This is a genomic window from Brevibacterium yomogidense, from assembly GCF_900163715.1.
Classification (GTDB): Bacteria; Actinomycetota; Actinomycetes; order Actinomycetales; family Brevibacteriaceae; genus Brevibacterium; species Brevibacterium yomogidense_A.
Genome location: NZ_FWFF01000019.1, coordinates 57672 through 115342, shown reverse-complemented (window position 1 = coordinate 115342; position 57671 = coordinate 57672). Strand labels below are relative to the sequence as shown.

The following is a 57671-nucleotide window of genomic DNA, read 5'->3' as shown; positions in this document are numbered from 1 at the left end:
GCCTCGCCGCCGCTGGAGACGCCGTCGGACGACCGGATCTCATCCGCCCACAGCATCGTCTGCAGAACGATCACGTCGTCGCGCACGCGCAGAGCCGCCAGCCGAGTGCGAGACCTGAGCGCGAAGGTGACGATCGCAGTGCGACCCGCTTCCTCCAGGGTCTCTCGCAGGAGCGCGTAGGCTTTCGGATTCTTCGATGCCGGTTCGAGGTAGTAGCTCTTCTCGAACATCATCGGGTCGATCTGCTCGTCGGGGACGAACTGCACGACCTCGATCTCCTTCTCCTCCTCCGCCGGCATCGCCTTCAGGTCCTCGTCTGTGATGACGACGGTGTCCTCTCCGTCGTCGTAGGCCTTCTCGATGTGGTCGTAGTCGATCTTCTTCTCGCACACCTCGCATCGGCGCTGGTAGCGGATCCGACCACCGTCCTCATCGTGGACCTGATGGAGTGAGATGTCGTGTGAGCGCGTCGCGGAGTAGAGCTTCACGGGCACGCTCACCAACCCGAACGCCACGGTTCCCGACTAGATCGCGCGCATGTCCTCAACCCCTGTCGCAGGTGCCTCGACGGTACTAGCATTGCTGTTCAACCAGCGTAGCGATCGGTCGTACACGCAGAGGCGCAGCCTGCTCACCGACCGGCTGGAGCCGGGCAGCCATGTGCAGGTGCCCGACGACCTCGGCGTCCCTCTGCACACTGCGCTCGATGTGAGTCTGGAGCTGGGGCTGGAGGGCATCGTCGCGAAGCACGTCGACAGTGACTATCGGTCCGGTCGACGCTCGGAGAACTGGGTGAAGATCAAGCACGAGAAGCACCAGGAGGTCATCGTCATCGGGTGGCGCGAGGGCCACGGCTCTCGCGCACACACGTTCGGGTCCCTGCTGCTGGCGGTGCCGATCGACGGGACGCTGCACTACGCGGGTCGCGCCGGCAGCGGGTTCGATGACGAGGAGCTCGACGCCCTCCACACCCGCTTGGCCCGTATGCGCAGGAAGACGCCGGCGGCGACGGATGTGCCCACCGAGGACCGCAGGGACGCGACGTGGGTGAGCCCGAAGCTGGTCGGCGAGGTGCGGCACAGCGGTCTGACGCGTGACGGACGACTCCGTCACCCTGTGTGGCGCGGGCTCAGGCCCGACAAGGAACCCGACGAGGTGGCGTGGGAGGAGGGCTGAGCCTCAGCCCTCTCGCATCTGGGCACGCGGCAGTCAGAACCAGACGTCCGCCAGCATCTGGAGCGTGCGGTCGCGGACTGCAGGATCGTACGCGTAGGTGACGGTGATGAGCTCGTCGGCGCCGGTGCGCTCGACGAAGGCATCGAGCTGGCCCTTCACAGTCGACGGGGAGCCGACCGCACTGATCTCCAGCATCGGATTGCGTCTTCCGCCACGAGCGGCGAACGCCTCCGGCTCGATCGGAGGCTGGAGCTTGCGCCGACCGCCGGAGCTGAGGTCCATGAACATCTGCCCGACCGTCGTGAACTCGTAGGCCGCTTCCTCATCCGTGGGCGCGACCATCACGTTGATGCCTGCCATGACGTAGGGCTCATCGATCTGCGCGGTCGGCGATTCCGTCGTGAAGGATTCGCGGTAGACGCGGATCGCCTGGTCGATCTGGTCGGGAGCGAAGTGCGAGGCTACCGAGAACGGCAGCCCCAGCTGACCTGCGATCGCAGCACCGTTCACGGTGGAACCCAGCACCCAGATCGGCACGTTCGTGTGTGCGGAGACGGCAGAGATGATCGGCGTGGTGTGAGCCCGGCCCTCTTCACCGAACCATCCCTGCAGGTCGTAGATGTTCTGAGCGAACGCCTGGGGCTCTGCCGACGAACGCGCGAGCGCCTGTGCGGTCATCTGATCGGTGCCGGGCGCTCGTCCGAGGCCCAGATCGATCCGGTCGCCGTACATGTTCGCGAGGGTCCCGTACTGTTCGGCAACCATGAGCGGCGCATGGTTGGGGAGCATGACGCCGCCGGATCCGAGACGAATAGTCTCCGTCGCCTCGGCGGCGTGGGCGATGAGCAGTGCTGTCGCACTCGCAGCGAGGTTCACGGTGTTGTGGTGCTCCGCGAACCACAGCCTCCGGTAGCCGAGGCGGTCGGCGAGCTGTGCAGAGCGCACCGATGCGGCGATGCCGTCACGGGCCGTCGACCCTTCGGAGATGGAGACGAGGTCGAGAATGCTCAAGGGAACGGGCACAGCGGGGTACTCCTCTGATCGCGGGGTTCAGGTCGACCAGCGCGGGGCCGACCTTCGCCGAGCACAACCCCGCGGCGACATCCTTCTATTCCGCGCTTGCAGCCCCGAAGCGAGGCTGCCGAGAGGGGACGCAGATCTGTGTCAGATGTCTTCGGCCCACGCCACGTCATCCAGGGACAGCTGCTCTGTCATGTCGCGGAAGAAGTCGATGACGATGTCCCGCTGCTCAGCGGTCAACCGCGCCGCGGAGTCGAATCGCTTCGCGTGCTGCCGTCCTACGGTGTCCATCGCGGACTCCAGAGTCCCCGGCGTCACACGCACCACGAAGGCGCGGCGGTCGGTAGGATGCACCTCGCGCGTGATGTGTGCTCCGTGCTCCAGCCGGTTGAGGAGTTTGGTGGTCGACGCCGCGGAGATCTGCAGATGGGCGGCGAGCATTCCGGGAGTGACCATCGTCCCGCGGTTGCTCGCCACGATGAGGTACTGGATCGCACGCATGTCCTGCTGGCTCAGCTTCATGTACTTCTGCGAGGCCTCGGTCAGGCGCTGCTCGGCCGCGCGAAGGTCCGCGATCCCGCGCATGAGTCGCCCGATCTGCTCGATGTCATCGGTCGACATGCCGGAACGATCGACGAGGCGATGCAGCGGGTCCGCCGCATCGACCTCATACAGGTTCTCCGATACGGCATCGGTCCCGGACTCTGGTGCTGACATGCTGGCCATCCTACGACTCGCGCACAGCGCGGCCGCACACTACTATCCCCCGGTTTACTATTGTCATTCCGACAGTATAGTGTGCACCTGGGAAGCCGCCAGGTCGACCCTCCCCACCCATTCCAGGAGTCGCAGATGAGTCATCGCCTACCAACCAGCAGCCGTGTTCCCCGCTGGCTGCGTGTCTTCCTTCCCGCCCTCCTCATCCTTCTGTGGCTGACGGGCGCGGCAGTGGGCGGGCCATACTTCGGGAAGGTCTCGGAGGTCTCCTCCAACGATCAGACGTCGTACCTGCCCGAATCCGCGGATGCGACGGCGGTGCAGGAGCTGCTGGGCGAGTTCAATGATGCGGACACCATCCCAGCGGTGGTCGTCTTCACCTCTGACACGGAGCTCTCGGACGAGCGTCTGGAAGACATCGACGAGGCTGTGTCGCAGCTGCCCGACATCGCCGGTGTCCAGGACGACCTGTCTCCCGTGATCCCCTCTGACGATGGGCTCGCAGCCCAGTCGTTCGTGCCGATCGGCTCCGACGCGGAACTGGGTGACGTCGTAGCGGAGGTCTCGGACACGCTCGGCGCGGATCTGCCCGACGACGTGGAGGTCTTCGTCACCGGTCCGGCGGGGTTCAGCGCTGACCTCGCAGCCGGGTTCGCCGGCATCGACGGGCTGCTGCTGGCAGTAGCACTCGCGGCAGTCTTCCTCATCCTCATCGTCGTCTACCGCTCCCTTCTCCTGCCGATCGCGGTGTTGTCGACGAGTGTCTTCGCTCTCACTGTCGCTCTGCTGACCGTCTGGTGGCTGGCGAAGGCGGATGTCCTCCTGCTGAGCGGTCAGACTCAGGGCATCCTCTTCATCCTCGTCATCGGCGCGGCGACCGACTACTCACTCCTGTACGTCGCGCGCTATCGGGAGGCGCTGCGCGTCCACGAGGACAAGTGGACCGCCTCCCTGCAGGGCCTGCGGGGATCGGTCGAACCGATCCTGGCGTCCGGCGGAACGGTCATCGCAGGCCTTCTGTGCCTGCTCCTGAGTGATCTCAAGTCGAACAGCACGCTGGGGCCCGTCGCCTCGATCGGCATAGGCTTCGCAATGCTGTCCGCCCTCACCCTCCTGCCCGCGATCCTCTACGCGTTCGGCCGGGCCGCCTTCTGGCCCCGCCGTCCGCGCTTCGAGCCCGAGCTCGTGGCGGCAGAAGGCGGAGTGCCCACGCGCGGGTTCTGGGCGCGGATCGGGCGCGTCGTGGAGCGCAAACCCCGACGCATCTGGATCGGCACGACCCTCCTGCTGCTCGTGGGCGCTCTGGGCCTCACCCAACTCGATGCCGAAGGTGTGCCTCAGTCGGAACTGGTGCTGGGCGCCTCCGAGGCGCGCGATGGACAGGCGGCTCTGGGCGAGCACTTCCCCGGCGGCTCGGGAAGCCCCGCCTACATCGTCACCGACACGGATTCCCTTCAGGAGTCCGCAGATGTACTCCTCGACAACCCGGGAGTCGACGGCGTCACCGTGACCACCGACGAGGCCGACGCGGGCTCCGCGCCCGTCGACGAGGACGGAGTCAGGGCGTACGGACCTCCGGGCACTCCGGTGCCGGAGCCCACCGAGGTCGACGGCTCCATCATGCTCCAGGCGACTCTGAGCGACCCTGCGGATTCCGCGGCCGCGCAGGACACAGTGCGCGATCTGCGGGAGGCATATGCCTCTGCCGACGCCGATGTGCTGGTGGGAGGAGTGACCGCCACGGCGGTGGACACCAATGAGGCGGCCATCCACGACCGGAACCTCATCATCCCCATCGTGCTGGTGGTCATCCTGCTGATCCTCATGGTGCTCCTGCGATCGGTGCTCGCTCCGATCCTGCTGGTGCTCACGACCGTGCTGTCCTTCGGCACTGCAATGGGAGTCGCAGCGCTCGTGTTCAACCACGTGTTCGACTTCCCCGGAGCCGACCCCGCCGTCCCCCTCTACGGATTCGTCTTCCTCGTGGCACTGGGGATCGACTACAACATCTTCCTCATGACCCGCGTGCGGGAGGAGTCACTGGGGCATGGGACTCGACCCGGTGTCATCCGAGCGCTGGCTGTGACCGGAGGCGTCATCACCTCTGCAGGCGTCGTGCTGGCCGCGACGTTCGCCGCACTGTCTGTCATCCCGATCCTCTTCCTCGCACAGATCGCGTTCATCGTGGCGTTCGGCGTCCTGCTCGACACGTTCCTCGTCAGGGCACTGCTCGTCCCGGCTCTGGTCCATGACATCGGACCTGCCGTGTGGTGGCCGTCCGCGCTCGCGCGGGGAGGGAAGCGGGAGGGGAAACGAAGCCCACGTCACTGAGGGCGTCTAGGGTGAGCACTGAGCGGAACGACCGCTCGCGCACACTCGTCGCACCACGAAAGGCGGACTCCCCATGGCACTCCCCTCGATCGCGAGCATCGCACTGCGCTCCGTGCCCGGCGCCTTCATCCTCAATTCGGGCATCGGGAAGCTCGACATGGACGAAGGCACAGCCGGATACCTCCACGCGGAGGCAGTCAAGGGCATCCCTGCTCTTGCGAACCTGGAATCCCAGCAGTTCGGGAAGCTCCTCGCACTCGGCGAGATCGCCGTGGGCGGCGCCCTCCTGCTCCCCGTCGTGCCCAACCGCCTCGCCGGTCTGGCACTGGGCGGATTCTCCGCAGGAATGCTGAGCATCTACTTCCGCGACCCGGAGAAGACGGAGGAGGACGGAGTCCGCCCGTCCGGTGCAGGCACCGGCCTGGCCAAGGACTCCTGGATGGCTGCGATCGCAGTGGCGCTCATCGCCGGAGTCGGCGGATCCACCGCGAAGAAGAAGAAAAAGCAGAAGTGACGGCGGCCGCCTCCCCCTCACGCTGAGGAATCGCCCTCCGCGTGGGGTGGGGGTGCGCACCATTCGAACGACTCGCAGCCCGGGCACGGCGCGGCAAGGTTGGTGAGCAAACGCACGGAGAAGAGGAGAGGTGGAGGCAGGATTCGAACCTGCGTACGCAGCGTTGCAGGCTGCGACCTGGCCACTCGGTCACTCCACCGGAAGCCCATCGGACCTCGTCAGTCGATGGTATCGCTCCTGATCCGACCCGAGCAGATCGGCCCACGCGGCGGATCGACGCGTCTCAGACCACGAACGCCGGTCAGACCACGAACGTCAGCACGACCGACGCGAGGCCCAGCGCGAGCATGCCCAGGCAGTTGACCCAGAACGCAGTTCCCGTGAACCGCGCACGGATGTGTGCCGCCGCGGCGCAGACGAAGTAGCCGACCACCCCGACAGTGGCCGCGCATGCGATGCCCGGTGCCCAGATCCCAGCGACGAGGCCGACCACTGCGAGCATCTTGATGACGATGAGGGTCCACCACCACTCACGGGGGAAGCCCACTCCGTCCAGGCAGTCCCGGATGAACGCCGGCGGTCGCACCGACATCACCGCGTCACTGAGGAGAGCGAGCGCAAGCACCGCGGTCGGCCACCACGGATCCAGCATGATCGACATCAGCGCGCCTCCTGACAGGTGCAGATGGTGGCAAACGCCGCACGCAGCCGCTCGAGCAGCACGTTCGGATCGTGCGAGTTCTGCGCGGCCCACGAGAAGAGCACTCCCACGTATGCGAAGTACAGCGCACTCGCCACAGCGGGAGCGCTGTCGGACGGCGTGCACCCATGGCGTGTGATCGCTCGGGCGAACTCCTCGCGGAGCCGGTCCGCGAGGTCTGTGAACAGGTGCGAGTCATGCTCACCCGTGACCAGGATCGAGGCATATACCCGTGCGAGCACCGGCTGACTCGTGAAGATCACGACGAACGGCCTCACACAGTCCGTCAGACGGTCGCTGCACGTCGCGGCCGACGGTACGTCGGGCTCACCGGGATCGTGTTGAGCATGCTCCGCGGCGACCAGCCTGTCGAAGGCGTGGACCACCAGAGCGTTCTTGTCCCCGACAGTCATCACCGTTCCCGCACTCACACCGCTGGCCTGCGCGATCTCCCGCACCGTGATGTCTGCGGATCCTCGCTCTCGGAACAGCCGCGCGGCAGTATCGAGGACTCTCTGTCGTGTGTCCTGCTTGAGCCGTTCGCGTGCCGTGGCCATGGGCCGCCTCCCTCAGGTACCACTGACTGAACACGTTCAGTGAACATGTTCATTGTAGCGGCCCCGCATCCCGACCACCAGGGATCGGTGAAACCAGGGATCGGTGAATGCGGAAAGGCCCCCAGCCTGTGGCTGGGGGCCTTTCCTCTTCTGTGGCGGGGGAGGGATTTGAACCCTCGACCTCCGGGTTATGAGCCCGGCGAGCTACCGAACTGCTCCACCCCGCGTTGCAATGACTACTCTACGTGAACCCCGGGTGACCACCAAATCGACAGCGGGTGATGCGTGACACATATGCGCTGGTCCCGGGCCCGTGATGATGGATCACGGGCCCGGGACCACAGTGCGCGGGCTCCTCACCCGCAGGAGAGTCCGAACGCGGGCATCAGCCCTCGCCGGCCGACCCCGCCTCGTCCGCAGCGGGCGCATCCTCTGCCGGTGCCGACTCCGTCGGTGCACCGTCTGCGGCCGCGTCATCGGCGGCGGCGTCTCCGCCCTCCGCGTCGATCGCGTCCTCGAGCGCCTCACGCAGACGCTCCTGGGCCTCGCCGTAGGCGGCGAAGTCGCCGTCTGTCAGCGCCTCGTCAGCCTCCTGCATGGCAGTGCGTGCCCGATCAAGGGCCTCGTCGACGCCTGCGGGCTGCTCCCCGCCGCCATCGCCCTCGCCGCCCTCAGACGGACCGCCGGCCTCACCGGACTCCGTCTCGCCGGCAGCGTCCGAGTCACCGGCCTCCGCACCGGAGTCACCGCCGAACACCTGATCGAGCGCCTCGTCGAGCGTCGGCGCGAAGCCGATCTGCTCGCCGAAGGCCACGAGCACACGCTGCAGCACCGGGTACGAGGTCTCCCCCGCCGACCGGACGTAGACGGGCTGGACGTAGAGCAGACCGTCCGCCACCGGCAGCGTCAGCAGGTTGCCGTTCTCCACGCGGGACTCACCCTGGCGGAGCAGGTTGAGGCTCGTCTGGATCTCCGGCTCGGTGTTGAAGTTGTTCTGCGCCTGGCCGGGACCGGGGAACGTGGTGTTCCTCGGCAGCTGGAGCAGACGCAGCTTGCCGAACTCGTCGCTCACCTCACCCTCGGCATCGCCCGCATCCGCATTCGCAGCGAGGAAGCCGGTGAGGTTGTTGCGCGTCTGTCCCTGGGTGGGACGCGGGATGAACGACGACGTCAGCGAGAAGGCGGGCTGCTCCTGACCCGGCATCTCCAGCGTCAGGAAGTACGGAGGCTGCACCAGGCCCTGTTCCTGGTCCGTCGTGGGATCCACGGGAAGGGTCCAGAAGTCCTGACCTGAGTAGTACTCACTCGCATTCGACACGTGGTACTGCGTGAGCAGTGAGCGCTGGACCTTGAAGAGGTCCTCCGGGTAGCGGATGTGGCTCATGAGGTCGGAGGAGATCTCCGACGCCGGCTTGATGAGGTCCGGGAAGACGCTCATCCATGCATCGAGGACCGGATCCTCGTCGTCCCATTCGTACATGTCCACGGAACCGTCATACGCGTCGACCGTGATCTTCACGGAGTTGCGGATGTAGTTCGCCTGCTGGTCCGGCAGCGCCACGACCGCGCTGGTGTTCGCCGTCGTGGAGTCCGTCGTGGCCTCCTGCAGGACGGACGGGCGCGAGTACGGGTACTGATCCGACGTCGTGTATCCGTCGAGGATCCACTTGATCCGACCATCGACGACGGCCGGGTACGGATCGCCGTCGACCTCGAGGAACGGAGCGAGCTTCTGCACGCGCTCGCGCGGAGTGCGGTCGTAGAGGATCTGCGATTCGTCGTTGACCGTGTCGGCCAGCACGATCTGCTCGTCCTGGAACTTGATCGCGTACAGCAGTCGGTTGAAGAAGTTGCCGACGCTGGGCCCACCGTCACCGGAGAACGTGTAGTTCACCTGCCCGGAGCCCTCTTCCTCATCGGCCGGGTAGTCGAGCTCGACCGGGTCCGCACCTTCCGGCGCACCCACGATCGAGTACTGGGTGGAGCGCTCACCGAAGTAGACGCGCGGTTCGTACTCGCTCTGGTCCGAGAGCACGCCGCTGGGCGGGATCCCCGCCTCGAAGAACGCCGGTTCCCCGTCGGCTCCCCGACGGCTGCCGTAGGCTGCCACCGCTCCGATGCCGTGCGTGTAGACCGTTGCCTGGTTGACCCACGTGCTGTCGGACTGCGCGTCCGGGTTCAGCTCGCGCAGAGCGATGACGGTGTCCTCGCTCTTGCCGTCGATGTCGTAGCGGTCCACGTCCAGCTGCTCGGGGAACGCGTAGTACGAACGGGTCTGCTGCAGCTGACGGAAGGTGTCGGACACCAGGTTGGGGTCGAGCAGTCGCACGCTCGCCGCGGTCGCCGCGTCCTGGCGGAGGGCACCGGACTCGCCCTGCGTCGACGGCGTGTACGGGATGACCTCCACGTCGTCGATTCCGTACGCGCTGCGGGTCGCCTCCAGGTGGCGCTGGATGTACTCCGACTCGAGGCTCTGCTGCGACGGGTTGACCTGGAACTGCTGCATGGTCGCGGGGAAGCCGACGACGGCGACGCCGCCCAGCACCAGCAGCATGCCCAGCGAGATCGCCGTGAGCCGGAACGTCTTGAAGTACGCCGTGGAGAAGACGAGGGCCGCGACGAGGAGGGCGGCGATCGACACGATGAGCATGGCCGGGAGGGCCGCGTTCACGTCCGTGTAGGTCGCGCCGGTGACCAGACCGGAATCGTCCGTGAGCCGGGAGAACCGCCACAGGAACAGGCGCACGGCCTGGATCAGGATCAGCACCGCGAGGACGGTCGCAAGCTGGATGCGTGCGCTCTTCGTGATGTCGAACCCGCGCGTCTCACGCGGCCGCACACCCCCGAACAGGTAGTGGGCGACGATGCTCGCGATGAAGGCGAGCAGAGCGATCATGCCCAGGTAGTCCACGAGGATGTTGACCATCGGCAGCGTGAACACGTAGAGGCCCACATCCTGCTGGAACTGCGGATCCGACACTCCGAACGGCACCGAGTTCAGCAGCATGAGCGCGTCCTGCCATGATGCGCTCAGCGCGACGCCGCCCAGCAGACCGATCACTGCGGGGATCGCGTAGGTGAGCGTCCGACGCAGCGGCTCCACCGCCTCGCGATAGCGGTCGAGGTTCTCCTCCCGCGGATTCGAGGGCGCGGTCGTCGGCCGTGACCGGTGGGCGAAGAAGAGCATGAACCAGAGCGGCACCGCCATGAGGACGAAGCCGATCGCGAAGAGCACGCCCTTCGCGACCCATTCCGTCGCGAAGACGTCGAAGCGGTCGAGCTGCTGGAACCACAGCACCTCCGTGTAGACCTGTGCGAACGCCACGAACAGCGCGACGAGTGCAAGCACCGCGATGATCGTGAGGAGCAGCGGTGACGGTCGTCTGCTTCCGGTGCTCGCAGGTGCCTGCGGGTGCGGGGGTCTGGCTGAGAAGCTCACACTCGCCCTTTCGTTTCTGTCAGCCGACTGGTGGTGTTCAGTCGGTCCGTGGTTGTCCGTGCGGAGGATCCGGGTCGTGGCCTCTGTGCGATCACGATTCGGGGTCCGTGCACGTCGGCAGCGTGTCTGTGCTGCCCTCTGCGATGTCGGTGACCGCCTGATGCGCAGCGCTCAGGTCGTCGATGCGCACGACGGTCATGTCGTCGACGCCGTGCGCGCCGAGGACCTCTGTGCAGTTGCCTGCGGGGGCGAGGAAGTAATCCGCGCCCGAGGCCGAGGCCGCGGCTACCTTCTGCCGCGCCCCACCGATGGGGGACACGGTGCCGGACGCATCGATCGCGCCCGTCCCCGCGATGGCCTGGTCGCCGGTGAGATCGCCCTCCGTGAGCATGTCGATGATCGTGAGGGCGAAGATGGTGCCGGCGGACGGGCCGCCGATCCCCTCGACGGCGAAGTCGACGTCGAAGGGGAAGCTGTACGCCGGGGACATGACGACCCCGATCGACTGCTGGCCGTCCGATTCGATCGGTTCGGCGGGCTCGACGGCGACCTCGTCGGTCTGCCCGTCGCGCTCGATCGTCAGCTGGACCTCGCCGTCCGCGGCGACGACGGCCTCGCGCACGGCGCTCATCCCGTCGTCGGACCCGTCGACGTCCTCGCCGTCGACGGCGAGGACGTGGTCGCCGGGCTGCAGGACGCCCTCCGCCGGCGATCCGCGGACGATCTGGCTCACACCGATCACGGAGTCGTAGTCGATGTCCAGTTCTCCCAGCGCAGCGGCGGTCGCCTGATCCTGCGACGACATCATGTCCGCGCTGTTCTGGTCCGACACCTGGTCGCGGGTCGTGTCGAGCGGGTAGTACGCCTCCGACGGCACGACCGTCTCCACACCGTTGAGCAGGGAGAAGAATGCCTGGGCCGTGAAGATGTCGCGGCCGGGTCCTCCCGACACCGCCACCGTGAGCATGTCGAGCGTACCTTCGGCCTCGTACGTCTGGGTGCCGGAGATCGAGACCAGGTCGACGCCCTCATAGGGCTCGAGGGTGTTGACGACGGGGCCCGGCGTCTGGAGAAGATAGGGCACCGGCGTGAGCGCTAGGACGAACACGAGCGCGTAGAGGAGGAGACCGGAGATTCCCGGTGACGCGAAGAAGCGGATCCCCTTCCGCGGAGAGTCTCCGGCTGCCGCTGGGGACGATGCTCCGCCGACTGCGTCGTCGGCGGGAACCGGCCCCGGTGCGGGCGGAGATGCGCTCACGTGAAGGACCTCCAGAGTCTTCTGCGTCCAGATCAGTGTAGTGGAGTGACCCGCCCCGCTGAAATCGGGCACCGCCCCTCCGCGACTGCGCGGAGCCGACTGGGAACACCGTGCGCAAGCGCCGTTCCGGGAAGGATCCGACAGGGTGGGAACGTTAGGGTGAGCACAGCATTTCTACGAACGACGGACAGGGACTGCCATGAGCGACAAGAACGACGATCGGACACCGGACGACGACAGCGGCGACGGCGGCCAGAACCCGTTCGAGCAGATGTTCGGCATGGTGTTCGGACCGGGCGGTCAGGGTGCGCAGGGATCCCCCTTCGGTGCCGGCGGACAGGGCGGTATGCCGTTCGACCCGGCGATGCTCCAGGGGATGATGGGCCAGCTCCAGGGCATGCTGTCCGGCGGCGACCCGCGTGCCGCCACCCAGCGCGTCATCGACCAGAACGTCCCCACCCCTGACCCGGCGATCACCGCCGACCTGGCGAAGAACACCACCGATGCGTTCCGCCTGGCCGAACTGTGGCTGGAGCGGGTGACGGATCCATCCGCCGATGTGTCGGAGCCGCAGGCGCTCAACCGCGCGGCGTGGGCCAAGGGCTCGCTCGACGAGTGGTACCGACTCGCGGATCCCGTCCGCCGGAACATGTCGGAGTCGATGGTCGAGGGACTGACGGAGCAGATGCCGCCGGAGATGGCGCAGCTGATGTCCGGAGCCGGCCAGATGATCACGTCGATGGGCCAGTCGATGTTCGCCATGCAGATCGGCGAGGCCGTCGCCGCTCTGTCCGGAGCGGTCCTGAGCGGCACGGAGTTCGGTCTGCCGCTGTTCGGCCACTCCCCCGTGCTCGTCGAGGCGAACCTCCCCGGTGCCGCGGCGGAGATGGATGTGGATCCGTCCCAGCTGCGCATCTGGCTCGCGGCGCGCGAACTCGCGCACCTGTGGCTGTTCGCGAAGAACCCGTGGCTCAGCGGGCACGTGGAGACCGCACTCGCGAAGTACGCGGCCGGCGTGGAAGTCGACCTCAGCCGCATCCAGGACGCCGCCTCGAGCGGCGATCCGTCGGAGATGCAGCGGATGAGCGAGGAGCTGCGGTCCGGCCTCCTCGCTCCGCAGACCACGGAGTCCCAACGGGAGGCGCTCACAGCGCTGGAGAATCTGCTCTCCGTCATCGCCGGCTGGTCCGACGTCGTGGTCTACAGCGCGTGCGAGGCGCTCGAGGACCGCGACGCGATCCGTGAGGCACTGCGCAGCCGTGCGGCGTCCGAATCGGAGGCAGAGGCATCCTTCACCGCGCACATCGGCTTCTCGCTGCGCCCTCGCCGTATGCGCGACGCCGCCGCTCTCTTCACCTTCCTCGAGCAGAAGTCCGGTGCAGAGGCGCGCGATGGCGTCTTCCGCCACCCGGACGTCCTCCCGAACACCGAGGACCTCGATGACCCGCTGGGCTACGAGGAGCGCCGCACCACTGACTGGGCGTCCGACTCGTCGCTGGACGAAGCGCTGGAGCGGATCCTGCGCGAAGCCGACGACCAGGGCGGCAGCACTGAGTGACGCGGACGCAGGTGCCGCGCACGCAGGTGCCGCTCGCGCAGGTGCCGCGGACGGGCAGTCGCTGCTGGACACGGGTCTGAGTTCCGCTGCGCTGTCGTCGTCCGGGCTCCCCCCGGAAGAGAGACGACTCGCGGCCGAGGCCCGGGCCGGGCTGCGGGACGGCTCCCTCGTCCTGGCCAAGGACGCGGGACCCCACCACGTGACGGCGAGCTGCCTACTCCTGTCGCGGATCGACGAAGAGTCAGGGGAACCGGACTCGGGTCGGCGTTTCATCGCACTCGGCCTGCACCTGCGATCCGGTCAGTGGAGGCAGTTCGGCGGGCACATCGAGGCCGCGGACACCTCCCTGCGTGCCGCCGCGATGCGGGAACTGCGGGAAGAGGCCGGCGTCGATGCCGCGTCGGACCAGGTGCGGCTGTCCCCCGCGCCTCTAGCCGTGCGGACGTTCAGCGTGGGGTCAGCGGCCTGCGCATCGCACCTGGACGTCCTCTATGCCGCCAGTGCGCCCCACAGCCACCCACTCGTCACGACCGACGCCGGAATCGGCGACGTCGCATGGTGGCCCGTGGATAAGCTGCCGCAGGGCACCGCGGAGGATCTCCGCACCGATCTGCGCGCACTCCTGCAGCGCACGGAGACAGACGCACGGACGTCCTGATTCAGCCCTGCTCCCGCTTCTGCGCGCCTTCGCCGTAGCTGAACCCCTCGAGGAACACATCGGCCTTCTGGGTGTGCGGGTATCGCGCTGTGAGGGCGTGGAACGCGGGCGAATGGTCCGGGCGTCGCAGGTGCGCCAGTTCGTGCACCAGGACGGCGTCGAGGACCCATCCCGGAACAGCTGAGAGCCGCGAGGAAACCCGGATCGTGCGACGTGCACTCGTCGTCGACGCGAAGCGCGTGTTCTGGTTGCTCACCCACACGACCGACACCGGTTCGATCCCGTCATCGAAGTAGCGGGTGTTGAGGGTGAGTGCCCGGGCCAGGAGCTCTCCGTCACCGGGCGACGCGCGGACGGCCCGGCGCTCCATCCGCGCGATGAGCGCCGCGATCGACTCCACATTGCGCTCCGGCTGGAACCGCTGCGGCACCGCGAGCAGCCATTTCTCACCCTCCCGCTTCAGAGAGATCGTCTTCCGCCGCCGCGCAGAGCGGCGCACGACGATCGTGCCGTCGTCGATCGCCGCGAGCACCTCTGTCACATCCATATCGGCCACAGTAGCCATGACCACGGACACGCGTCCTCGGCTCCACCGGATCACGGGTCTCGATCCACGGTCGGATCGCGACGAGGACGAAAAAACTTTCGAGAAATCTCAGCGCCGATCGACGTCCACAGCGCGAACCGCACCAGACCGCGGCACCTCTCGTACCATCCTGCGTGTCATCCACAGCGATCCTCACAGGGCTGCGCGTGTCGTCAACACGTTATCCACAGGCTGCGCGCCGCATGTGGGCATACTCGTGTTGACGGGGTCGCGCGCGCCTCTTAGGTTTGTGTGTCATACCTCCGGAAAACCCGAGGTTCGTGGGCTAGGGGAAGGCTCACGGGCTTCGCGAGAGGCTGGAGGGCATTGCACCGGAAGGCGCATCGCAGGAACCCCCGTCAGGGCGGTTCCCACTGTGGTGTCCACCTTCCGGCGCTTTGTGTCCACAGGGTTATCCACATTCCGTCCTCCGCCCTTCCGCAGGGCCCCGCGACTCCCTAGGGTGAGCGCGAGGAGGCCCGCATGCTGCAGTTCCACCGAAGCGTTCCGCTGGTGCGCAGAACCCCGTCCAGCGTCCAGTTCGGCGTCGACGACCCCGTCCTCATCGATGGGCTGACCGAGGACGACCTCGGACTGATCGACCTGCTGTGCCGCGGATGCGATTCCGCCGACTACCTGGATGCCGCGGACCGCGCACGCCTGAGCCGCACGCGCGCACTGTCGCTCCTCGACCTCCTCACGGAGGCGGGGGTCCTCACTCCCCCGGAGGCGGCCTCGGGCGGTTCCGTCGTCCGCGATTTCGCGGAGTCCTATGCGGCGCTGCACGGAGTGGGTCCCGTGGCCGCCGCGAGTGCGATCAGGGGCCGCCCTGTGATCGTGTTCGGACATGACCCCGGGATCGTGTCCGAGGCTCTCGCAGAGGCCGGATTCGACACGCTCGTCGTCGAATCCGCAGACCAGGCGATCGAAGCCGGCGCCGAACATCGGATGACGGTGCTCATCAGCCGGCTCACCGCGAACATCGGGGATTCGTCGCGACTCTTCGCGGAGGACGCGGACCACCTGATCGTGCGGGTCGGCGACCAGCGCGCGGACCTCGTGCCGATACGCCCCGGTCTCACCCCGTGCGCGACCTGCACCGTTCTGCACTCCCGGGACGAGGATGACGGGTGGTTCGCGGGCTGGCGGCAGCTCGCGGCGCGGTCACGGCACGCGCTCATCGACCCCCTGCTGCTGCGCGCGGCCGCGACGGAGACGGCACGGATGCTGAGGGCTGCGACCGTGGGCCTCGCGGAGTTCGGACCCGTCGTGCGCATCGATGCGCGCACGGGACGGCGCACGCAGGAGGCTGCTGCGTTCCATCCGGACTGCGACTGCAGGATCCCGCTCAGCCCGAACGGTGCTCCCGGACCAGTCCGAGAAGCTCGTGTCCGAACTGCTCGAGCTTGATGGGGCCCACTCCGCTGACCCGCCCCAGATCGTCGAGGGTCTCCGGCACGCGCTCCGCGATCTCCCGCACCGTCGGCATGCTGAGGACCAGGAACACCGGCATCCGCAGTTCCGCGGACTTCGCCCCGCGCCAGTGGATGAGCGCTTCGAGGACGTGTTCGTCGACGGCGGCCGGACACTGTGCGCAGCGTCCGCGGTTCTTGTCCGCGCGGGTCGTGAGCAGCGTGCCGCACACCCGGCAGCGCACGGGTGCCGACACGGGCGCCTTCCGCGCGGGCGCATCCGGACGCGCGGGCTTGCCCGCCTGCACCTCACCGACGAACCGTGACGGCCTCCTGCCGACGCCGGCACCGCCGCGGCGCCCCTTCGACCAGCTGACCGACAGCGCGGTCCGCGCACGGGTCACAGCGACGTAGAAGAGGCGCCGCTCCTCGTCGATCGCGTCAGCCGTGTCGGCGTAGCCGATCGGCATGAGCCCCTCGGAAACGCCGACCAGGTGCACGCTCTCCCATTCGAGGCCCTTCGCCGCGTGTACGGAGGCGAGCGTCACCCCTTCGATGGTGGGCGCGAACTGGTGGTCCGCACGGTCCTCCAGGTCTGCGATGAAGGCGGCGAGCGGGACGGGCAGCTCCGACTCCGCCTGGCTGTCCTCTGCCAGCGTGACGAGCGCGGACAGGGATTCCCAGCGCTCCCGGACGGACCCCTGCCCCTGCGGGGCCGTCGGAGACCACCCGACCGAGGACAGGATCTCCTTCACCTGCACGTCCAGACGGTCCGTCCCCCCGCGGTTCGAGGCCGCGCGCATCACGGCGATCGCCTCCTTCACCTCGCGGCGGGCGAAGAACCGCTCCCCGCCCCGCAGGAGGTAGGAGACGCCGCGTGACGACAGCGCCTCCTCGAAGGCCCGCGACTGCGAGTTCGTGCGGAAGAGGATCGCGATGTCCGATGCACGGCGTCCCGACTCGATCTCACCGGCGATCCGCGAGGCGACGGCCTCCGCCTCTGCTCCGTCGTCGGAGAACTCCGTGAAGGTCGGATGCGGGCCCGTCCGCCCGGTGCCGATCAGCTGGATCGGCGAGCGGCCGGTCCGGCGCAGGACGGAGTTCGCCATGCCGACGATCGGTTCCGCCGAACGGTAGTTCCGGACCAGTCGGACCTCGCGCGCTCCGGGGAACTCCACGGGCAGACGGCGCAGGAAGCGGTCCGTCGCCCCGGCGAAGGTGTAGATCGTCTGAGCGGGGTCGCCCACGACGCACAGCGACTCCCGCCTGCCCAACCACCGCATGAGGAGGTCGTACTGGAGCGGGCTCACGTCCTGGAACTCGTCGACGACGAAGCTGCGGTACTGGCTGTGCACCTGGGCGGCGACGTCCTCGTACGTTCCCAGGGCTCCCGCCAGGACGAGCAGGACGTCCTCGAAGTCGAGCACCCTGCGCTCCGTCTTCAGCTCGGAGTAGCGGTGCATGATGCGCGTCATCGCGTCGATGTCCACGCCTTCCGGGAGCGAACGGCTCCCCGCCCTCTCCGCGTAGTCGTCGACGCCCAGCAGGCTGACCGCGGCGTGCTCGATCTCTGCCGCGACGTCGCGGACCGTCTCGCGCTCCGGGGAGATGCCCACCGTCTGCATGGCGTGTCCGACGACAGTGGACTTCTGCGGGAGGAGATCGGGGAACGGCCCATCGGACATCCGCGGCCAGAAGTAGCGCAGCTGCCGCAGCGCGGCGGAGTGGAAGGTCCGCGCCTGCACGCCGGGGACGCCCAGGGACCGCAGCCGCGATCGCATCTCGCCTGCCGCCTTCGTCGTGAAGGTGAGTGCGAGGACCTGGCGCGGATCCGATGCCCCGATCGCCGCCTGGTACGCGATGCGGTGGGTGATGGCGCGGGTCTTGCCCGTCCCCGCCCCGGCGAGCACCATCAGCGGCCCGCCCGTGTGCTCAGCGACCTCGCGCTGCTCCGGATCGAGTCCGGAGAGCAGGATGTGGTCGGCCGTCATCGCGGCGTCGGCGCCGTTTCTCCGTCGAGCCATCCATAGAGGATCTGTCCTGCGATCGACACCGTCGTGGGGACCGTCACCTCACCCGATTCCATCGCGGCGCGCAGCTGGGGGCGGGTGAACCAGCGCAGCGCTGTGATCTCGTCGTCGTCCGGTGCGGCCGTCAGCGAATCCGCCTCTGCGGTGAAGCCGAGCATGAGCGAGGCGGGGAAGGGCCACGGCTGGGAGCCGACGTAGCGGGGCGAGTGGACGGCGATGCCCGCCTCCTCCTCGACTTCGCGGATGACGGCCGATTCCAGGGTCTCCCCCGGTTCGACGAAGCCCGCCAGCAGGGAGAAGCGATCAGCGGGCCACATCGCGTTGGAGCCCAGCAGGAGGTGCTCTTCTCCTGCGGCATCTGTGTGCACGACGGCCATGATCACGGCCGGGTCCGTGCGGGGGAAGTGCTCGCTGCCCGCGTCCGGGTCCCTGCGCACCCACCCGGACTGCTCCATGTCCGTCGGCGTGCCGCTGCGCGGCGAATGGGTGTGCGTCATGTGCCAGTTGCTCAGGGCGATGAGCGACGTCGCGAGCGCCACGTCCCGGTCGTCCAGGGCTTCGCCCACGTCCCGCAGGTTCGCCCACACGGGTTCGGTCGAGTGGACGCCGCTGAGCGGGTCGGTCAGCCACGGCTCCGCGTCCCGGGCCTGGTCCGCGCTGAGCATCGCATCGACCGCGCTGCGACCGTCGTCCAGGAGGCCCGCCCCCACGAAGTGACGGCCGTCACCGTCCGTGCCCAGGTAGAACAGCAGCGCCTCGTCGGGCACCTGCTCCCGGGTCAGCAGGTGCAGGCCGCCCCGCGACACGAGGACACTGCCCCGGTGCCCGACGACGGCGTGCGCGCGGCCCGTCTGCCACACCGCATCGATGCCCGCTGACCGCAGGCGGTGGTTCCGGTTGACGGCGGTCCTCGACAGGCTTGCGGGGGGCAGCATGGGCAGTGGCTTCATACGCGTCACGATACCGAAGAGCGCGGACACACCCGCTCCCGTCAGCCTCACGCGGGCCGGCACCGGGTAAGTTGGGGGACGTGGACACCGCAGGGATGAGGATCACAGCCGTCGTCGCCACGATGCTCGACGCATACGAACCGAGCTCCTGGACGCGCCTCGTCGGTTCCGATGCGGACCGCGTGCTCGTCTCGGACGGAGAGCGGGAGTACGTCGCGTCCATCGCGAACCCTGAGCGCGAGGCCGCTTCACAGGCCGAGAGGGTCGCCTCCGCGGTCCTGCAGCCGCTGCTGCCGGAATCGGCCCCGACGATCCCGCATGTCGTCGCATCGCGCACCGTCGACGGCGCGCTGGTGGAGCGGGAGGGCACGGTCACGGTGATGGTCTCCTCCCCCATGCCGGGCCTGCCGCTGGCGACGTCGATGTTCGAGGAGCGGCCGCAGCTCGTCGAATCGCTCGCGAACGCGATCGCGGCGATCCACTCCGCCGACCCGGGTCCCATTGCGGACGCCGGACTCGTCGTCGAGGAGTCGGCTGAGACCCGTGAGCGGCTGCTCGCCGACCTCGATTCCGCCGCGTCGACCGGTCGCGTCCCGTCGACGCTCCTGAGCCGCTGGGAGACGACGCTGGAGAACGTCTCCGCCTGGCGCTTCCTCCCCGTGCCGATCCACGGGAATGTGGGACCCGACGCACTCTGGGTGGACGAGCAGACGGTCGTCGGAATGAGCGACCTCGCCCGCCTGCGTGTGGGCGATCCCGCCGCAGACCTCGCCGCCGTGTCCTCCATGCTGAGCCCGGAGGACTTCGAGAGGTTCTTCCGCACGTACAGATCCCGCCGCGGTGCGGACGATCCGGGGCTGCGCCGCCGGGTCGGCTTCCACTCGGAGATCACCGTGCTCGAATGGCTGCTGGCCGCCGTCGCCGCACAGGACGACGATGCGATCGAGGACGCCGCCCAGCTCCTCGAGGCGCTCGCGGACGTCACCGGCGATGCGGATGGCTCGCATGAGCAGGCACCCTCTGCACTCGCCGACGGCGGTCCGGAGCCGACCACTGCGGAGGCCGCCGCCGAGGCCCCCTCTGCGGCTGCGGATGACGCGCCTGCCGATGAGGACGCGTCTGCTGCGGACGACGCAGCCGTGGCTGAAGACGCAACCGCAGCTGAGGACGCGCCTACGACGGATGACGCACCTTCTGCTGAGGGCACTCAGACAGGTGAGGACACTCCTGCGACGGAGACGTTCCTGCCCAGTGCGCGCATCGAGGCCGGCGTGGACGAGGACGGCATCTCCACCGAGCGCCTGGACACGTCGGAGCTGCACCTCCGGAGCATCCGCGACCCTGATCAGCGGGACGGGTGACGTTCCGTCCCGATCATCCATGTGACGATCTCGTCCTCCTCCGGCAGTGACTGCGGCCGCCAGCTCTCGTCGGATCCCACGAAGTAGAACTCCGCGTCGACGCGGGGGACGTCCGAGAACCTCGGCATGCGCAGGAGTGCCAGCCGGTACATCGCCAGCTGCACGGCCATCGCGTCGAGGCGTGCGGGGTCCCGCGGCAGCCTGCCCGTCTTCCAGTCGACCACCAGCAGGCCACCGTCGTCCTCGCGGAACACGGCGTCGATCTTGCCGGGGACGTGGAGTGCGGACGGACGCCTGCCCCCGTCGGGCTCCACGTCCTGATCGCCCGATGGTCCGCTGTGCGAGCTGCTGTGCCCGCCGCCGTGCCCGCCGCTGTGCTTGGAGAGCACCAGCTCGAAGGACAGCTCGACGGCCTCCGGTGCCCTGTCCGCATACGGTGACGCGAGGAAGGTCTCCCGCAGAGTCTCGAGCCGCTCCCGCAGAGCGGGGATCGCGCGGACCGCGGAGGACTCCGGTTCGATCTCGAGCAGTGCGGCCTGACCGAAGTGCTGTTCGACCCAGGCGTGGAACGCCGTGCCGAGGTCCGCACTCGTGCTGGGAGGTTCGGGCATAGGGCGTCGCATGCCCTTCCACCACTCGTCCTCGTCGGCCCGCAGGCCGACCAGTGCGGTCGTGGACACGCGCGCCGGCAGGATCCTCTCCTCGTTCCCGCCCTCCGCATCGGCCATCAGCTGGGTCGCCCGCCGCGCGAGTGCACGCACGAGGGGATCCGCAGCGGATTCCGCGACGTCGTCGAGGGTGGGCCGCTCCCCCGCCGCCGCGCTGACCACTCGGAGCAGCTCCGCGCGTCGTGCGACAACCTCGGCGGGATCCCGGGTCGGCCAGAGGGCCTCCTCCCCGCGACTCACGTCGAGTTCGTCCGCTTCGGGCAGCTCCGGCAGGTCCACCGCCAGCTCCTGCGCGACCTCGTCGAGGAACGGCCGTGCATCGACGGGCCGCTTCCGCGTGAGGGTGAATCGAGACGCGGAGACGAAGAGGTGGGCGCGTGCCCGCGTGAGCGCGACGTAGGCGAGCCGGCGCTCCGCGGCGTGATGGTGGTCATCGAGCTGGGTCTCGAGAGGACCGCCGCCCGTGAGCCGCGCGTCCAGGTCGTTCGGGCCCTGCAGATCCATGGTCCGCAGATCGAAGGACGGCAGCCCCGCACGGTCACCGCGCAGCGCATAGGGAAGCCCGCCCTGCGACAGCCATCCGTCGCTGGGCTTGCGCTTGCTCGGCAGCCCCTCGTCATGCATGAAGGGCACGGCCACCGCGTCGAACTCGAGCCCCTTGGACGCGTGCACCGTCATGATCGTGATGGCGCCGGGCACCGGGTCGACGGGCACATCGTCGAGTTCGTCGGCCTCCTCGAGGACACGGGCCCAGCGGAGGAAGTCGGAGGGCCCGCCCGCCGGCTGCTCGCCCGCGAAGCGCGACACCAGTGAGAGGAAACCGTCCAGCGCACGTGTGTGGAGGTCTGCGTAGTCGGGAGCCAGCGCGGCGACCTCGGTGTCGATTCCCGCTTCACGGATGACCGCGCGCACCAGACCCGGCAGCGCGAGGTCACTGTGGCGCAGCCTCCGCAGCGTCCGCGCCAGGCTCATGAGCCGTCGACGTCCCTCTGCTGTGAGGGACCGGATGCCGCGTACCTGGTCGGACGTCGCGTTCGGTCCGTCCGGGTCGACGTTGAGGAGTTCGTCGAGGCCCTCGACGGCGCTCACCCGCTCCAGACGGGACCCGTCGTGCTCAGCCGGGTCAGGGACCTCCACCGCACAGGCGCGGACGAAGGAGGAGAACGCGGTGAGATCCGCGGCGCCGAGCCGGATCGTCCGGCCCGACAGGAGCCGCATGAGGACATCGCCCGCATCCGGGTCGACCAGTGCTTCGAGGACCGCGAGTGCGTCCGCGACGAACGGATCGTCCAGGAGCCCTCGCGATCCGACGACGTCGACAGGCAGGTCTTCGGCCTGCAGCGCCGCGGCGATCGCGCCGAATCCCGACCGCGCGCGGCACAGGACAGCGAAGGTGGGCAGCGGAGCGGCCCTTTCCGGTCGCAGTCCTGCCTCTGCCGCGGCTTCACGGCGAGCGGCTTCGCGCTCCTCGTGCCGTGCGAAGAGCTGCTCGCGCACTCGCAGGATCCAGGCCACGAGCTCCTGCAGCTGCGTGGGCTCGTCCGGACGGTCCGGGTCCGTCAGCGCACTGTGCGTGAGCGAGACCTCGACTGCTCCGTCACCCGCACCCGGCCGGGGCTGCAGACCCACCCGCTCGTCACGCGTCGGGAGTCCGGCGGCGATCCTGTTCGCCGCGGTGAGGATGGCCGCGTCGTTGCGCCACGAGATCGTGAGGCCGTACTTCTGGGCGGGGCGGTCGTGCGGACCGCGGAACGCGCCCGGGAACGACTCGATGTTGTCCGCGCTGGCACCGCGCCACCCGTAGATCGCCTGCCGGGGATCCCCGACGGCCATGACCGTGTGTCGACCGAAGATCTGCTGGAGCATGAGGAACTGCGCATACGACGTGTCCTGGAACTCGTCCAGCAGGACGATGTCCCAGCGCGACTGCTCCGCGGCGAGGGACTGCGGGCTGTCCGTCATGATCCGGTGGGCGAGCGCCACCTGGTCGGAGAACTCCAGGCCGCCGGTGTCCTGCTTGGCCGCGGCGTACCTCCGTGCCAGCTCGACGAGTCGCTTCTTCGCCTGCAGCTTCGGGACAGGATTGTCGTCGTGGGCTTCGAGGACGGCACGCATCCGCGTGCGGATCTCTGCTCGATCGCCGCGGTCCGCCGCGTCATACTCGTCCGCGAGACCCGTGGCCTCCTGGACGAACTCGGCCTTCGCAGCCTTGTCCCGGTAGATGCCGGATCTCTTGCGCGACATCTTGTCCGCGAGTCCCCGCAGGTAATCGGAGGTGCACAGGGCGTCGAGGCAGGCGTCCAGATGCGCATCGATCGCGGCGAAGTCAACCAGGTGATCGCCCATCTCCGACAGCAGTCCGGAGACCCACGTACTCATCGACGAGCGCGGGTTCCCCAGCACGTCGTCGCGCGTGGCCGCGTCGAGGACCCCATCGATGAGCTCCTGCCGCGCGGCGGCATCGATCACGCCCTCATCGCCCTCCAGGCCGATGCCCATCCCATGGTCGCCCACCAGCGCAGCGGCATACGAGTTGTACGTCGAGACGGTCGGCAGGTCGAGTCCCGGGAGGGTCTCGACCTGCGCCCCGGCCGCGGCGGCCCCCTGGGAGGACCCGTGGTCTGCGGCTGCTGCGGTGCCGCGGGCGCCGTCCGCTCCCGGCTTCCGGATCGCCCGGCGGTAGCGGGCGAGGTAGTCGCGCACGCGGTGGTTGAGCTCACCCACCGCCTTCCGCGTGAACGTGAGTCCGAGGATGCGTTCTGCCGGCACGAGGCCGTTCGCCACGAGCCACACGACGCGCAGCGAGATGACCGCGGTCTTGCCCGATCCCGCTCCGGCGATCACCGCGGCGGACTCATCGTGGGGGGACTCGATGATGAGGCACTGCTCGTCCGTGGGCGGATCGACCTCCAGCAGCTGGGCGAGTGCCCGCGCTGAGTACTGGTGGACCGGGGATCCCGGACTCTGCTCCTGTGTCACTGGTCGATTCCCTCCGGTGCTGTGGTCGCGATGGCCGGGCACGACGTCCTGACGGGGCAGAAGGTGCAGTGCGGGCCGGTCACCGCGGTGAAGGAGGCGGCTCGCATGCCCTCTGCGGCGCGGCCGATCAGGTCCCCTGCCGTCGTGTGCGCATCGTCGCCGGCCTCCATCGCAGGCTGCTGGCGCAGGTACCGGGGAACTCCCCGCACCCTGGTGGCCGAACCACGCAGGCCGACGATCTGCGCTCCCGCCGACGGCAGGGACGACACCGCTGGGTCGATGGCGCCGTCGACCAGGACCGCCCCCTCACCGACCGCGTACTGGTAGACGAGCAGCTGGGGGTCCTCGAGGATCCCCGAGGCCGTCGGCACGGTCTTCCCCGTCTTGAAGTCGACGACGCGTGCGCTGTCGCCCAGCACCTCGAGACGGTCGATCCGACCCGTCACGGTCCAGGGCGCGCCGATCGCGCCCTCCCGCGCCGAGGCGGTGACGGCGACCTCCCTGAGGACCGCGGTGCTCTTGCCTGCCGCCGTCAGGGCGGTGAGTTCGTCGCGGCTCAGCGCGAGGTAGTCGCAGAGGACGTCGATCATCCCCTCGACGTCCTCCCGCTGCCGCTCCCGCTCCCATTCGGAGGGGATCTGCTGCTCGTCGAAGGTCTCCTCGTACTCCTGCAGCATCGCCGCCCGGTCCGGTTCTGCGAACTTCTCAGCGATCCCGTGGATGACTGTGCCCAGAGCCGCCGCGGTCGTGTCCATGCTGGTCCCGCCGTTCTCCACGAGGAACCACTGGAGCGGACACGTGGCGAAGCGCTCGACCTGCGAGGGACGGATGCGCACGGGCTCCTCCGGACTGCGCGCAGGCGCATCCGATGACACGGTGAACCACGTGCTCCAGGTCTGCGGGTCCGCTTCGCGCAGCCCCGCCTCCCCGAGTGCGGCGACCAGGCGTGCCCATTCGTCCGGCTCATCGGCGAGCAGCATCTGCTGGCGGGCGAGGCCCACCACGTCGCGCAGTCGCGGCGGAAGGTCGGATCCCAGCCAGTCGGCCGACCCGTCGGAGAGCAGCTCTGCCGCCGTATCGTCATCCGCCCCGGTCGCCGCGTCGGTGACGAACTCCCGGCAGAGGTGGTGGAGAGCGCTGGGGCTCGTCTCCCCGTCATCCAACGCGCACACGACGAGCTCGTCGCGGGCCCTGCTGGCCGCGGAGAGGAAGAGGCTCGCCTCGTCGCGGATCGTCTTCATGCGCCTGCGTCGCACGTCCTCGCCCGGTGCGTCGACCACGGACGCCGCATCCGGATCCGCGAGCTCCTCGATGAGATCGTCCGGATGGAAGGCGTTCCTGCGGATGCGCGGGTTGGGCCACCCTCCTTCGTCCACGTCGACGACGATGACCCGCGAGTAGGACCGGTGGGCGGTTCCCGCCGGCGAATCGACGGTCAGGAGGTCGAGGGAGTCGCGGCGCCCGATCGAGTCCTGGGCGTACACCTGATCGAGGACGCGCACCGCGAACGCCGAGGCACCCAGACCCATCGTGTCCTCTGTCTTCGTCGCCAGGGCGAAGAGGCGCACGACCGCATCGAGTCGTTCGCGCAGGGGCGAGCGCGGATCGTTGAGGACCGCAGTGCGCCAGACCTCTGCGACTCCCGTCGCCTCCCACAGTGCCCAGAGGGCTTCGTGCGGACCGGTGCCCCGCAGTCCGGCCCCCAGCTCCAGCAGCTTCGCCGCCCGGGCCAGCGGCGGCGGGAGCTCGTCGTCGTCTGCTGCGTCGATCCAGCTGAGCAGAGGATCGTCCGCCGTCTGGTCGTCGCGGCCCGCCATCGCCCGCACCGCCTGTCGCTGCAGACCTCGCAGTGCGAGCGCGTCGATGTTGCCGTAGACACCGCTGAGCAGTCGCCCCAGCAGCGCAGAGCGCGCCGCGGACTCGTCCAGGTCTGCAGTGAGGAGTTCCAGGAGCGGGAGGGTGGCGGGGTCCGCGGACAGCGGCAGGTCCGTCGATCCGACGGGCAGTCCCAGCGCTCCGAGCTCTGCTCGCAGGGCGACCGCTGTTCCTCCTGTGCGGGCGACGACTGCGACGTCGGAGAAGGGCACACCGTCATCGTGATGCCACGCGCGGATGATCGAGGCCGCGTGCCGAGTGCGTTCGGCCGCCGACCGGTGCTCGAGGACCCTGACGGTGGAGTGCCCGGGCTGGGTGTCGAGTGGTCCCGGCGGAGGGACGTGGCCCAGCGGAAGGTGTGCGGAGATGCGCCGGGAGAGCGATACGCAGAGATCGCGGACCGCACCGGAACCGCGAGTGGAGTCCGCACGTGCGGGCAGTGCGAAGAACCCCTCGCCGGCGTTCTCAGCGCGGACCGTGGCGGCCCACGCGCTGAGCAGTCCTCCCCCTGCACCGCGGAACCCCTGGGTCGAGGAGTCCGGGCTGCCGAAGACCGCGACACCGCAGCCCAGTGCGCGCAGCCCCTGCAGCAGGTCGTGCACAGCATCCGGCACGTCCTGCGCCGCGTCGAGGAGCACGCAGCGCGGAACCGATTCGCCGGAGAACGACCAGAGGCCCCCTGCGGTGGTGCCCGCATCGCGCTCATCGGCGAGGATCGCCACGGCGGTCGCGATGACGCTCGAGGTGTCGATTCCGCCGTACCCGCTGAAGGCGCGGGTGACGTCGCGATAGTCCTGGAGGATCCGTGCGAGGGCCCCCCACTCCGTGCGATCCCGCCGTCGTGCGGCCGCATCGATGTCTGCGGGTCCGATCCCGCGCTCCAGGACGCGGTCCAGCGCATCGCGCAGCTGGTCACGGAAGGAGACGGTCCCGGTCATCTCGCGGGTGAACCCGTCCGGCCAGCCGGGATCGGGGGAACGGCCCTCCGCATAGCCGTCCAGCAGCGACGCGAGCACCGCGTCCTGGTCCGCACCGGACAGGAACCGCATCGGCTCCCCCAGCCTGACGGCGCTGTCCGCGGCCACGATGCCGAATGCGTACGACTGGACGCTCCGTGCTCCCGCACCGCCCGTGCGCACAGCCTGCGCACCCGCGGTGAGCCTGTCGCGCAGCGCGTCCGCATGCGCCCGGTTGGGCGTGAGGACCAGGACGTCGTCAGGAGCGAGGCCGTGCTCGTCGTGCAGCCGCGCGTGGGCTTCCACGAGTGTCCGAGTGAGGCCCGATCCGGGAACGCCGACGACGCCGGCCGACTGACCCGCTGCCAGCGCTTCGGCCACTGACCGGGCGACGTGCGCGGTGACGCTCCCGCCCGCAGACTCATGGTCGCGGCGAGATGTGCCGGCTCCATCTGTGTCGGTCCTGTCAGTGCCGGTCTTGTCCGTGCCGGGCGTGTCAGCGCCGGTCGTCCGGGGTCCGGTCACGGCCTCGCCCTGCTCATCGGGTCCCTGTGATGCGCGCATGACCCCATTGGACCACGCGGCACGGACACACCTCCCGTACTGCGAGCGACTGGCCTCACATAGAATGTCCCGCATGTCACCAGCGACCCGACGACTCCCCCGTGCTGAGCGGCGGCGGCAGCTGGTCGCGACTGCGATGGAGACCTTCGCGGCACGCGGCTACAACGCCGCCTCGATGGATGAGACGGCCGAGGCCGCGGATGTCTCGAAGCCCGTGCTCTACCAGCACTTCGAATCGAAGCTCGACCTCTATCTCGTCGTTCTCCACCAGGCGGCGGATTCGCTCGCGGAGCGGCTCTCAGCGGCGATCGAGCTGCCGGGGTCGAACAAGCACCGGATACAGGCCACTGTGCGGGCCCTGTTCGCCTTCGTCGACGATCATCCCCACGAGTTCTCCGTCCTCTTCCGCGCCGATTCCTACGAGCCGCAGGCCCTGCGTGTGGTGCAATCCATACGGCTGAAGATGTCCCACATGATCGGCGACATCGTGCAGCGCAGCACTGAACTCTCATGGAACGAGGCGCTGGTCGTCGGCAGATCCGCCATGCAGATGGGCGAGGGGGCGGCCGTCGCGCTCTCCGAGGACCCCGACCTCAACCGCGACAACATCGCAGAGGTCATCAGCGACGTGCTGTGGACCGGCTTCGGGGGACTCCCCTACGCGGGTGAGGAACCGGACGGGAATCAGCCCTCAGCGGACCGCCCCGCAGACGGGCCGTCGCACGACTAGGCTGGGTGGGAACCAACCCAACTCGCCACCAGGAGTGCACAGTGGAGATCAAGATCGGCATGCGCCAGACCAACCGCGAGATCGTCCTCGAGTCGGACCAGTCCCGCGATGACGTCACCGCAGCGGTGAACAAGGCTCTGGCAGACGGCGGACCGCTCACCTTCGACGATGACAAGGGCCGCCGGGTCATCGTCCCGAGCGACGCGCTCGCATACATCGAGGTCGGAGAAGAGAAGGCGCGCCGCGTGGGATTCGGCATCGCCTGACCCACCGCGCCGTTCTCCTCATCGGGCCGTTGGGCCGCCTGCGTGTATCATCGATACCGGGCAGCCCAGCGGCCCGAACGGCATGTCCGCCGCGATCGCACATGAGCGATCCGTGTGGTCGCCCACACTGTCTGACGGCGAGAGTTCGCCTACCAGCCGATGTGCACATGTCGCCGCATCGACACGGTGCGCCGGACCCGCTGCCCTCCGCTCGCGGAACGCACATCCATCATGCGGATGTGCGCGGCGAAGCGGTTCCGCCCCGCGGTGCGTCTGGAGCCGGACAACGGCTCAGACCCGCCGGAGGCGCACATGTACCGGAGGTGCTCCGCACGGAGCGCCGTGAGGAGAACCAGTGACCGACACCCAGCAGACATTCGCCGATTTCGGCGTGTCAGCCCCCATCGTCGAAGCCCTGTCAGACGCAGGCATCGACCACCCCTTCCCCATCCAGGCCATGACCCTGCCCGTCGCCCTGAGCGGCGCGGACATCATCGGCCAGGCCAAGACCGGAACCGGCAAGACGCTGGGCTTCGGCCTCCCGCTGCTCCAGCGCACGAAGGCGCCCGGCGAGGACGGCGCTCCCGAACCCCAGGGTCGCGCCCCGCAGGCGATCGTCGTCGTCCCCACCCGTGAGCTCGCCACCCAGGTGGCCGGCGACCTCGTCGTCGCCAGCCGGAAGCGCCCGGGCCTCGAGGTCATCACCATCTTCGGCGGCAAGGCCTTCGAGCCGCAGATCGAGGCGCTGGCCAATGGAGTCGACGTCGTCGTCGGCACACCAGGCCGCCTCCTCGACCTCTACGGTCGCCGCGTGCTGCGGCTCGACAGCATCCGCACGGCCGTCTTCGACGAGGCGGACGAGATGCTGGACCTCGGGTTCCTGCCGGACGTCGAGCGCATCGTCGCAGCACTTCCGGCAGTCCGCCAGACCATGCTCTTCTCCGCGACGATGCCCGGAGCCGTCATCGCACTGGCACGCCGGTACATGTCGCGCCCCACGCACATCCGCGCCCATGACCCGTCCGACGAATCGCAGCTGAATGCGACCACGCGCCAGTTCGCCTACCGCGCGCACGCGATGGACAAGTCCGAGATGGTCGCGCGTCTGCTGCAGGCGGAGGGCCGGGGGAAGACGATCGTCTTCGCCCGCACGAAGCGCACGGCCGATCGCCTGGGCGAGGAGCTGCGCGACCGCGGCTTCGAGGCGCGGGCGCTGCACGGCGATCTCAACCAGCAGATGCGCGAGAAGGCGCTCGCGGCGTTCCGCGAGGGCCGCATCAACGTCCTGGTGGCCACCGACGTCGCCGCCCGCGGCATCGACATCGACGACATCACGCACGTCATCAACTACCAGTGCCCCGAGGACGAGAAGATCTACGTCCACCGCGTCGGCCGTACGGGACGCGCGGGACGCACCGGCATCGCGGTCACGTTCGTCGACTGGGACGACGTGCCCCGCTGGAGCCTCATCAGCCGTGCACTGAACCTCGGTCTCGAGAGCCCTGCCGAAACGTACTCGACCTCGCCGCACTTCTTCGAGGACCTCGACATCCCCGCGGGCACGAAGGGTCGTCTGACACGGCGCAAGCCCAGCGCGGGCGAGGATGCCGGCGACTCGCGCCGCTCGGAAGGCCGCGGAGGCCGTGGAGCGGGCAGCCGTGACTCTGGCAGCCGTGGATCGGACGGCCGCGATTCGAACCGCCGAGGTGCGGGCGAGCGCGACTCCGGCCGTCGCCGCAGCGACGGGGATTCGTCCGGCGGCCGGTCGCGCAGGCGCACGCGCGGCGGTCAGGACGCCGAGGCTCCCGCACAGGCGTCAGCGTCCGCGACTGCACCCACCGCCGAGGCCGGCGAGGGCTCGAACGGCACCCGCCGTCGGCGCCGTCGCCGTCGCGGCGGTTCCGGCCGCAGCGAGCAGCCCGCGCCGGTGTCCACACAGGACTGACACCCGCAGTCGACTGGCACCCACTGATCCCGACCTCCGCCGTTCACCCGCACCTTCGCTGGGGACGGAAGGAGGTCGGGATCAGTGCGTCACTCAGTCATACGCACTCAACGGGCCCTCTCACCCTCAGCGGACCCTCTCACCTGAGTCCGATCGGCTCCGTGCCGCTCGTGCGCTCCACGAGAGCCGCGACCTGATCGTGGGCCGTGATGTTCTCTCCCAGCCGGTTGGGCTTGCCCGTCCCGTGATAGTCGCTCGAGCCCGTCGTGAGCAGTCCGTGCTGCGCGGCCAGTGCTCGCAGGCGTGCGCGGCCCTCGGGCGGGTTGTCGCGATGGTCGATCTCCAGTCCGTCGAGCCCCGCGGCGATGATCTCGCGCAGCCCGGAGCCCGGGACGACCCGTCCGCGCGCCGACGCCAGCGGGTGGGCGAACACCGCGGCACCGCCCGCGTCGTGGATCATGCCGATCGCCTCGACCGGCGAGATGACCGGGAGCGCGACGTAGTAAGGACCGCTGCCGGCCAGCAGTCGGCCGAAGGCCTCCGTGCGGTCGGCGACGACACCGGAGCGCACCAGGGCGTCTGCGATGTGGGGGCGGCCGATCGTCGCGTCCGCGCCTGCGAGCTCGAGCACGTCCTCCCAGGTGATCGCGAAGTCCTGTGAGAGGCGATCGACCATGATCCGGCTGCGGACGATACGGTCGTCGCGCGCCTGATCGATCGCTGCGGTGATCTCCGCACCCGCAGGATCATGGAGGTAGCAGAGGATGTGCACGCTGATGCCCTCCCAGCGGCAGGAGACCTCCATGCCGCGCAGCAGGGCGACCCCGTGCTCATCCGCCGCGGGCACCGCTTCGCTCCAGCCGGCCGTCGTGTCGTGATCGGTGAGGCCGAGCACGTCCAGTCCGACACTCGAGGCTTCCGCGACGAGCTCGGTGGGGCTCTGCGTCCCGTCGGAGAAGCGGGTGTGGGTGTGGAGGTCAGCGCGCATGACCCCATCGTAGAGACCCCGTCCGCGGAATCACCGCCGACCCGGCTCGTGACCCGGCCCTGGCCTGGCCCTGACCCGGCCCAGGACCGGCCCGGACCCGTCTCCCGAACCGTCCCCGTGCGCGTCCGTCGTTAGGATGGACCCATGAGTGCCGATTCTTCCGAGGACATGTCCGACCGCGTCAACAATCGTTCCCAGCGGCCCGCTTCGACGGCCTTCCGGGACTTCGTCGCCTCCGGCTGGGACAGCGCTCCGCTGGAGGGCGTCGCGCCGCTGCCCGCGGCCGCCTGGACGCCCGCACGCCGGGAGGCCGTGTCGCAGCGGTTCCCCGGCGAGCGCATCGTCGTCCCGGCCGGTCCGCTCACGGTCCGCTCGAACGACACCGACTACCGGTACCGCGCGCACTCCGCGTTCATCCACCTCACCGGTCTGGAGGCGGATTCGGAGCCGGACGCGCTGCTCGTCTTCGAACCCGCAGGCGACGAGGGCCACGATGTCACCCTCTGGTTCCGCCCCCGCGCGGGGGCGGACACGGAGGAGTTCTTCTCCGACGCCCGCTACGGCGAGTACTGGGTGGGCGCACGCGACGACCTGGCCACGATGGGTGTCCGCACCGGGATCGCGACGGCTGATTCCTCCACTGCCCTCGACGCCGTCACGAAGGATCTGGGTTCTGTGTCCGTCCGCCTGCTGCGCGGCGCCGACACCACCGTCGAGCAGACCCTCGCCCAGGCGCGCGACCAGGTGGGCGCCGACCAGGAGGCCGCCGAATCCGGCGATGACGAGCTCCTCGAGTTCCTCTCCGAGCTGCGCCTGGTCAAGGACGAGCACGAGATCGACCAGCTACGCCACGCGATCGACATCACGCGCAGGGGCTTCGACCGCGCCGTCGCCTCGCTGCCGGCCGCCGTCGACCATCCGCGCGGTGAGCGCGTCATCGAGACCAGCTTCGAATCGGCCGCCCGCCTGGACGGCTACGGGGTCGGCTACGACACGATCGCGGCATCCGGCGATCATGCCTGCACCCTCCACTGGATCCGCAACGACGGCGTCGTGCGATCCGGCGATCTGGTGCTGCTGGACGCGGGGGCGGAGGCCGATTCCCTCTACACCGCGGACATCACCCGCACGCTGCCGGTCGACGGGCGCTTCACGGAGGTCCAGGCGAAGATCTACGACGCCGTGCTCGAGGCTGCGGACGCGGCGTTCGCGAAGGCCGGCCAGCACGTCGACCGCCTCGTCCAGTTCTCGGACATCCACACCGCCGCCATGGAGGTCATCGCGCAGCGCCTGCACGACTTCGGCCTGCTGCCGGTCAGCGTCGACGAGTCGCTCAGCGCATCCGGCCAGCACCACCGGCGCTGGATGGTCCACGGCACCAGTCATCACCTGGGGCTCGACGTGCACGACTGCGCGCAGGCCCGTCGCGAGATGTACCTGGGTGCACGGATCGAACCGGGCATGGTCTTCACGATCGAGCCCGGCCTCTACTTCAAGGAGGCCGACCTGCTCGTGCCGGAGGAGTTCCGCGGCATCGGGATCCGCATCGAGGACGACGTGCTCGTGACGGAGACCGGTGTGGAGAACCTGTCCGCGGGCTTCCCCCGGACGCGCACCGAGGTCGAGGCCTGGGTCCAGGCGCTGGCCCCGGGCCGCAGCGACCGATGACCGCCTCCGCCGCCGCCCTGTCCGCGCCGTTCCGCGAGCCCTTCGGCCGCCTCGTCCCGGACGGATCCGTCGTGACGGTTCCGGGCGTCCGGGTGGGAGGCGCGCAGCGCACCGATGACGGCTGGCTCAGCGGGACGACCGTGATCGTCCCGCCCCCGGGCACCGTGACAGGCGTCGACGTGCGCGGCGGGGGGCCGGCCGGTCACGAGACCGACGTGCTGGCACCCGGCACCCACTCCCCCGGCGCAGACGCCGTCGTCCTCACCGGCGGCAGCGCGTGGGGCCTGGCCTCCGTCCTCGGCGTCCAGCAGGGGCTCGCAGCCGACGGCCGCGGGTTCCCCGCTCCCATGCTCCCCGGGTCGTACGTGCCGATCGTGCCCGCGGCAGCCGTCTACGACCTCGGCCGCGGGAACGGGACCCTGCTGCACCCGGATGCGGACATGGGGCTGGCCGCCTACCGCAGCGCGTGCCCGGTCGGGGCCACGGAGGACGGGCCCGCACCTGTCGCTGCCGACGGCAGTCGAGGCGGGATCGGGATCATGCGGAGGGCCGCCGTCGCCGAGGCCCCGGTCCGGGGCAGCGTGGGCGGCGGGACCGGCGCGTTCATCGGTCGGGGCCTGCTGCGCGGCGGGCTGGGGTCCGTCTGCCTGCGGACGCCCTCGGGGCACCTCGTGGCGGCGATCGTCGTCGCGAATCCGATGGGCGACGTCATCGAGCCCTCCGGCAGGCTCCACGCCTCCGGCGTGCTCGCCCGGACCGGTGCGCAGCTGCCGGACGTGCCGTCGGACTGGATCGACCAGGCGCTCACGCTCGATGCGACGGCCGCGGACGCGGTCGTGCCCCAGCGGAACACGACGATCGCAGCCATCGTCACCGATGCGCGGCTCGATGCCGCGCAGACGACCCGGCTGGCGCAGTCGGCGCAGGCCGGCCTCGCCCGTGCGGTCCATCCCTCGCACACCCTGTTCGACGGGGACACCGTCTTCGCGATGGCGACCGGCGGCGCGGATGCGGACATCGATGCGACCTCGATCGTGGGGCTCAACTGCGCCGCCGCGGATGCACTGTCCCTGGCCATCGTCGATGCCGCCCTCACTGCACGCCCCCACCTGCGGAGCGCGGTGGCGGGCACCGCTGAGCACGAGGAGGAGAACGGGGCTGGCGAGGTCCCCACTGCCGACGCGACTGAGCACGCGCCGCAGGCTCCCCGACCCGCCGCACTGCGCGAGCTGGCCCCGGACCTGGCGACCGCCTGGGAGGCCCTGCGCACCACCGGCACCTGACCTGCGAACACGTACGATGAAGCCATGAGCGTCGGGACGGAACGGATCTTCATCGCACGGCTGGCGGGGACGAACGTCCTCGACCCGCTGGGCGATCTGGTGGGCAAGGTGCGCGACGCGGTCGTCGTCTACCGGTCCACGCTGCGCCAGCAGCCCAAGGTCATCGGCTTCGTCGTCGAGGTGCCCGGACGTCGACGCGTCTTCGTCCCCATCGGTCGGGTGACCAGCATCGACGTCGGGGCCGTCATCACGACGGGCCTGGTGAACATGCGACGGTTCGTCAAGCGCGCATCGGAGACGCTCGTGATGGGCGATCTGCTCGATCAGCGGCTCATCCTGCGTTCCGACCAGTCGTCGGTCATCATCGAGGACATCGGCATCGAGCAGCAGCGCAACCGCGACTGGGAGGTGTCCCGGCTCTTCGTGCGCCGCCAGAAGGAGCAGCGCACCCCGCTCGACGCGCTGCGGCGCCGCGGGGAGACGATGCAGGTCGACTGGACGGACGTCGAGTTCCCGCTCGATCCGTCGGACGAGCAGCACGCGACCCAGCTCATCGCGGCGTATCAGGAGACGAAGCCCGCCGACCTCGCCGACGTGCTCCGCGAACTGGATCTGCGGCGACGGATGGACGTGGTGCGCGAGCTCTCCGACGAACGGCTGGCGGACGTGCTGGAGGAGCTGCCGGAGGACGAGGCGATCGAGGTGCTCGACGGCGTGGGCCTGGAGCGGTCGGCCCTCCTGCTGGAGACGATGCAGCCCGATGACGCGGCGGACCTCCTGGGCGAGCTGCCGGACGAGCAGGCCGAGCGGCTGCTCCAGGCGATGGACTCCGATGAGGCCGAGGACGTGCGCACCCTGCTCGCCTACGACGACGACACGGCCGGCGGCCTCATGACGACGGAGCCGGTCATCCTGTCGCCGGAGGCGTCGATCGCCGAGGCGCTGGCCCACGTGAGGAAGTCGGAGCTGCCGGCGGCGCTGGCTGCGGCGGTGTTCGTGTGCAGGCAGCCGCTGGAGCCCCCGACGGGGAAGTACCTGGGACTCGTGCACATCCAGGAGATGCTCCGGCATCCGCCCCACGAATCCGTGGGCGCACTGCTCGACACGGAGGTCGAACCGCTGCCTCCCAGCGCCCCCACCGGCGAGGTCGCGGCACTGCTCGCCGCGTACAACCTCGTCTCCGTGCCGATCACGGACGAGGACGACCACCTCGTGGGCGTCGTGACCGTCGATGACGTGCTCGATGCACTGCTGCCCGAAGACTGGCGCGAACAGCGCGACGAGCCCAAGGGGGACACCGCCGATGGCACGAACTGATCGCCCCGGACTCGACACGCCCCGCAGCTCGCGCAGGCGCCTGCCCCAGGTCGGCATGCCGCCGGACACGTTCGGGCGCGTGGCCGAGGGCATCGCCCGCTACATGGGCACCCCGATGTTCCTCGTGTGGATGACGCTCATCTGTGCGGCATGGCTGGCCTGGAACTCCATGGCGCCCGAAGACATGCAGTTCGACCCGCGCAACCTGAACTTCACGCTGCTCACTCTGATCCTGTCGCTGCAGGCGTCGTACGCCGCTCCCCTGCTGCTGCTGGCGGACAACCGGTCCGCCGACCGCGACCGCGTCGAGTTCGAGGCGGATCGCCAGCGGGCGGAGAGGAACCTCGCGGACACGGAGTTCCTCGCGCGTGAGGTGGCGAGCCTGCGGATCGCGATGCGCGATGTCGCGACCCGGGACTTCATCCGGTCCGAGCTGCGTTCCCTCATGGAGGAGATGGAAGAGGCCCGCGCGGAGGAGCGCGCTGACGGCGCGAACGGCAGCGATGCGAACAGCAGCGATGCGAACAGCAGCGGCGCGAGCAGCCGCGACGTCAGCGGCGCCGGACAGAGCAGCCGCGACGACGACTTCGGGGCCGACGACCTCGGGAAGGAAGACGTGACCGACAGATGACTGACCGCACACGCGAAACTAAGCGCCAGGATCCCCTGTGGAAGGCGCTGAGCACCGTCATCGATCCGGAGCTGCGCCGCCCGATCGTCGACCTGGACATGGTCGAGTCCGCCTCAGTCGACTCCTCGGGCACTGCGCGCGTGAAGGTGCTCCTCACGATCGCCGGCTGCCCGATGAAGGGCACGATCAGCGAGGACGTGCGGAAGGCTGCGACGAAGGTCGAGGGCGTGGCCGACGTCGACGTCGAACTGGGCGTCATGACGCCGGAGCAGCGCGGAGCCCTGCGGGACCGGCTGCGCAGCGGTGAGGGCCGGGTCAACCCCTTCACCCAGCCCGGCAATCTCACACGGGTCATCGCCGTCGCGTCCGGCAAGGGCGGAGTGGGCAAGTCATCGGTGACGGCGAATCTCGCCGCGCAGCTGTCTGCGACCGGTCTGCAGGTCGGGATCCTCGACGCGGACATCTACGGCTTCTCGATCCCGCCCATGATGGGGGTGACAGGCAAGCCGACGAAGCTCGAGGACATGATCCTCCCGCAGCCGGGACACGGTGTGGCCGTCATGAGCATCGGCATGTTCGTGAACCCCGGGCAGGCGGTCGTGTGGCGCGGTCCGATGCTCCACCGCGCGCTCGAGCAGTTCCTCACGGACGTCTTCTGGGGCGACCTCGATGTCCTGCTGCTCGATCTGCCGCCGGGCACGGGCGATGTCGCGATCTCCGTCGGCCAGCTGCTGCCGGAATCGGAGCTCCTCATCGTCACGACTCCCCAGCAGGCCGCCGCGCAGGTGGCGGAGCGGGCGGGCGCACTCGCGACCAGCACGGGCCAGTCGATCGCCGGCGTCATCGAGAACATGTCCTGGATGGTCATGCCGGACGGCAGCCACAACCCGATCTTTGGCGAGGGCGGCGGGCGTCAGGTCGCCGATGCGCTCGCGGCCAGGCTCGCGGAGGCCGGCGGCCAGGCACACGTCCCCCTGCTGGGGCAGATCCCACTGGACCCGACGGTGCGCGAGGGAGCGGACGCGGGCCTGCCCGCAGTCCTGAGCCACCCCGACGAACCGGGACCAGCGGCCCTGCGGGACGTCGCATCGCGGCTGCGCGTGCGGTCGCAGTCCCTGGCCGGCAAGAGCCTGGGGCTCAGCCCGGTCGACTGAGGGGCTCGGTCGGCCTGTCGGCTGAGGAGACTGGGCAGACCGGAGCAGATAGGGGCAGCCGGTGCTGGCCAGCTAGGACTGGATCAGGTCGCTTCCGGGTCGAACGGGGCGCCCTGCCCGTCCTGGCGCTGGCCCACCTGGTCGCGGTGGCGCTCCATCGGGGTGAGTCTCGTGGCAGCGGCCTCCGCCGCACTGGTGGCCGCATCCGACCGGTCTGGGGCACCGGAACCGCCCGAGGCCCTGGATGGGCCGGTCGACGGTCCGCCGGCCGAGGATCCGACCGTGCTGTGCGTGCTGGACCGTGCACCTGTCGTGCTGCCGGCCGCCGGACTTCCCGTGTCACGGCCTGCCCGGAACTGCTCCTCGCGGATCGCGCGGTCCTCCTCCGCCAGCGCTTCGCGCACGATGCGGCGCGGGTCGTACTGTCGGGGATCCAGGGAGCGCCAGTCGTATTCGTCGAGGTCGGCACCGAAGTCCTTCTTGACGGTCTCCTTCGCCCCCTCGGCCATCCGCCGGAAGCTCCTGACGAAGTCACGGAGCTTGGCCGCGTACTCGGGCAGACGCTGGGGTCCGATGACGAAGAGGGCAACAAGGACGAGGATGACCATCTCGAAGCCGTTGATGCCGAACATGGGCCCGATCCTACCAACGCGGAGCACTCCCCCGGCCATCGCGTCACGCGCCGTCCGTCACGCTCCTCATCCTCCGCCGCCCAGTCTCCCTCCGCGGCCCCGGCCATCCTCCGTCACGTCTGGATCCGACTGTGAGACGATCGCGCTCATGGACGAACTGGGAGTCGAGCGGGTGCTGCGCGCCGTCGAATGCATCCCCTCCGGTCGGGCCGCCGCGTACGGGGAGATCGGCCGCGTCGTGGGAGCGTCTCCCCGGTTCGTCGCGAGGGTGCTCAGCTCGATCGGGTCGACCGTCACCTGGTGGCGGGTGCCGAACGTCCGCGGCGCACTCCCCGCACCCCTCACGGCCCGCGCCCTGCCTCTCTGGCAGGAGGAGGGCATGCCGCTCACACCCGACCAGCGCATCGATTTGAGCCGTGCGGGCGTGGACCCCGTCGCCTTCGACCAGTGCGTTCGCGACGCGCTCGCAGATCTGCCTTCTGCAGGATCCGAGGACAGCCCGGCTTAGACTGAGACCTCTGTACGCCCGACGTCCGTGAGCCCGTTGCCGGGAGGGCCGCCGCACACGTCGACGATGACCGACGACACCCAGCGGAGAGGAGACCCGATGTCCCGCGATTGGGCCGCCAGCGCACGCATGGCGGAGCAGTACAACGGCACGGACGTCGTGGATGACGCCGCCCGCACGATCGCCCAGGACTACCGGCGTCGTCCGCTCCCGCCCACGTCGAGTGCGACGCTCACGTTCCTCACCGGGCTCCTGAACCCGTCCGCGGCGATCGAGGTCGGCACCGGCACGGGCACCGCGACCCTCGCGCTGCTGCGCGGCATGCCGAGGTCCGGGATCCTCACCTCGATCGACACCGATGCGGAGGCGCAGGCGGTGGCCCGGGAGCTCATCGTGCACGCGAACCTCGCGGGGCATCGCGTCCGGATGATGACGGGCCGGCCGGACGAGGTCCTCTCGCGACTGGCCCAGGGCACCTACGACCTGGTCCACATCGATGCGGAGGCGGGTCAGGCGCCCCGGCTGGTCCCGCTCGCGCTGGAGAGGCTGGAGCCCGGGGGCGTCCTCGTCCTCGACCAGGCGATGCTGGGCGGGTCCGTCGCCGACCCCGCGGTCCGCTCACCCCAGGTGCGCGAGATCAGACAGCTGCTGAACGACCTGCAGGGGCGCAGTGACCTCACCCGGCTGCTGCTGCCGATCGACGACGGGATGCTCGTCCTCCGGCGGCTCTGAGGCTGGTCCTGCAGCGCTGCCGACGCTGGCTCAGCGCGATCGTTCGGTAAAGCTCGAGGCCTTCAGGCAGCGCTCGAGGCAGGCCTCCGGCGAAGACAGCGGCCCCCTGTCCGCATTGCTGCGTCAGAGGGCCGTGAAGCGCTGAGGTCGGGTCAGTTCCCGATCGCCTCCGCAAGGGTGTCGTGCAGGTCCTGCGCCTCGTCGCGGCTGATCTCGATGACGAGACGTCCGCCTCCTTCGACGGGCAGTCGCAGCACCATGCTGCGTCCCTCCTTCGTCACCTCAAGAGGTCCGTCGCCCGTGCGGGGCTTCTGTGCTGCCATGGGAGCATCCCTTCGCGTCGAAAAGTAGTCTCAGACGATTATCCACCATTCGCGGACCGATTGGGTGCAGCACCGTCATGTGAGCGAGTCACGGCGGCAGATCCCCCGGCGGGGTGAAGTGCCACAGCCATCCGACCCAGATGATCTGGAAGAGGGTGAACGCGACCAGGACGATGCCCCGCACCGCCCACGACCATGAGGCGGCGAGCGCCAGGGCCAGCGGGAAGAGGGGCAGGAACAGACGCAGCGTGGATGTCTGCGGCGTGAAGAAGATGAGGATGTAGAGGCCGTACCCGAAGCAGAACTGCTGGAGGGTCCTCCCCATCGTCCGTCCCGCCGGCGACACGATGAGCGCGATGAGCGACAGCGCGAGCACGAGCAGCGTCGGCAGGCTGAGGGGCCCCAGCCACCGCTCCCCGGCGGTCACCCACTGGGTGACGAAGTGCGTCTCCCCCGTGTGCCAGGAGGCCTCCGTGTCCGTATACGCGGTCATCGACCCGGTGCGGATCCACGCGTGCAGCGGATGGGCGAGTGCGGCGACGCACGACAGGACGCCCAGCGTCCACGACGCGACGACCTCGGAGATCGGATACGGATCGTCGTGGCGGCGGCGGAACCGGCTGATGAGGTGGATGAGCATGAAGAACGCGAATGCGACGCCGATCGGCCGCGACAGATCCATGAGGAACACCGGGACGATCGCCCACAGGTATCTGCGGCGGACCACCAGGAGCAGCACGAGTGCCTGCAGCATCAGCGTGAGCGCTTCCGCGTACGCGGTGCTGAGGATCGGCGAGGCCGGGAAGAACAGGACGAACGCCAGGCCCGTGAGCGCTCGGCCGTGGGTCGTGACCGTGCGGAACAGCTCGAGGATCACGATGGCGGCGACAGCGCCGAACACGGTCGACAGGACCGGGGCGACGACGGCGAACTCCGCCCCCGTGACCAGTGTGATGTCGCGGACCATCATGGGGAAGAGCGGGTAGAACGCCCACTGGTTCTGTGCGATCTCGCCGGTCGCATAGACCGGCAGGACATCGGGGTAGCCCTCGACCGCGATCGTCTCGTACCAGCCGCCGTCCCAGAAGTTCAGGAAGTCGTTGAGAGAGGTCGTCGCACCGGTGGTCCACGGCGAATCGGGCTGGGTGCGCACGACCATGGCCATGATCCCCAGCGACACGATCCGGGACACCAGGTAGACGGAGAGCGCCTGAAGCCAGAACGGCAGGAGGAGCATCATCTGGGCAGCACGGATCAGCCGACCGCGGTCGAAGACGCCCGGCAGCAGCCGAGGTGCCGCGTCGTAGGTCCGGGGATCCGTGCCCGAGGCCGCCCTCACTGATCGTGGGAGAAGGTTGCCGTGCCGGAACCTGGCGGTCGAAACCGTTCCGTCGATGGATCCGTGCCGCGGTCCGTCGGGGCTGTGCCCGGTGCTGGCTGGTGCTGTGCGGACTGATGCTGCGCAGACCGTGGCTGTGCAGGCTGATCCTGTGCTGCTGGCTGCTGTGCTGGCTGGTCCTGTGCAGTCAGAAGCTGTGCCGGCTGCTGCCCGGCCACGGGCTGGCCCAGTGCCGCCAGTCGCGCGTCCTGAACGGTGATGCGGGCCTTGAGCCGGGAGAGCGCGTCGTCGACCTCTGCGGGGCGATATCCCCAGAGCGTCGGGGTGAAGCGGAGGGCTGCGATGTCGTCAGCTCCTGCGTCGTCCGTGAGCCGCTGCGCCGGCGGCACATCGGCTTCCTCGTCGCTCATCCCACCGTCGAATGCGCCTCTCGCTCCAGCGAAGGCGATGACGAGGACGAAGACGGCTGCGCACACTCCGAGGATGATCCACATCGGCATGCCTCCATCGTCTCACAGGGGCGAACGCGAGCCGCACAGCCTCACCGCAGTCCGCGGACGCTGCGCCTCGGCTGCGTCGTCCCGAGGATCGCGCCGACCATGTCGACCACCTGCACCGTGGCCGCGGCGTCGTGGGCGCGGATCACGGCGATCCCATGCTCCACCGCGTAGGCCGTGGCGGCGAGGGTGGCGGGCAGGCGCTGCTCGGGCGGGCCCGCGTCCACGGACTCGCCGATGAAGTCCTTCCGGGAGATCGCGAGGAGCACTGGCATGCCGTGGTCGGCGAAGTCCCGGATGTGCTTGAGCACCATCAGCGAGTGCCGCGTGTTCTTCCCGAAGTCCGGGGTGGGGTCCAGCAGGATCCGCTCCGTCGGAACGCCCACGGACCGGGCGCGCTCCGCCAGTGTGAGGACGCCGCTCAGCGCGTCGTCGACGACGTCCTCGGGCAGCAGGCCGTAGCGGCTGCGGTGGGCATCAGTCCGCGGGTCCAGTCCCCCCGTGTGCGAGCAGACGAGGCCGGCCCCCGCCTCGGCGGCGACCAGTGGCAGGTCCGGGTCCGCACCTGCCCAGGTGTCGTTGACGATGTCGGCTCCGATCGCGACAGCGGCTCGGGCCACGGGTGCCCTGTAGGTGTCCGCGGAGATGACCAGTTCCGGGATCTCGTCGTGGATCGCCTCGATGACCGGGCAGATGCGTCCGAGCTCCTCCTCGACGCTCACGTGGGGCCCGCGGCCGGCGCGCACTCCCCCGATGTCGACGATCCCGGCACCCGCGGCGTGTGCGTCGACAGCGGCGCGGACGGCGGCCTCGGTCGTGGGGGCGGCCGTGTAGAAGGAGTCGACGGATCGGTTGATGACCGCCATGACCGCGGGTCGACCCGGCCCGGCTGTGAGGCCGCCGATCCGCAGGAGCCCGTCAGGCACCGCAGAGGCTCCCGGACCGCCGCGGGCCGCGCGCGCGTCGTCGTGTCTCATGCAGTGCCGGTTCCGTCGGCGCGTGTGTCCTCCCCTGTGGGCGCCGCTGCGGCTGCGTCTGGGGCGCGGGGAAGTCCCGGGGCCAGTGCGGCCAGGGCCTCGTCCGCGGTGTCGACCAGCTGGAAGAGGTCCATGTCCGTCGGTGCGATGACGCCGCGTCCCACCAGCGTGGTGCGCATCCAGTCGACGAGTCCGCCCCAGAACTCCGTGCCCACCAGCACGATCGGGAACCGCGTGATCGTGCCGGTCTGGACCAGTGTGAGCGCCTCGAAGAGCTCGTCGAGGGTGCCGAAGCCGCCGGGCAGGACGACGAAGCCGCGCGCGTACTTCACGAACATCGTCTTGCGCACGAAGAAGTACCGGAACTCGATGCCCAGGTTCACGGACTCATTCAGCCCCACTTCGAAGGGCAGCTCGATGCCGAGGCCCACGGAGACGCCGTCCGCATCGACCGCTCCCCTGTTGCCGGCCTCCATGATGCCGGGGCCGCCCCCGGTGATGACCGCGCAGCCGGTCTCGACGATGCCGCGCGCGATGTCGATGGCCAGCGCGTACTCCTCCGTCCCCTCCCGCAGCCGGGCGGAGCCGAAGAGGGAGACGGCCGGGCCCAGCTCTGCCAGGGTGCCGAAGCCCTCGACGAACTCCGCCTGGATGCGCAGGACCCGCCACGGGTCGCTGTGGGCCCAGTCGGAGCTCCCATCGCGATCCAGCAGCCGCTGATCCGCAGTCCACGACGGGATCTGCGAACCGCGGAGCATGACGGGGCCCTTCACGCGGCGACGGCTCATCGCGCGTCCTCGTCCTGTTCGGTGCCGTCCTGCGCCCACGCGGGGGCCCCGGCGGCCGGCTCGAGGAAGGTGAGGAGTGCGGAGGAGGCGGCCAGGACCTCGGCGGCGGGGACGTGTTCGTCCGCACGGTGGGCGAACAGCGGGTTGCCCGGCCCGAAGTTCAGCGCGGGCACCCCCAGCGCACTGAAGCGGGCGACGTCCGTCCACCCGAGCTTCGGGGCGACCGGAGCGCCGACGGCATCCGCGAACGCCTGCGCGGTGGGCTTGTCCAGACCGGGGCGCGCGCCCTCGGAGAGGTCGACGACGGTGACGTCGAAGCCGGCGAAGAGCTCGCGGAGGTGGGCTTCTGCCTCGGCACCGGAGGTCGACGGCGCGAAGCGGTGGTTCACGAGCACGGTGCAGGCATCCGGCACGACGTTGCCCGCGACTCCCCCGCTGATGCCCACGGCGGACATGGATTCGCGGTAGTCGAGGCCGTCGACGGTGACGGTGCGCTCCTCGTAGTCGGCCAGCGTCGCGAGGATGGGTGCTGCGGCGTGGATCGCGTTCTCACCCATGAAGGCGCGGGCGGAGTGGGCGCGCACACCGGTGGTCCTCACCTCGACGCGGATCGTGCCGTTGCAGCCGCCCTCGATGCCCGCGTTGGACGGTTCGCCGAGGATCGCGAGGTCGGCGGCGAGCAGGTCCGGGTGGTCGGCGGCGAGGCGACCCAGACCGTTGAGGGAGGCGTCGACCTCTTCGTGGTCGTAGAACACCCACGTGACGTCGCGGGCGGGTGCGCGCAGTGCGCGGGCGACGGCGAGCTGCATGGCCACGCCTGCCTTCATGTCACACGCTCCGCGGCCCCAGACGACGTCCTGCCCGTCGAGGACGCGGCGGTCCGTCGGCAGGTTGTCCTCGATGGGGACGGTGTCGAGGTGGCCCGCGACCAGGACGCGCTCATCCAGGCCCAGGGTGGTGCGCGCGATGAGGGCGTCGCCGTTGCGCACGATCTCCAGGGAAGGTCCGTCACCTGCGGAGATCTCCCGCAGGACGGCTTCGACGGCGTCTGCGATCCGGGCCTCGTCGCCGGAGACGGAGGGGATGTCGCAGAGGCGCGCGGTGAGCTCGACGGGGTCGTCGAGGGCTGCGCAGAGGGCAGCGGAGTCACGGGCTGCGCTGGGGGCGGGAGGGGTCATGCCGTCAGCCTACCGCCGGGTCCGAGACCGGTAGGCTGGGCCTCATGACAGCACGATTCGCAGCAGGCGTGGGCCTGCGCACAGCACACGACAGCACCGTCCTCTCCGTCTGGTACCCCGCCCCCGTCCTCCGGGACACCCCGGACGACGCCGAGGCGGCGGCGAAGGCCGCGTTCGACTCCGCCGTCTTAGAATCGCTCGCCGGTGCCGATGACCTGCGCGGGACCACCGCGGACGTCGTCACGACGGTCATCGACCTGGACGTCCCGCCGGCGGATGCCGCTGACGGCTACCTGCGCCTCCACGCGCTCTCGCACCGCCTGGTCGCGCCGAACACGCAGAACCTCGACGGCCTGTTCGGCTCGCTCAACAACGTGGTCTGGACGTCCGCCGGTGCGTGCGCGGTCGAGGGCTTCGACCTCGTGCGGGCGAAGCTCACCGCGAAGTACGGTCAGGTCGCCGTGTACGGCGTGGACAAGTTCCCCCGCATGACCGACTTCGTCGTGCCGTCCGGTGTGCGGATCGGCGACGCGGACCGCGTGCGCCTGGGTGCGCACCTGGCCGAGGGCACCGTCGTGATGCACGAGGGCTTCGTGAACTTCAACGCGGGCACGCTGGGCAGCGCGATGATCGAGGGACGCATCTCGCAGGGCGTCGTCGTGGGCGACGGGACGGACGTGGGCGGCGGCGCCTCCATCATGGGCACGCTGTCCGGCGGCAACGCGCTCAAGATCACGGTCGGCGCGGGGACCCTGCTGGGGGCGAACTCCGGCATCGGCATCTCCCTGGGCGACAACTGCATCGTCGAGGCGGGCCTCTACGTCACCGCCGGCACCCCCGTGTCGATCGTGGCCGAGGACCGCGTCGTGAAGGCGATCGAGCTGTCCGGTTCGAACGGCGTGCTGCTGCGCCGCAACGGCCGCAGCGGCGGCGTCGAAGCCCACGCTCGCACGGACAAGGGCATCGAGCTCAACCCCGACCTGCACTGAGGGTTCGGGTTGGGGTGAGGGTTAGGTCTGGGGTGAGTGTTCAGTCTGGGCTGACGGCTCGGCCCGGGTTGACAGCTCAGTCTGGGTTGAGGGTGAGGCTCGTCGGCAACCGGTGAATGAGAAGGTGGGTCCGTCACGGACCCACCTTCTCCTCTGTCCGGGGTCCTCCTGCAGCGACGTCCTCGGACGTGTCCCATCATCCGCATCCTCCATACGTCTGCGAGAGCCATGAGCACCGCCCCGCCGCCCATTCCTCCTCCCCCGCACCGGAACCCTGAGGGTCAGGCACAGCACCCGCACGCCCAGGCTCGGGCCCAGCACCCGCACCAGCACCAGCATCAGCACCCGCACCAGCTCCCCGAAGCTCAGCCCGGGTCCGCTCCGCTGCCGCGGGCGCTCGCGCCGGACATCGCACGCGGGTTCATGCTGCTGCTCATCGCGATCGCGAACGTGTCGTGGCACCTGTGGGGCCACCCGACGGGGCTGTCCTCTGCGCACCCGACCGACGGCGGCCCGGTCGACACGGTGCTCGCGACGCTGTCGCTCATCTTCGTGGACGGTCGGATCTATCCGATGTTCGCGTTCCTGTTCGGCTACGGGATGGTCCAGTTCGCACGGTCGCGTGCAGGGCGAGGGACCCCGGACCAGTCGATCGGACGGATGCTCGTACGCCGGCACATCTGGCTGATCGTGTTCGGCTTCGTGCACGCGCTGCTGCTCTTCAACGGGGACGTGCTGGGCGCGTACGGGCTCGCGGGACTGGTGCTCGGCGGGATCTTCTTCAGGCGCACCGATCGGACGCTGAAGATCGTGTCGTGGGTCTTCGCGGGTCTGCTCGCACTGTTCGCACTGCTGGCAGGCGCGATGGCCGCGCTCATGCTTCTCCTGCCGTCGGAGGTGAAGGACGAGATCACAGCGTCCATGGCGGCGCAGAGCGGATCGCTGACAGATGCGTTCTCCGGTCAGTCCAACTATGTCCTTGCGGCCCTGGCACGGGGTGGCATGTGGCTCGTCTCGACACCTGCCACGCTGCTCATGCTCACGTTCCCGCTGGCGATCGTGCTGGGCTGGCTCGCGGCTCGGCGCGGACTGCTCGAGGCACCCGCCGACCACAGAAGGACACTTGCGCGGATCGCGGTGTGGGGCATCCTCATCGGTGCGGTGGGCGCGCTGCCGGATGCGCTCGTGTTTGCGGGAGTCCTCCCGCTGCCGGAGATGATCGCGTGGGCCTTCAGCGGAGTGAACGCGGTCACGGGTGTGGCAGGCGGCATCGGCTATGCGGCGCTGTTCGGTCTGCTCGCCCTGCGGATCGGCTCTGCGCCCGGGGTGATCGGACGCGCCGTCGCGGGCATCGGACGCCGCTCGCTGAGCTTCTACCTGCTGCAGTCCGTCGTCTTCGCTCCGCTGCTGACCGCATGGGGATTCGGGCTCGGGCAGCACATCGGCACGACCGGTGCGTTCGCGATCGCGGTCGCGGTGTGGATCCTGTCGCTCGTGCTCGCCATCGTTCTCGACGCGCAGAACAGGCGCGGCCCCGCCGAGGTCCTGCTGCGCCGCCTCACCTACGGCAGGGACGACCCGGCGAGGTGAAGGCGGTGCTCACCGAGGTGAGGCAGGGGACCGAGGTGAGGAAGGGGACCGAGGTGAGGGTCAGGGCGTGTCGGCCCGGCGCCTCGACCCCAGCCGCATCCCGGCGGCCCACTGAACACCCCCAACGACGACGAGTGAGTGCAAACCGGCCCCATCCACGCATGGAAGGGGCCGGTTTGCACTCACTCGAGGGGATGCCTCATGTGAGGTTTCAGAGGCTCGGTGGCTCAGAGGCTCAGCGACGAAGAGGCCTCCACTTCAGCGGTCCTCTGCCGGGGTGTAGAGACGCTGCGGTGCACCGGTGTAGATCTGGCGCGGGCGGCCGATCCTCGTCTCCGCATCCTTCACGCCCTCGCGCCACTGCGCGATCCAGCCGGGCAGACGGCCCACGGCGAACAGCACGGTGAACATGTTCGTCGGGAAGCCCAGGGCCTTGTAGATGAGGCCCGTGTAGAAGTCGACGTTCGGGTAGAGCTTGCGCTCGACGAAGTAGTCGTCCGCGAGCGCGATCTCCTCGAGGTCCTTCGCCAGCTGCAGCATCTCGTCGTTGCCGCCCAGCTTCTCCAGCACCTCGTCGGCCGTCTTCTTGATGATCGTGGCACGCGGGTCGTAGTTCTTGTAGACGCGGTGACCGAAGCCCATGAGACGGACTCCGTCCTCCTTGTTCTTCACCCGCTCCATGAACTTCTTCGGTCCGTCGTCCGATGCCTGGATCTCCTCCAGCATCTCCAGCACCGCGGAGTTCGCGCCGCCGTGCAGCGGACCGGCGAGGGCGTGGATCCCTGCGGAGATCGACTGGTACATGTTCGCCTGCGACGAACCGACCAGGCGGACCGTGGACGTCGAGCAGTTCTGCTCGTGGTCCGCGTGCAGGATGAACAGCTGATCCAGCGCCTTGAGGGCGAGCGGATCGACCTCGTACTTCTCGGACGGGAACCCGAAGTTCACGCGGAGGAAGTTCTCCACGAGCCCCAGGTTGTTGTCCGGGAACACGACCGGGACACCCTCCGCGTGGCGGTGGGCGAACGCTGCGATCGTCGGCATCTTCGCCAGCAGACGTGCGGTGGAGATGTCGATCTGCGCCTCATCGGTGATCGAGAGGCTGTCCTGGTAGAACGTCGACATCGCGGCGATCGCAGACGACACCATCGGCATGGGATGCGCGTCGTACGGGAAGGCCTGGAAGAAGCGGCGCATGTCTTCGTGCAGGAGCGTGTGCTCGCGCAGACGCCCGTCGAACTCCGCCAGCTGCTGCGGCGTGGGCAGCTCACCGTAGATCAGCAGATAGGACACCTCGACGAACGTGGACTTCTCCGTCAGCTCCGCGATGTCGTACCCGCGGTAGCGGAGGATTCCCTCGTCACCGTCGATGTAGGTGATGGCCGACGACAGCGAAGCCGTGTTCGCGAAGCCCGGATCATACGTGACCTGCCCGGTCTCCTTGAGGAGGTTGCCGATGCGGAGGCCCTCGTTCCCCTCAGCGGATTCGACGAGGTCGAGTTCCAGCTCGTGGTCGCCAGTGCGAAGCACTGCATCCTTCGTCATGCGGGCACCTCTCGTCTTCAGAGTTCAGCGGTGGCTGTGAATGCTTTCAAAGTCCCATGCAGACTAGCCGAACTGTGTACGGCAGATGAAATCCCTATCTCACCATGTACAATACGCCCGCGAGGGGGCTGAAAACGCGCTCAGGCGGCGTCGCACAGCCGGGCTGCGGCCGCCTGGATCGCCTCGTCCGAGGCTGTGAGCGCGATCCGCACGTGACGGGCGCCGGCATCGCCGTAGAAGGCACCGGGACCCGCGATGATCCCCAGATCGGCCAGTGCGCCGATCGTCTCCCAGCAGTCCTCATCGCGCGTCACCCAGAGGTAGAGCCCGGCCTCCGAATGGTCGATCCGGGCACCGAACGCCTCGACCGCCGGACGCAGCACGTCGCGCCGGGCGCGGTAGAGCTCCTTCTGCGCCGCCACGTGGTCCTCGTCGTCCAGCGCTGCGATCATCGCGGCCTGCACGGGACCGGGCACGATCATCCCCGCATGCTTGCGGGACGTCGTGAGGTTCGCCACCAGATCCGCGTCGCCCGCGAGGAACGCCGCACGGTACCCCGCGAGGTTCGACTGCTTGGACAGCGAGTACACGGAGAGCACACCGGTGTGATCGTCGCCGACGACACGGGGATCGAGGATGCCGGGGGCGGTGTCCGCGCCCTCCCATCCGAGTCGGGCGTAGCACTCGTCGGAGGCCACGATCACGCCCGCGTCGCGCGCGATCGACACGACCGCTCGCAGCGTGTCCGCATCGAGCACCCTGCCGGTCGGATTGCCGGGCGAATTGATCCAGAGCAGGCCCACGCCGTCCAGCGAGGCGCCTGCCAGGACATCATCGACATCGAGCACCCGGGAGTCGACCTGGGCGAGCGTCGCACCCATCGCGTACGTCGGGTAGGCGGCAGCGGGATGCGCCACCGCCAGTCCGAGACCGCGCAGGCCCAGCAGGGTGGGCAGCCAGGCGACGGCCTCCTTCGACCCGACCAGCGGCAGGACCTCGGTGGCCGGGTCCACGGTCGCGGCGAACACGCGGAGGTACCACGAGGCGATCGACTCACGCAGCGCATCGGTGCCGACGGTGGTCGGGTACCCGGGCCAGTCAGCGGCATCGGCGAGTGCTCGACGCACGACCTCCGGGGTGGGATCCACCGGCGTCCCGATCGACAGATCGCAGACGCCGCCGGGGTGCGTGGCAGCGGTCTCCCGGTAGGGCGTGAGGCTGTCCCACGGGTAACCGGGCAGGGCAAGGCCGAATGAGCCGAAGTCAGCGGTCATGTCTGCGGGCTCAGTCGTGCGACTGCGGGGGCAGCGCGGCGATCAGCGGGTGGTCCGTGCCGGTGTTGCCGAGCTTCGCGGCACCGCCCGGCGAGCCGAGGTCGTCGAAGAAGTCGACGTTGGCGTTGTAGTACTCCGCCCATTCCTCGGGGACATCGTCCTCGTAGTAGATCGCTTCGACCGGGCAGACCGGTTCGCACGCGCCGCAGTCCACACATTCGTCCGGGTGGATGTAGAGGCTGCGTTCGCCCTCATAGATGCAGTCCACCGGGCATTCGTCAATGCACGCCTTGTCCTTGAGGTCCACACACGGCTGCGCGATGACGTACGTCACTGTCATTTCTCCTAGGGCTGAGGATCAACTCCGCCTCCAGGGTACTCCCCTTAGAGTGGGAAGGTCCCGCCCCCGGTCGCCCCGACCGCCCGAACGAAGCAGAGGTCACACATGCAGCTGCGCCCCGGTATCCGCGTCGTCCTCCGGTATCGCGACGGCGAGAGCGCGACGGATGCACTGGGGACCGTCGAGGATGTGACGGACGACACCGTCACGGTGCGGACGAAGCGCGGCTCCACGGTGGTCCAGCGGGACGCGATCCTGCTGGCGCACGAGGTCCCGCCTGCGCCCGTGCGCACCGGTCTGCCCCACGAGGTCGTGTCCGCGGTGGACCTCCGCCGGATCTCCGCGGCCGCATGGTTGCCGCCGGAGAGCACGTGGCTGCACAGCGACAACGTCCGTGCGGAAGCCGAGGGGGCCACGGACTTCGTGCAGACCGGCTGGCTGCTGCGCTCCGAGCCCGCGGCCCCGTCGAAGAGGGCGAACTCGACGCTGCCGCTGGACGATCCGGGGATGCCCGCCGCGCAGGCCCTGGACGCCGTGGAGAACTGGTACACGTCGCGCGACGCCCGCCCCATGGTCCAGATCTATTCGGCCGACGCCTCCTCCGCGCTGACTCCCGCGTGCGCAGAACTGGGGCCGCTGCTGCGGGAGCGCGGCTACGAGGCCATGCCGCCGACCCTCCTGCTCGCCGGAGCGACGCGCGAGGCCGCGGCCGGCGCCACGCGGGCCGCCGACGCCGCTCTGCCGGGCCTCACCATCGAGGTCTCGGACTCACCGTCAGCGGACTATCTCGCCGCACTCGGCTACCCCGCTGACCATGAGGGACACGAGGCGTTCCGCCGCCTGCTGACCTCCGCCGAGCAGGTGCAGTTCCTCACGGCCTGGGCGCACCACCCCGACGGCTCCCGCTCCCCCGTGAGCGCCTGCCGGCTCGTCGAGGTCAGCCGCTGGGCCGTCGTGACGAACCTCGTCACGCAGCCCGCGCTCCGCCGCCGAGGTGCCGGTCGCGCGATCGTCCGCGCCGCCATCGCGACGGCGGCCGGTCGTGGAGTGCGATCGTTCCTGGCGGAGGTCGAGTCGGACAACACCGCCTCCATCGCACTCTTCGAATCGCTGGGGGCGGCAGTCGCGCAGCGCGCCTGGTTCGCCCGCCGCTGAGCTCAGCCCTCGCAGATCACCCGGTTGACGGGCCGATACGTCGTCGTGAAGTCGTCCTCGGAGACGACGGACCCGCTGGCGGCGTCCTTGATCGTCCGATAGATGGTGATCGACCAGCCCGGCTTCGGCGACTGCGGGGTGCAGTCGGATCCCGATTCCCGCACGGTGCCGGGCGAGGTCTGGGCGAAGCGTCCGGAGGCATCTGCTTCGACATCCACCGTCTTCTCGCCGAGCACGCGGGCGTGGACCTCGCCGTCGGACAGGCCCATGTCGAGGATCACCGGAGTGTCCGAGTTATTGGTGAACTTCAGGTCGATCGAGGACCAGTCGAGCGTCGTCTCCCGACCCTCCGGGTAGCGGTCGATGTACCGGGAGTGCGCCTGATGCTCATCGAGGTCGAAGCCCGCGAAGAACGCCGCGTTGAACAGGGTGGTCGACACCTGTGAGATCCCACCGCCGAAGTCCTTCGTCATCTGCCCCTCGGAGATGACGCCCGCCTGCTCGTACCCGTTCGCGGCGGTGCGCTGCCCCAGTGTCTCGTTGAGGGAGAACTGCTCTCCCGGCAGCACCACGGTGCCGCTCACCGCCTCTGTGGAGACCCGCAGGTTCGTGTCCCTCGCAGGCTCCGACGAGTACGACGTGGAGAAGTCCGACACCGTGTCGGAGAAGTCCGCGTCCTCCGCATCCTCGGTCGTGAACTCCGGTTCGACCTCCTCCATGTCGATCGAGCCCGTGCGGTCCTCAGCCGTCTCCTCCGTCATCGCCGTGGTGATGACGTCGACGAACTCCTCCTCATCGACGCTCAGCCCGGATTCCGCGGGGACGACCGTCAGGTCATCACCGTCCACCTCGAAGCTCGCGTCCTTCGGGGAGGCCCCCACGTCCGGGTTCTCGTCGAAGACCGCCTCACGCAGGGCCTCACCGTCGAAGACCGGCCGCAGAGTGCCGTCCTCACCGTCGAATGTGAGCGTCTGAGCGATCGTCTCCGGGGACACCGTGAGGTCGTGGGTATCGCCCTCCGGCTCCTCAGCGCTCACGGTGACGTCGTCCGACACCGCGGGCTCCGCGAGGTCGGTGCGCACCTGCTTCGCGTCATCGGTCGTGATGCGCGGCTCCTTGTCCGCAGGATCGACGATCACGCCGTCGTCGCTGCGCAGCCACTGGTCCTCGATCGCGGACCGCAGCACGCTGGCTTCCACGACGGTGCCGTTCTCGCCCTCCGTCACGACGGCGGCACCGTCTTCGTCGTATCCGAGCTGCGCGTCGACGGGCTTCTGCGACAGATCCGCCGCGGTCTCCTCGACGATGGGGGCGAGTGCCGCATCCTCGATCGTGAGGACCGGATCGATGTCCTCCTCGCCGAACGCCCGGTGCCACATGACACGGGGGTCCAGGGAGAAGCCGACGGCCGAATCGACCGTCGCCTCGATGTCGACGCCCAGTCCGGCGTCCTCCGGGTCGAACTCCGCGGTCGATTCCCCGGCGACCACGCCGACGGGCTCCGCGAGCCGATCCCCGACGCCATCGGTCAGTGTCGCCGCGGCATCCTCACGGGACATCCCGCCGATGTCGACCCCCATCGAGGTCGCCCCGGACGGGGTCGATGTGGACTGGATCGCGGCGACCACGACGTAGGCCGCTGCGAGCACGAAGACGACCGCGGACACGATGATGAGTGTCCACGGCTTCTTCCGGTCCTTCGTGCTCACTTCTGCCATACGACGCACCCAGCCCTTCCCGGTGGTACGACGGAATCAGGTCCGTCCAGGATCACGAGGAAATGTACTACAGGCTACGGACACCACCGGCTCCCGACCACAGTCCGCACCCACAATGCAACGCGAAGGTTATGACTGCGACGTCTTCTGCTCCGCCTTCTGCGCCGCCCGCGACGGGACCAGGAACACGATGACGGCCGCCAGCACCATCGGCGCGAACAGCCACACGAGGGATCGCAGCGATCCGGTCACGATGAGGTCCTCACCGGGCCACAGCTGCGGCTGGGCGAAGGCGAACGCGAGTGCGGAGACGACCGCGGCGAGCACCACCGTGACGATCGTGCTGCGATAGAGCGCGGACACGTGCCACAGCGCGAGGATCGTGAGCAGCAGCGCGAGCGCCAGCCCCCACGGCACGATGACGGGTGCGCCCGCGATCGTGACGACGAACGCGTTGAGGTGCTGGAAGGATCCCAGGACGCCGACGACGAGTCCCACGATCAGCGCGTGGAGGCAGCCGCCCAGCGTCGCGGGCCAGCTCGCGTCCGCGCTGCGCCGACGATCCCGCCGCCTCTCCCCCTGCACGGGGGCACCGGATGCCCCCGCCGAGGCCGTCCCGACTCCCGCAGATCCGGCATCGGCCGCTGCCGCGACTGTCCCGGCCCCTGCAGCCGTCCCGACTCCTGCGGCCGCCGCACCCGAGGCCGCTGCCGCGCTCCCCCAGCCGTAGCCGCCGTCCTCACCGGCAGGTCCCCCGACGGCCATGCCCGATCCGGAGTGACCGGCGGGCCGTTCGGGAGCCAGGAGGAGCACATCCTCGACGGTGCCGTCCGGCAGGGCGCGTGCGGGTGCATCCGCGCTGCGGCCGAAGTCGGACAGCGCGAAGTATTCGGTCGTCCCGATCCGCTGGCCGATCCCGTTCGACAGTGCGAAGAACTCGCCCGCGACGGTGACCTGGGTGGCGTGCGCGGCCATCGCCATCGCTTTGGCGCCCAGGTCGTCCTCGACGTCCTGGGCCACGGCGACGGGGACGTCGTCCGCGATGGTGGAGGGGGCCTCGGCGGGTGCGAAACCGGTCAGGTCGAAGCCGGGCGCCTGCGCATCGAAGGTGCGGGCGACGGCCTCGGGCGGGTTCGCGAGCGTGAGCAGGCGGGTCCGCACGGATCGCTCCTCGCCGCCCAGCCGCAGGGCCTTCACGCTCGCGTCGTGGCAGCGGCGATGGTCGGGGTGGCCGTAGCCGCCGTCCGCGCCGTAGGTGATCACGAGGTGGGGATCCAGCTCCACGACGACGGCGGCGATCCGGCGGGCCACGTCGTCCGGGTCCGCGGCGCAGAGTGCCGCGTCCGGCATGGTGGCCGGGGCGTGGGCGTGCCCGTCCTCGCCCCAGACCATGCCGGAATCCTCGAAGCGGCGGGCCGGGAAGCCGGCCCGCGCCTCGGGATCGGTGCTGCCGAGGAAGCGATGGTCCGTGACCCCGACGGCCCGCATCGCGGCGGCGAGCTCGCCTTCGCGATGAGCGGCCAGGCCCTGCCTGTCGCCGGCGAGGTGGGCGAGCTGCTCGCCGATCACCTCGCCGCCCTCGCCCCGGGTCGCCGTGAGGACGACGACCCGGGCGCCCGCGCGCACCAGGTGGGCTAGCGTCCCCCCGGTCGCGATCGATTCGTCATCGGGATGGGCATGGACGAAGAGGACAGTGGCTTCCATCGGGTTGTCGGACGTCTCCTCAGGAATCGTTCTTGCGCATGCGCGACTGGGACTTCTGGCGTTCCTTCTGGTCCAGGATGACCTTGCGGATGCGCACCGTGCTCGGGGTGACCTCGACGCACTCGTCCTGGTTGGCGAACTCGAGGCTCTCCTCCAGTGTGAGGGTGCGCGGCGGGACGAGGTTCTCGAAGGTGTCGGACGAAGCGGCACGCATGTTCGTGAGCTTCTTCTCCTTCGTGATGTTGACGTCCATGTCGTCGGAGCGGGAGTTCTCCCCGACGATCTGGCCCTCGTACACCTCGGAGGTGGGCTGGACGAAGAACGAGCCGCGCTCCTGCAGGTTGATCATCGCGAACGGCGTGACGACGCCCGGACGGTCGGCCACGAGCGATCCGGCGGTGCGGAACTCGATCGAGCCGGCCCACGGTGCCGTGCCCGCAGACAGCGAGTTGGCGATGCCGGTGCCGCGCGTCTCCGTGAGGAAGCGCGTGCGGAAGCCGATGAGGCCGCGCGCCGGCACCTTGAACTCCATCCGGACCCAGCCGGTGCCGTGGTTCGCCATCGTCTCCATGGCCCCCTTGCGGGAGGCCATGAGCTGCGTGACGGCGCCCAGGTGCTCCTCCGGCACGTCGATGGTCATGTGCTCCATCGGCTCGTGCACCTTGCCGTCGACCATGCGGGTGACGACCTGCGGCTTGCCGACGGTGAGCTCGAAGCCCTCGCGGCGCATCTGCTCGACGAGGATCGCCAGCGCGAGCTCGCCGCGGCCCTGGACCTCCCACGAGTCGGGGCGCTCCGTGGGCAGCACCTGCAGCGAGACGTTGCCGACCAGCTCCTGGTCCAGGCGGTCCTTCACCTGACGGGCGGTGACCTTCGTGCCCTTCTCACGGCCGGCGAGCGGGGAGGTGTTGATGCCGATCGTCATCGAGATCGCCGGGTCGTCGATCGTGATGCCCGGCATGGGGCGGGGATCGTCGATGTCCGTGATCGTGTCGCCGATGCTGATCTCCGGGATGCCGGCGATCGCGACGATGTCGCCCGCCGAGGCCTGGGTCGCCGGGACGCGCTCCAGCCCCTTGGTCTCCAGCAGCTCCGAGACCTTGGCGGTGGTGGTCTGCCCGTCCGAGTGCACCCAGGCGACCTGCTGGCCCTTGTGCAGGGTGCCGCCGTAGATGCGCAGCAGGGCGAGGCGGCCCAGGAACGGGGACGCGTCGAGGTTCGTGACGTGTGCCTGGAGCACGCCGTCGTCGTTGTACGCCGGAGCGGGGATGTGCTCGAGGATCGTCTTGAAGAGGGGCTCGAGGTCCTCGCTGTCCGGGACGGAGCCGTCTGCGGGGCGTTCGAGCGAGGCCCGTCCCGCCTTCGCGGCGGCGTAGACGACCGGCACGTCGAGGACGACGTCCGCGTCGAAGCCCTCGACCTCTTCCGCGAGGTCGGAGGCCAGGCCCAGCAGCAGGTCCTGCGCCTCGTCGAGCACGTACTCGATGCGGGCGTCGGGGCGATCCGTCTTGTTGACGACGAGGATCACCGGCTTCTGGGCCGCCAGCGCCTTGCGGAGCACGAAGCGGGTCTGCGGGAGGGGGCCCTCGGAGGAATCGACGAGCAGGACGACACCGTCGACCATCGACAGTCCGCGCTCCACCTCGCCGCCGAAGTCGGCGTGGCCGGGGGTGTCGATGACGTTGATGATGATCGGTTCGTCCGTCGACGGGCCGGCATAGGAGATGGAGGTGTTCTTCGCGAGGATCGTGATCCCCTTCTCCTTCTCCAGATCGCCGGAGTCCATGACGCGGTCGACGACGTCACCGTGATCGCCGAACACGCCGGCCTGAGTGAGCATCGCGTTGACCAGAGTCGTCTTGCCGTGGTCGACGTGCGCGACGATGGCGACGTTGCGGCGGTCGGAACGGCGGGAGGAGTGTAGCGTCATAAGCTCGCTTTCGAGTTCGTTGGCGGGGGCGCCGAAGACGATTATATGCGCCAGAGCGCCCCAACCCCGCCTGCGGTGCCCCGCGGGGCGTGGAACAGGCGGCGCTGAGGCGCTCACGAGCACGTTCGTCGGTGCTTTCCTCCTCAGCCGGCGAGGTCCTCCGAACCGGAGACGATCAGCGCGTCACGCGCTTCGCGACGCCGGCGCTGCTCGACGGGGTCCGGCACGGGAACCGCGGCCAGCAGCCTCTGCGTGTACGGATGGCGCGGTGCCGCCACGACATCGGCCGAGGGCCCGACCTCGAGCAGGTGACCGTGCCGCATGACTGCGATGCGGCTCGCGACCATTTCGACGACGGCGAGGTCGTGGCTGATGAACAGGCACGCGAACCCGTACTCCTCCTGCAGGTTCCGGAAGAGGGCGAGCACCCTGTCCTGGACGGACACGTCCAGCGCCGAGGTCGGCTCATCGGCGATGAGCAGGCGCGGCTTGAGCGCGAGTGCCCGGGCGATGCCGATCCTCTGCCGCTGTCCGCCCGAGAATTCGTGCGGATACCGGTTGCGCATCGACCTCGGCAGCTCAACCGAGTCCAGCAGCTCCTCCACCCGGCTGCTGAGAGCGGGACCCTTGAGGCCCTCGTGGAGGTACATCGGCTCACCGATCGACTCCCCCACCGGCAAGCGCGGATTGAGCGACGACCCGGGGTCCTGGAACACGAACCCCACGGTCTTGCGGACGTCGCGCAGCTGCTTATTGGTCTTGCCCGCGATCTCCACACCGCCGACGGTGAGCGAGCCTTCGACGACGGGGATGAGCCCCACCGATGCACGGCCGATCGTCGTCTTGCCGGAACCGGATTCCCCCACGAGGCCCACGACCTCGCCCGGGGCGATCTGCAGATCGATCGCCTTCGCAGCGCGGAACGCCTTCTTCCGTCCCACGGCTGGGTACTCGATGGAGGCGCCGGCCAGTTTCAGGGCGGCGTTGTCGATCTGGATCCGACCGCCCGGGTGCTCGTACGTGTCATTCGATTCGAGCGAGATCGCGGCGAGGTCGTCGACGTACTCCAGGTTCTCCGCGCCGGATCCGAACGCCCGCTCCTCGGAGCGCGACCCCAGGTGCGGCACAGCGGCCAGCAGCTGCTTCGTGTACTCATGCTGC

At 69.4% G+C, this 57671-nt stretch carries 47 protein-coding genes and 2 tRNA genes (2 of these 49 cut by a window edge); 20 read left to right on the top strand and 29 right to left on the bottom strand.

Translation table 11 applies throughout. The features are described from left to right. On the bottom strand, window positions 1-515 hold the 5' portion of the coding sequence (ku, locus tag FM105_RS12220; protein ID WP_256970383.1) for a non-homologous end joining protein Ku. 541 nt of this gene lie to the left of the window's left edge; 515 of the gene's 1056 nt are visible here — the first part of the coding sequence; the start codon lies at window positions 513-515; its stop codon lies beyond the left edge, outside the window. A 22-nt stretch (window positions 516-537) separates the two neighbouring features. On the opposite strand from ku, the gene FM105_RS12215 reads away from it, so the two are divergent. After that, on the top strand, window positions 538-1176 hold the full coding sequence (locus tag FM105_RS12215; RefSeq protein WP_087008640.1) for an ATP dependent DNA ligase: 639 nt from the start codon (window positions 538-540) through the stop codon (window positions 1174-1176). Between the two features lie 33 nt (window positions 1177-1209). On the opposite strand, the gene FM105_RS12210 is transcribed toward FM105_RS12215, so the two are convergent. Both FM105_RS12210 and FM105_RS12205 read right to left on the bottom strand, forming a co-directional pair. Then, entirely contained in the window at window positions 1210-2199 is a 990-nt protein-coding gene (locus FM105_RS12210) for an LLM class flavin-dependent oxidoreductase (protein ID WP_087008638.1), read from the bottom strand. A gap of 141 nt (window positions 2200-2340) precedes the next feature. After that, entirely contained in the window at window positions 2341-2913 is a 573-nt protein-coding gene (locus FM105_RS12205) for a MarR family winged helix-turn-helix transcriptional regulator (RefSeq protein WP_087008636.1), read from the bottom strand. Window positions 2914-3048: 135 nt separating this feature from the next. Between FM105_RS12205 and FM105_RS12200 the strand changes: the two genes are divergently transcribed. Further along, window positions 3049-5244: an MMPL family transporter gene (locus tag FM105_RS12200; RefSeq protein WP_087008633.1), complete on the top strand. Its 2196-nt coding sequence runs from the start codon at window positions 3049-3051 to the stop codon at window positions 5242-5244. A gap of 73 nt (window positions 5245-5317) precedes the next feature. Further along, window positions 5318-5758 carry a hypothetical protein gene (locus tag FM105_RS12195; protein WP_087008631.1) on the top strand — a complete coding sequence of 147 codons (441 nt, stop codon included), beginning with the start codon at window positions 5318-5320 and terminating at the stop codon, window positions 5756-5758. A gap of 128 nt (window positions 5759-5886) precedes the next feature. Here the strand turns inward: FM105_RS12195 and FM105_RS12190 are convergent. From FM105_RS12190 to FM105_RS12165, 6 genes are all read right to left on the bottom strand, one after another. Then, window positions 5887-5957, bottom strand: a tRNA-Cys gene (locus tag FM105_RS12190). Window positions 5958-6059: 102 nt separating this feature from the next. Further along, entirely contained in the window at window positions 6060-6419 is a 360-nt protein-coding gene (locus FM105_RS12185) for a DoxX family protein (protein WP_179207183.1), read from the bottom strand. Next, complete coding sequence (locus FM105_RS12180) at window positions 6419-7015, bottom strand: TetR/AcrR family transcriptional regulator (RefSeq protein ID WP_087008629.1); 597 nt, start codon at window positions 7013-7015, stop codon at window positions 6419-6421. The genes FM105_RS12185 and FM105_RS12180 overlap by 1 nt, the downstream gene beginning before the upstream one ends. Before the next feature lie 153 nt (window positions 7016-7168). Then, a tRNA-Met gene (locus FM105_RS12175) sits at window positions 7169-7242 on the bottom strand. A 158-nt stretch (window positions 7243-7400) separates the two neighbouring features. Then, window positions 7401-10454 carry a UPF0182 family membrane protein gene (locus FM105_RS12170; protein ID WP_087008628.1) on the bottom strand — a complete coding sequence of 1018 codons (3054 nt, stop codon included), beginning with the start codon at window positions 10452-10454 and terminating at the stop codon, window positions 7401-7403. 91 nt (window positions 10455-10545) lie between these two features. Beyond that, window positions 10546-11712 carry a YlbL family protein gene (locus FM105_RS12165; RefSeq protein ID WP_256970381.1) on the bottom strand — a complete coding sequence of 389 codons (1167 nt, stop codon included), beginning with the start codon at window positions 11710-11712 and terminating at the stop codon, window positions 10546-10548. Window positions 11713-11911: 199 nt separating this feature from the next. On the opposite strand from FM105_RS12165, the gene FM105_RS12160 reads away from it, so the two are divergent. Both FM105_RS12160 and FM105_RS12155 read left to right on the top strand, forming a co-directional pair. Continuing rightward, the gene (locus FM105_RS12160) at window positions 11912-13270 is read left to right on the top strand and encodes a zinc-dependent metalloprotease (protein WP_087008626.1); all 1359 of its coding nucleotides are present in this window, start codon (window positions 11912-11914) and stop codon (window positions 13268-13270) included. Further along, complete coding sequence (locus FM105_RS12155) at window positions 13152-13928, top strand: NUDIX domain-containing protein (protein ID WP_143275885.1); 777 nt, start codon at window positions 13152-13154, stop codon at window positions 13926-13928. Before FM105_RS12160 ends, FM105_RS12155 begins: the two co-directional genes overlap by 119 nt. 1 nt (window position 13929) lies before the next feature. Here FM105_RS12155 and FM105_RS12150 read toward each other — a convergent pair whose 3' ends face one another. After that, complete coding sequence (locus FM105_RS12150) at window positions 13930-14475, bottom strand: M48 metallopeptidase family protein (protein ID WP_256970380.1); 546 nt, start codon at window positions 14473-14475, stop codon at window positions 13930-13932. A 522-nt stretch (window positions 14476-14997) separates the two neighbouring features. Between FM105_RS12150 and FM105_RS12145 the strand changes: the two genes are divergently transcribed. Next, a complete protein-coding gene (locus FM105_RS12145; RefSeq protein WP_087008622.1) occupies window positions 14998-15924 on the top strand; it encodes a hypothetical protein in 927 nt (308 codons plus the stop codon). Here FM105_RS12145 and FM105_RS12140 read toward each other — a convergent pair. Then, window positions 15863-17950 carry an ATP-dependent helicase gene (locus FM105_RS12140; protein WP_256970379.1) on the bottom strand — a complete coding sequence of 696 codons (2088 nt, stop codon included), beginning with the start codon at window positions 17948-17950 and terminating at the stop codon, window positions 15863-15865. The genes FM105_RS12145 and FM105_RS12140 overlap by 62 nt on opposite strands. Continuing rightward, entirely contained in the window at window positions 17914-18906 is a 993-nt protein-coding gene (gene nudC, locus FM105_RS12135) for an NAD(+) diphosphatase (RefSeq protein WP_256970378.1), read from the bottom strand. The genes FM105_RS12140 and nudC overlap by 37 nt, the downstream gene beginning before the upstream one ends. A gap of 95 nt (window positions 18907-19001) precedes the next feature. Here nudC and FM105_RS12130 point away from each other — a divergent pair, with 95 nt between their 5' ends. Further along, on the top strand, window positions 19002-20267 hold the full coding sequence (locus tag FM105_RS12130; RefSeq protein WP_087008619.1) for a phosphotransferase: 1266 nt from the start codon (window positions 19002-19004) through the stop codon (window positions 20265-20267). Here FM105_RS12130 and FM105_RS12125 read toward each other — a convergent pair. Then, the gene (locus tag FM105_RS12125; RefSeq protein ID WP_143275884.1) at window positions 20252-23914 is read right to left on the bottom strand and encodes an ATP-dependent DNA helicase; all 3663 of its coding nucleotides are present in this window, start codon (window positions 23912-23914) and stop codon (window positions 20252-20254) included. The genes FM105_RS12130 and FM105_RS12125 overlap by 16 nt on opposite strands. Then, window positions 23911-27309, bottom strand: a complete 3399-nt coding sequence (locus FM105_RS12120; RefSeq protein WP_179207182.1) for a UrvD/REP family ATP-dependent DNA helicase — start codon at window positions 27307-27309, stop codon at window positions 23911-23913. The genes FM105_RS12125 and FM105_RS12120 overlap by 4 nt, the downstream gene beginning before the upstream one ends. Before the next feature lie 73 nt (window positions 27310-27382). On the opposite strand from FM105_RS12120, the gene FM105_RS12115 reads away from it, so the two are divergent. The 3 genes from FM105_RS12115 to FM105_RS12105 all read left to right on the top strand — a co-directional run bounded on the left by FM105_RS12115 (window position 27383) and on the right by FM105_RS12105 (window position 30250). Continuing rightward, the gene (locus FM105_RS12115) at window positions 27383-28039 is read left to right on the top strand and encodes a TetR/AcrR family transcriptional regulator (RefSeq protein ID WP_179207181.1); all 657 of its coding nucleotides are present in this window, start codon (window positions 27383-27385) and stop codon (window positions 28037-28039) included. A gap of 41 nt (window positions 28040-28080) precedes the next feature. Further along, complete coding sequence (locus FM105_RS12110) at window positions 28081-28305, top strand: DUF3107 domain-containing protein (RefSeq protein ID WP_087008611.1); 225 nt, start codon at window positions 28081-28083, stop codon at window positions 28303-28305. A gap of 355 nt (window positions 28306-28660) precedes the next feature. Next, a complete protein-coding gene (locus tag FM105_RS12105) occupies window positions 28661-30250 on the top strand; it encodes a DEAD/DEAH box helicase (protein WP_087008609.1) in 1590 nt (529 codons plus the stop codon). Between the two features lie 139 nt (window positions 30251-30389). Here FM105_RS12105 and FM105_RS12100 read toward each other — a convergent pair whose 3' ends face one another. Then, window positions 30390-31238 (bottom strand): PHP domain-containing protein, encoded by an 849-nt coding sequence (locus FM105_RS12100; protein ID WP_087008606.1) that lies wholly within the window; start codon window positions 31236-31238, stop codon window positions 30390-30392. 144 nt (window positions 31239-31382) lie between these two features. Here FM105_RS12100 and FM105_RS12095 point away from each other — a divergent pair, with 144 nt between their 5' ends. The 5 genes from FM105_RS12095 to FM105_RS12075 are packed head-to-tail and all read left to right on the top strand — an operon-like array spanning window position 31383 to window position 37291. Next, window positions 31383-32906 (top strand): aminopeptidase P family protein, encoded by a 1524-nt coding sequence (locus tag FM105_RS12095; RefSeq protein ID WP_087008604.1) that lies wholly within the window; start codon window positions 31383-31385, stop codon window positions 32904-32906. Further along, complete coding sequence (locus tag FM105_RS12090) at window positions 32903-34189, top strand: P1 family peptidase (protein ID WP_087008602.1); 1287 nt, start codon at window positions 32903-32905, stop codon at window positions 34187-34189. Before FM105_RS12095 ends, FM105_RS12090 begins: the two co-directional genes overlap by 4 nt. 24 nt (window positions 34190-34213) lie before the next feature. Further along, window positions 34214-35506, top strand: a complete 1293-nt coding sequence (locus FM105_RS12085; RefSeq protein ID WP_087008600.1) for a magnesium transporter MgtE N-terminal domain-containing protein — start codon at window positions 34214-34216, stop codon at window positions 35504-35506. Beyond that, window positions 35493-36137: a DUF1003 domain-containing protein gene (locus FM105_RS12080; RefSeq protein ID WP_087008598.1), complete on the top strand. Its 645-nt coding sequence runs from the start codon at window positions 35493-35495 to the stop codon at window positions 36135-36137. The genes FM105_RS12085 and FM105_RS12080 overlap by 14 nt, the downstream gene beginning before the upstream one ends. Continuing rightward, on the top strand, window positions 36134-37291 hold the full coding sequence (locus tag FM105_RS12075) for an Mrp/NBP35 family ATP-binding protein (protein WP_087008596.1): 1158 nt from the start codon (window positions 36134-36136) through the stop codon (window positions 37289-37291). The genes FM105_RS12080 and FM105_RS12075 overlap by 4 nt, the downstream gene beginning before the upstream one ends. A gap of 83 nt (window positions 37292-37374) precedes the next feature. Here the strand turns inward: FM105_RS12075 and FM105_RS12070 are convergent, their stop codons facing one another. After that, the gene (locus tag FM105_RS12070) at window positions 37375-37923 is read right to left on the bottom strand and encodes a twin-arginine translocase TatA/TatE family subunit (RefSeq protein ID WP_087008594.1); all 549 of its coding nucleotides are present in this window, start codon (window positions 37921-37923) and stop codon (window positions 37375-37377) included. A gap of 148 nt (window positions 37924-38071) precedes the next feature. On the opposite strand from FM105_RS12070, the gene FM105_RS14730 reads away from it, so the two are divergent. Together FM105_RS14730 and FM105_RS12060 are read left to right on the top strand one after the other, a co-directional pair. After that, window positions 38072-38431 carry an MGMT family protein gene (locus tag FM105_RS14730; protein ID WP_179207180.1) on the top strand — a complete coding sequence of 120 codons (360 nt, stop codon included), beginning with the start codon at window positions 38072-38074 and terminating at the stop codon, window positions 38429-38431. Window positions 38432-38530: 99 nt separating this feature from the next. Then, window positions 38531-39163, top strand: coding sequence for an O-methyltransferase (locus FM105_RS12060; protein WP_087008591.1), 633 nt, complete (start codon window positions 38531-38533; stop codon window positions 39161-39163). A 152-nt stretch (window positions 39164-39315) separates the two neighbouring features. Here FM105_RS12060 and FM105_RS12055 read toward each other — a convergent pair whose 3' ends face one another. The 6 genes from FM105_RS12055 to dapE form a co-directional block, all read right to left on the bottom strand. After that, window positions 39316-39486: a DUF3117 domain-containing protein gene (locus FM105_RS12055; RefSeq protein WP_087008589.1), complete on the bottom strand. Its 171-nt coding sequence runs from the start codon at window positions 39484-39486 to the stop codon at window positions 39316-39318. Window positions 39487-39574: 88 nt separating this feature from the next. Further along, window positions 39575-40825, bottom strand: coding sequence for a hypothetical protein (locus tag FM105_RS12050; protein WP_087008587.1), 1251 nt, complete (start codon window positions 40823-40825; stop codon window positions 39575-39577). Further along, window positions 40822-41325 (bottom strand): DivIVA domain-containing protein, encoded by a 504-nt coding sequence (locus tag FM105_RS12045; RefSeq protein WP_087008585.1) that lies wholly within the window; start codon window positions 41323-41325, stop codon window positions 40822-40824. Before FM105_RS12045 ends, FM105_RS12050 begins: the two co-directional genes overlap by 4 nt. Window positions 41326-41366: 41 nt before the next feature. After that, window positions 41367-42299, bottom strand: coding sequence for a dihydropteroate synthase (gene folP / locus FM105_RS12040; protein WP_087008583.1), 933 nt, complete (start codon window positions 42297-42299; stop codon window positions 41367-41369). Further along, window positions 42296-43087, bottom strand: coding sequence for an LOG family protein (locus FM105_RS12035; protein WP_087008581.1), 792 nt, complete (start codon window positions 43085-43087; stop codon window positions 42296-42298). Before FM105_RS12035 ends, folP begins: the two co-directional genes overlap by 4 nt. Further along, window positions 43084-44265, bottom strand: a complete 1182-nt coding sequence (gene dapE, locus FM105_RS12030; protein ID WP_087008579.1) for a succinyl-diaminopimelate desuccinylase — start codon at window positions 44263-44265, stop codon at window positions 43084-43086. The genes FM105_RS12035 and dapE overlap by 4 nt, the downstream gene beginning before the upstream one ends. 44 nt (window positions 44266-44309) lie before the next feature. On the opposite strand from dapE, the gene dapD reads away from it, so the two are divergent. After that, window positions 44310-45254, top strand: coding sequence for a 2,3,4,5-tetrahydropyridine-2,6-dicarboxylate N-succinyltransferase (dapD, locus tag FM105_RS12025; protein WP_087008577.1), 945 nt, complete (start codon window positions 44310-44312; stop codon window positions 45252-45254). 228 nt (window positions 45255-45482) lie between these two features. Beyond that, a complete protein-coding gene (locus FM105_RS12020; RefSeq protein ID WP_256970376.1) occupies window positions 45483-46844 on the top strand; it encodes a DUF418 domain-containing protein in 1362 nt (453 codons plus the stop codon). 258 nt (window positions 46845-47102) lie between these two features. On the opposite strand, the gene FM105_RS12015 is transcribed toward FM105_RS12020, so the two are convergent. The 3 genes from FM105_RS12015 to fdxA all read right to left on the bottom strand — a co-directional run bounded on the left by FM105_RS12015 (window position 47103) and on the right by fdxA (window position 49997). Then, a complete protein-coding gene (locus FM105_RS12015) occupies window positions 47103-48389 on the bottom strand; it encodes a citrate synthase (protein WP_087008574.1) in 1287 nt (428 codons plus the stop codon). A gap of 140 nt (window positions 48390-48529) precedes the next feature. Then, complete coding sequence (dapC, locus tag FM105_RS12010; protein ID WP_087008572.1) at window positions 48530-49663, bottom strand: succinyldiaminopimelate transaminase; 1134 nt, start codon at window positions 49661-49663, stop codon at window positions 48530-48532. 10 nt (window positions 49664-49673) lie between these two features. Then, on the bottom strand, window positions 49674-49997 hold the full coding sequence (gene fdxA, locus FM105_RS12005) for a ferredoxin (protein WP_087008710.1): 324 nt from the start codon (window positions 49995-49997) through the stop codon (window positions 49674-49676). 111 nt (window positions 49998-50108) lie between these two features. Here fdxA and FM105_RS12000 point away from each other — a divergent pair, with 111 nt between their 5' ends. Further along, window positions 50109-51158, top strand: a complete 1050-nt coding sequence (locus FM105_RS12000) for a GNAT family N-acetyltransferase (RefSeq protein WP_087008570.1) — start codon at window positions 50109-50111, stop codon at window positions 51156-51158. Between the two features lie 2 nt (window positions 51159-51160). Here the strand turns inward: FM105_RS12000 and FM105_RS11995 are convergent, their stop codons facing one another. The 4 genes from FM105_RS11995 to FM105_RS11980 all read right to left on the bottom strand — a co-directional run. Beyond that, window positions 51161-52876: a VanW family protein gene (locus FM105_RS11995; RefSeq protein ID WP_087008568.1), complete on the bottom strand. Its 1716-nt coding sequence runs from the start codon at window positions 52874-52876 to the stop codon at window positions 51161-51163. A gap of 129 nt (window positions 52877-53005) precedes the next feature. Beyond that, on the bottom strand, window positions 53006-54580 hold the full coding sequence (locus tag FM105_RS11990; RefSeq protein WP_087008566.1) for a PIG-L family deacetylase: 1575 nt from the start codon (window positions 54578-54580) through the stop codon (window positions 53006-53008). A gap of 19 nt (window positions 54581-54599) precedes the next feature. Beyond that, complete coding sequence (typA, locus tag FM105_RS11985; RefSeq protein ID WP_087008564.1) at window positions 54600-56510, bottom strand: translational GTPase TypA; 1911 nt, start codon at window positions 56508-56510, stop codon at window positions 54600-54602. A 143-nt stretch (window positions 56511-56653) separates the two neighbouring features. Next, on the bottom strand, window positions 56654-57671 hold the 3' portion of the coding sequence (locus tag FM105_RS11980; RefSeq protein WP_087008562.1) for an ABC transporter ATP-binding protein. 776 nt of this gene lie beyond the right edge of the window; 1018 of the gene's 1794 nt are visible here — the last part of the coding sequence; the start codon falls outside the window, past its right edge — the gene reads right to left on this strand; the stop codon is at window positions 56654-56656.

What these genes read in the sequence shown, in the direction of transcription:
- typA (WP_087008564.1), bottom strand. Translation starts at nt 56,510, where the DNA reads ATGACGCTACACTCCTCCCGCCGTTCCGACCGCCGCAACGTCGCCATC.
- FM105_RS12195 (WP_087008631.1), top strand. Translation starts at nt 5,318, where the DNA reads ATGGCACTCCCCTCGATCGCGAGCATCGCACTGCGCTCCGTGCCCGGC.
- FM105_RS12120 (WP_179207182.1), bottom strand. Translation starts at nt 27,309, where the DNA reads ATGCGCGCATCACAGGGACCCGATGAGCAGGGCGAGGCCGTGACCGGA.
- FM105_RS12185 (WP_179207183.1), bottom strand. Translation starts at nt 6,419, where the DNA reads ATGTCGATCATGCTGGATCCGTGGTGGCCGACCGCGGTGCTTGCGCTC.
- FM105_RS11990 (WP_087008566.1), bottom strand. Translation starts at nt 54,580, where the DNA reads ATGGAAGCCACTGTCCTCTTCGTCCATGCCCATCCCGATGACGAATCG.
- nudC (WP_256970378.1), bottom strand. Translation starts at nt 18,906, where the DNA reads ATGAAGCCACTGCCCATGCTGCCCCCCGCAAGCCTGTCGAGGACCGCC.
- FM105_RS12090 (WP_087008602.1), top strand. Translation starts at nt 32,903, where the DNA reads ATGACCGCCTCCGCCGCCGCCCTGTCCGCGCCGTTCCGCGAGCCCTTC.
- dapD (WP_087008577.1), top strand. Translation starts at nt 44,310, where the DNA reads ATGACAGCACGATTCGCAGCAGGCGTGGGCCTGCGCACAGCACACGAC.
- FM105_RS12095 (WP_087008604.1), top strand. Translation starts at nt 31,383, where the DNA reads ATGAGTGCCGATTCTTCCGAGGACATGTCCGACCGCGTCAACAATCGT.
- FM105_RS11995 (WP_087008568.1), bottom strand. Translation starts at nt 52,876, where the DNA reads ATGGCAGAAGTGAGCACGAAGGACCGGAAGAAGCCGTGGACACTCATC.
- FM105_RS12160 (WP_087008626.1), top strand. Translation starts at nt 11,912, where the DNA reads ATGAGCGACAAGAACGACGATCGGACACCGGACGACGACAGCGGCGAC.
- FM105_RS12060 (WP_087008591.1), top strand. Translation starts at nt 38,531, where the DNA reads ATGTCCCGCGATTGGGCCGCCAGCGCACGCATGGCGGAGCAGTACAAC.
- FM105_RS12205 (WP_087008636.1), bottom strand. Translation starts at nt 2,913, where the DNA reads ATGTCAGCACCAGAGTCCGGGACCGATGCCGTATCGGAGAACCTGTAT.
- FM105_RS12145 (WP_087008622.1), top strand. Translation starts at nt 14,998, where the DNA reads ATGCTGCAGTTCCACCGAAGCGTTCCGCTGGTGCGCAGAACCCCGTCC.
- FM105_RS12130 (WP_087008619.1), top strand. Translation starts at nt 19,002, where the DNA reads ATGAGGATCACAGCCGTCGTCGCCACGATGCTCGACGCATACGAACCG.
- FM105_RS12075 (WP_087008596.1), top strand. Translation starts at nt 36,134, where the DNA reads ATGACTGACCGCACACGCGAAACTAAGCGCCAGGATCCCCTGTGGAAG.
- FM105_RS14730 (WP_179207180.1), top strand. Translation starts at nt 38,072, where the DNA reads ATGGACGAACTGGGAGTCGAGCGGGTGCTGCGCGCCGTCGAATGCATC.
- dapE (WP_087008579.1), bottom strand. Translation starts at nt 44,265, where the DNA reads ATGACCCCTCCCGCCCCCAGCGCAGCCCGTGACTCCGCTGCCCTCTGC.
- FM105_RS12100 (WP_087008606.1), bottom strand. Translation starts at nt 31,238, where the DNA reads ATGCGCGCTGACCTCCACACCCACACCCGCTTCTCCGACGGGACGCAG.
- FM105_RS12180 (WP_087008629.1), bottom strand. Translation starts at nt 7,015, where the DNA reads ATGGCCACGGCACGCGAACGGCTCAAGCAGGACACACGACAGAGAGTC.
- FM105_RS12115 (WP_179207181.1), top strand. Translation starts at nt 27,383, where the DNA reads ATGTCACCAGCGACCCGACGACTCCCCCGTGCTGAGCGGCGGCGGCAG.
- FM105_RS12020 (WP_256970376.1), top strand. Translation starts at nt 45,483, where the DNA reads ATGAGCACCGCCCCGCCGCCCATTCCTCCTCCCCCGCACCGGAACCCT.
- FM105_RS12015 (WP_087008574.1), bottom strand. Translation starts at nt 48,389, where the DNA reads ATGACGAAGGATGCAGTGCTTCGCACTGGCGACCACGAGCTGGAACTC.
- FM105_RS12155 (WP_143275885.1), top strand. Translation starts at nt 13,152, where the DNA reads ATGACCCGCTGGGCTACGAGGAGCGCCGCACCACTGACTGGGCGTCCG.
- FM105_RS12080 (WP_087008598.1), top strand. Translation starts at nt 35,493, where the DNA reads ATGGCACGAACTGATCGCCCCGGACTCGACACGCCCCGCAGCTCGCGC.
- FM105_RS12215 (WP_087008640.1), top strand. Translation starts at nt 538, where the DNA reads ATGTCCTCAACCCCTGTCGCAGGTGCCTCGACGGTACTAGCATTGCTG.
- FM105_RS12140 (WP_256970379.1), bottom strand. Translation starts at nt 17,950, where the DNA reads ATGGCTCGACGGAGAAACGGCGCCGACGCCGCGATGACGGCCGACCAC.
- FM105_RS12200 (WP_087008633.1), top strand. Translation starts at nt 3,049, where the DNA reads ATGAGTCATCGCCTACCAACCAGCAGCCGTGTTCCCCGCTGGCTGCGT.
- folP (WP_087008583.1), bottom strand. Translation starts at nt 42,299, where the DNA reads ATGAGACACGACGACGCGCGCGCGGCCCGCGGCGGTCCGGGAGCCTCT.
- FM105_RS12035 (WP_087008581.1), bottom strand. Translation starts at nt 43,087, where the DNA reads ATGAGCCGTCGCCGCGTGAAGGGCCCCGTCATGCTCCGCGGTTCGCAG.
- FM105_RS12000 (WP_087008570.1), top strand. Translation starts at nt 50,109, where the DNA reads ATGCAGCTGCGCCCCGGTATCCGCGTCGTCCTCCGGTATCGCGACGGC.
- FM105_RS12070 (WP_087008594.1), bottom strand. Translation starts at nt 37,923, where the DNA reads ATGTTCGGCATCAACGGCTTCGAGATGGTCATCCTCGTCCTTGTTGCC.
- dapC (WP_087008572.1), bottom strand. Translation starts at nt 49,663, where the DNA reads ATGACCGCTGACTTCGGCTCATTCGGCCTTGCCCTGCCCGGTTACCCG.
- FM105_RS12150 (WP_256970380.1), bottom strand. Translation starts at nt 14,475, where the DNA reads ATGGATGTGACAGAGGTGCTCGCGGCGATCGACGACGGCACGATCGTC.
- FM105_RS12045 (WP_087008585.1), bottom strand. Translation starts at nt 41,325, where the DNA reads ATGCCGATGTGGATCATCCTCGGAGTGTGCGCAGCCGTCTTCGTCCTC.
- FM105_RS12085 (WP_087008600.1), top strand. Translation starts at nt 34,214, where the DNA reads ATGAGCGTCGGGACGGAACGGATCTTCATCGCACGGCTGGCGGGGACG.
- FM105_RS12055 (WP_087008589.1), bottom strand. Translation starts at nt 39,486, where the DNA reads ATGGCAGCACAGAAGCCCCGCACGGGCGACGGACCTCTTGAGGTGACG.